At 57.3% G+C, this 46,537-nt stretch carries 46 protein-coding genes, 1 tRNA gene and 1 pseudogene; 23 read left to right on the top strand and 25 right to left on the bottom strand.

What is annotated here, in order from left to right; all coding sequences use genetic code 11:
* The coding region (locus ABLV54_RS07315; protein ID WP_199791809.1) for a transposase at window positions 1-299 on the bottom strand (299 nt) is incomplete at its 3' end.
* A 34-nt stretch (window positions 300-333) separates the two neighbouring features.
* Between ABLV54_RS07315 and ABLV54_RS07310 the strand changes: the two are divergent.
* The 6 genes and pseudogenes from ABLV54_RS07310 to ABLV54_RS07285 form a co-directional block, all read left to right on the top strand.
* Window positions 334-444, top strand: a pseudogene (locus ABLV54_RS07310) (glycerol-3-phosphate responsive antiterminator); the annotation flags it as partial.
* Between the two features lie 20 nt (window positions 445-464).
* Window positions 465-2,003 (top strand): FGGY-family carbohydrate kinase, encoded by a 1,539-nt coding sequence (locus ABLV54_RS07305; protein ID WP_048296783.1) that lies wholly within the window; start codon window positions 465-467, stop codon window positions 2,001-2,003.
* An 11-nt stretch (window positions 2,004-2,014) separates the two neighbouring features.
* Window positions 2,015-2,776 carry an SDR family oxidoreductase gene (locus tag ABLV54_RS07300; protein WP_023288524.1) on the top strand — a complete coding sequence of 254 codons (762 nt, stop codon included), beginning with the start codon at window positions 2,015-2,017 and terminating at the stop codon, window positions 2,774-2,776.
* Window positions 2,777-2,792: 16 nt separating this feature from the next.
* Window positions 2,793-3,788 carry a 2-hydroxyacid dehydrogenase gene (locus tag ABLV54_RS07295; RefSeq protein ID WP_044521147.1) on the top strand — a complete coding sequence of 332 codons (996 nt, stop codon included), beginning with the start codon at window positions 2,793-2,795 and terminating at the stop codon, window positions 3,786-3,788.
* A gap of 88 nt (window positions 3,789-3,876) precedes the next feature.
* Entirely contained in the window at window positions 3,877-5,139 is a 1,263-nt protein-coding gene (locus ABLV54_RS07290; RefSeq protein ID WP_023288522.1) for a PTS transporter subunit IIC, read from the top strand.
* 217 nt (window positions 5,140-5,356) lie between these two features.
* The gene (locus ABLV54_RS07285; protein WP_050533124.1) at window positions 5,357-5,995 is read left to right on the top strand and encodes a glutathione S-transferase family protein; all 639 of its coding nucleotides are present in this window, start codon (window positions 5,357-5,359) and stop codon (window positions 5,993-5,995) included.
* A gap of 40 nt (window positions 5,996-6,035) precedes the next feature.
* On the opposite strand, the gene ABLV54_RS07280 is transcribed toward ABLV54_RS07285, so the two are convergent.
* Both ABLV54_RS07280 and ABLV54_RS07275 read right to left on the bottom strand, forming a co-directional pair.
* Window positions 6,036-6,785: a class I SAM-dependent methyltransferase gene (locus ABLV54_RS07280; protein ID WP_050533125.1), complete on the bottom strand. Its 750-nt coding sequence runs from the start codon at window positions 6,783-6,785 to the stop codon at window positions 6,036-6,038.
* Between the two features lie 57 nt (window positions 6,786-6,842).
* Entirely contained in the window at window positions 6,843-7,100 is a 258-nt protein-coding gene (locus ABLV54_RS07275; RefSeq protein ID WP_032453046.1) for a YjhX family toxin, read from the bottom strand.
* Window positions 7,101-7,566: 466 nt separating this feature from the next.
* On the opposite strand from ABLV54_RS07275, the gene glaH reads away from it, so the two are divergent.
* The 6 genes from glaH (at window position 7,567) to csiR (ending at window position 14,882) form a co-directional block, all read left to right on the top strand.
* A complete protein-coding gene (gene glaH, locus ABLV54_RS07270) occupies window positions 7,567-8,544 on the top strand; it encodes a glutarate dioxygenase GlaH (protein WP_044521136.1) in 978 nt (325 codons plus the stop codon).
* A gap of 27 nt (window positions 8,545-8,571) precedes the next feature.
* Entirely contained in the window at window positions 8,572-9,840 is a 1,269-nt protein-coding gene (lhgO, locus tag ABLV54_RS07265) for an L-2-hydroxyglutarate oxidase (protein ID WP_032453044.1), read from the top strand.
* 23 nt (window positions 9,841-9,863) lie between these two features.
* A complete protein-coding gene (gabD, locus tag ABLV54_RS07260; RefSeq protein WP_023288516.1) occupies window positions 9,864-11,312 on the top strand; it encodes an NADP-dependent succinate-semialdehyde dehydrogenase in 1,449 nt (482 codons plus the stop codon).
* A gap of 12 nt (window positions 11,313-11,324) precedes the next feature.
* Complete coding sequence (gabT, locus tag ABLV54_RS07255; protein WP_023288515.1) at window positions 11,325-12,608, top strand: 4-aminobutyrate--2-oxoglutarate transaminase; 1,284 nt, start codon at window positions 11,325-11,327, stop codon at window positions 12,606-12,608.
* Window positions 12,609-12,743: 135 nt separating this feature from the next.
* Window positions 12,744-14,144 carry a GABA permease gene (gene gabP, locus ABLV54_RS07250; protein ID WP_050533149.1) on the top strand — a complete coding sequence of 467 codons (1,401 nt, stop codon included), beginning with the start codon at window positions 12,744-12,746 and terminating at the stop codon, window positions 14,142-14,144.
* Window positions 14,145-14,189: 45 nt separating this feature from the next.
* Complete coding sequence (gene csiR, locus ABLV54_RS07245; RefSeq protein ID WP_023288513.1) at window positions 14,190-14,882, top strand: DNA-binding transcriptional regulator CsiR; 693 nt, start codon at window positions 14,190-14,192, stop codon at window positions 14,880-14,882.
* A gap of 97 nt (window positions 14,883-14,979) precedes the next feature.
* Here the strand turns inward: csiR and crl are convergent, their stop codons facing one another.
* The 3 genes from crl to gpt form a co-directional block, all read right to left on the bottom strand.
* On the bottom strand, window positions 14,980-15,378 hold the full coding sequence (gene crl / locus ABLV54_RS07240) for a sigma factor-binding protein Crl (RefSeq protein ID WP_002889793.1): 399 nt from the start codon (window positions 15,376-15,378) through the stop codon (window positions 14,980-14,982).
* Window positions 15,379-15,435: 57 nt separating this feature from the next.
* Window positions 15,436-16,680, bottom strand: a complete 1,245-nt coding sequence (gene frsA, locus ABLV54_RS07235) for an esterase FrsA (RefSeq protein WP_023288512.1) — start codon at window positions 16,678-16,680, stop codon at window positions 15,436-15,438.
* 105 nt (window positions 16,681-16,785) lie between these two features.
* Window positions 16,786-17,244, bottom strand: a complete 459-nt coding sequence (gene gpt, locus ABLV54_RS07230) for a xanthine phosphoribosyltransferase (RefSeq protein ID WP_002889733.1) — start codon at window positions 17,242-17,244, stop codon at window positions 16,786-16,788.
* Between the two features lie 257 nt (window positions 17,245-17,501).
* On the opposite strand from gpt, the gene pepD reads away from it, so the two are divergent.
* Window positions 17,502-18,959, top strand: coding sequence for a cytosol nonspecific dipeptidase (gene pepD / locus ABLV54_RS07225; RefSeq protein ID WP_044521131.1), 1,458 nt, complete (start codon window positions 17,502-17,504; stop codon window positions 18,957-18,959).
* A 48-nt stretch (window positions 18,960-19,007) separates the two neighbouring features.
* Here the strand turns inward: pepD and ABLV54_RS07220 are convergent, their stop codons facing one another.
* Window positions 19,008-19,454 carry a GNAT family N-acetyltransferase gene (locus tag ABLV54_RS07220; RefSeq protein WP_044521129.1) on the bottom strand — a complete coding sequence of 149 codons (447 nt, stop codon included), beginning with the start codon at window positions 19,452-19,454 and terminating at the stop codon, window positions 19,008-19,010.
* A 2-nt stretch (window positions 19,455-19,456) separates the two neighbouring features.
* On the bottom strand, window positions 19,457-20,512 hold the full coding sequence (gene dinB / locus ABLV54_RS07215) for a DNA polymerase IV (protein ID WP_044521126.1): 1,056 nt from the start codon (window positions 20,510-20,512) through the stop codon (window positions 19,457-19,459).
* A gap of 159 nt (window positions 20,513-20,671) precedes the next feature.
* On the opposite strand from dinB, the gene ABLV54_RS07210 reads away from it, so the two are divergent.
* Window positions 20,672-21,532: a glycerophosphodiester phosphodiesterase family protein gene (locus ABLV54_RS07210; RefSeq protein WP_032453039.1), complete on the top strand. Its 861-nt coding sequence runs from the start codon at window positions 20,672-20,674 to the stop codon at window positions 21,530-21,532.
* A 262-nt stretch (window positions 21,533-21,794) separates the two neighbouring features.
* Here the strand turns inward: ABLV54_RS07210 and nqrM are convergent, their stop codons facing one another.
* Genes nqrM through ABLV54_RS07175 form a run of 7 tightly spaced genes read right to left on the bottom strand, consistent with a single transcriptional unit; the run spans window position 21,795 to window position 27,855 of the window.
* On the bottom strand, window positions 21,795-22,010 hold the full coding sequence (gene nqrM / locus ABLV54_RS07205) for a (Na+)-NQR maturation NqrM (protein WP_004204638.1): 216 nt from the start codon (window positions 22,008-22,010) through the stop codon (window positions 21,795-21,797).
* 2 nt (window positions 22,011-22,012) lie between these two features.
* Window positions 22,013-23,236 carry an NADH:ubiquinone reductase (Na(+)-transporting) subunit F gene (nqrF, locus tag ABLV54_RS07200; protein ID WP_004204637.1) on the bottom strand — a complete coding sequence of 408 codons (1,224 nt, stop codon included), beginning with the start codon at window positions 23,234-23,236 and terminating at the stop codon, window positions 22,013-22,015.
* 12 nt (window positions 23,237-23,248) lie between these two features.
* Window positions 23,249-23,845, bottom strand: coding sequence for an NADH:ubiquinone reductase (Na(+)-transporting) subunit E (gene nqrE, locus ABLV54_RS07195; RefSeq protein ID WP_004177335.1), 597 nt, complete (start codon window positions 23,843-23,845; stop codon window positions 23,249-23,251).
* 6 nt (window positions 23,846-23,851) lie between these two features.
* Entirely contained in the window at window positions 23,852-24,490 is a 639-nt protein-coding gene (locus ABLV54_RS07190; RefSeq protein ID WP_023288507.1) for an NADH:ubiquinone reductase (Na(+)-transporting) subunit D, read from the bottom strand.
* Window positions 24,483-25,277: a Na(+)-translocating NADH-quinone reductase subunit C gene (locus ABLV54_RS07185; protein ID WP_032453038.1), complete on the bottom strand. Its 795-nt coding sequence runs from the start codon at window positions 25,275-25,277 to the stop codon at window positions 24,483-24,485. The genes ABLV54_RS07190 and ABLV54_RS07185 overlap by 8 nt, the downstream gene beginning before the upstream one ends.
* Window positions 25,270-26,508, bottom strand: a complete 1,239-nt coding sequence (locus tag ABLV54_RS07180) for an NADH:ubiquinone reductase (Na(+)-transporting) subunit B (protein WP_050533127.1) — start codon at window positions 26,506-26,508, stop codon at window positions 25,270-25,272. The genes ABLV54_RS07185 and ABLV54_RS07180 overlap by 8 nt, the downstream gene beginning before the upstream one ends.
* 3 nt (window positions 26,509-26,511) lie before the next feature.
* Window positions 26,512-27,855: a Na(+)-translocating NADH-quinone reductase subunit A gene (locus ABLV54_RS07175; RefSeq protein WP_050533128.1), complete on the bottom strand. Its 1,344-nt coding sequence runs from the start codon at window positions 27,853-27,855 to the stop codon at window positions 26,512-26,514.
* A gap of 411 nt (window positions 27,856-28,266) precedes the next feature.
* Here ABLV54_RS07175 and dpaA point away from each other — a divergent pair, with 411 nt between their 5' ends.
* Entirely contained in the window at window positions 28,267-29,007 is a 741-nt protein-coding gene (gene dpaA / locus ABLV54_RS07170; protein ID WP_023288503.1) for a peptidoglycan meso-diaminopimelic acid protein amidase, read from the top strand.
* Here the strand turns inward: dpaA and ABLV54_RS07165 are convergent.
* Both ABLV54_RS07165 and lpcA read right to left on the bottom strand, forming a co-directional pair.
* Window positions 28,978-29,745: a class II glutamine amidotransferase gene (locus ABLV54_RS07165; RefSeq protein WP_004204630.1), complete on the bottom strand. Its 768-nt coding sequence runs from the start codon at window positions 29,743-29,745 to the stop codon at window positions 28,978-28,980. The genes dpaA and ABLV54_RS07165 overlap by 30 nt on opposite strands.
* A 74-nt stretch (window positions 29,746-29,819) precedes the next feature.
* Window positions 29,820-30,401, bottom strand: coding sequence for a D-sedoheptulose 7-phosphate isomerase (gene lpcA, locus ABLV54_RS07160; protein ID WP_004145825.1), 582 nt, complete (start codon window positions 30,399-30,401; stop codon window positions 29,820-29,822).
* 239 nt (window positions 30,402-30,640) lie between these two features.
* Here lpcA and fadE point away from each other — a divergent pair, with 239 nt between their 5' ends.
* The 3 genes from fadE to ABLV54_RS07145 all read left to right on the top strand — a co-directional run bounded on the left by fadE (window position 30,641) and on the right by ABLV54_RS07145 (window position 35,383).
* Window positions 30,641-33,085, top strand: coding sequence for an acyl-CoA dehydrogenase FadE (gene fadE / locus ABLV54_RS07155; RefSeq protein ID WP_032453035.1), 2,445 nt, complete (start codon window positions 30,641-30,643; stop codon window positions 33,083-33,085).
* Between the two features lie 178 nt (window positions 33,086-33,263).
* Complete coding sequence (locus ABLV54_RS07150) at window positions 33,264-34,034, top strand: amidohydrolase (RefSeq protein WP_050533150.1); 771 nt, start codon at window positions 33,264-33,266, stop codon at window positions 34,032-34,034.
* A gap of 248 nt (window positions 34,035-34,282) precedes the next feature.
* The gene (locus ABLV54_RS07145; protein ID WP_050533130.1) at window positions 34,283-35,383 is read left to right on the top strand and encodes an AI-2E family transporter; all 1,101 of its coding nucleotides are present in this window, start codon (window positions 34,283-34,285) and stop codon (window positions 35,381-35,383) included.
* 28 nt (window positions 35,384-35,411) lie between these two features.
* Here the strand turns inward: ABLV54_RS07145 and eamB are convergent, their stop codons facing one another.
* On the bottom strand, window positions 35,412-36,002 hold the full coding sequence (eamB, locus tag ABLV54_RS07140) for a cysteine/O-acetylserine transporter (protein ID WP_012968889.1): 591 nt from the start codon (window positions 36,000-36,002) through the stop codon (window positions 35,412-35,414).
* A 103-nt stretch (window positions 36,003-36,105) separates the two neighbouring features.
* Here eamB and ABLV54_RS07135 point away from each other — a divergent pair, with 103 nt between their 5' ends.
* On the top strand, window positions 36,106-36,987 hold the full coding sequence (locus ABLV54_RS07135) for a LysR family transcriptional regulator (protein ID WP_012968890.1): 882 nt from the start codon (window positions 36,106-36,108) through the stop codon (window positions 36,985-36,987).
* Between the two features lie 59 nt (window positions 36,988-37,046).
* On the opposite strand, the gene ABLV54_RS07130 is transcribed toward ABLV54_RS07135, so the two are convergent.
* Window positions 37,047-37,123, bottom strand: a tRNA-Asp gene (locus ABLV54_RS07130).
* Window positions 37,124-37,256: 133 nt separating this feature from the next.
* Complete coding sequence (gene dnaQ, locus ABLV54_RS07125; protein ID WP_004204621.1) at window positions 37,257-37,988, bottom strand: DNA polymerase III subunit epsilon; 732 nt, start codon at window positions 37,986-37,988, stop codon at window positions 37,257-37,259.
* 64 nt (window positions 37,989-38,052) lie between these two features.
* Between dnaQ and rnhA the strand changes: the two genes are divergently transcribed.
* Window positions 38,053-38,520, top strand: a complete 468-nt coding sequence (gene rnhA / locus ABLV54_RS07120; protein ID WP_004204620.1) for a ribonuclease HI — start codon at window positions 38,053-38,055, stop codon at window positions 38,518-38,520.
* Here the strand turns inward: rnhA and ABLV54_RS07115 are convergent.
* Window positions 38,517-39,239: a class I SAM-dependent methyltransferase gene (locus ABLV54_RS07115; RefSeq protein WP_004204619.1), complete on the bottom strand. Its 723-nt coding sequence runs from the start codon at window positions 39,237-39,239 to the stop codon at window positions 38,517-38,519. The two genes, rnhA and ABLV54_RS07115, sit on opposite strands and share 4 nt — an antisense overlap.
* Before the next feature lie 32 nt (window positions 39,240-39,271).
* On the opposite strand from ABLV54_RS07115, the gene gloB reads away from it, so the two are divergent.
* Together gloB and mltD are read left to right on the top strand one after the other, a co-directional pair.
* Window positions 39,272-40,027, top strand: a complete 756-nt coding sequence (gloB, locus tag ABLV54_RS07110; RefSeq protein WP_050533132.1) for a hydroxyacylglutathione hydrolase — start codon at window positions 39,272-39,274, stop codon at window positions 40,025-40,027.
* Window positions 40,028-40,098: 71 nt separating this feature from the next.
* Window positions 40,099-41,466, top strand: a complete 1,368-nt coding sequence (mltD, locus tag ABLV54_RS07105; protein ID WP_032453033.1) for a murein transglycosylase D — start codon at window positions 40,099-40,101, stop codon at window positions 41,464-41,466.
* A gap of 59 nt (window positions 41,467-41,525) precedes the next feature.
* Here mltD and ABLV54_RS07100 read toward each other — a convergent pair whose 3' ends face one another.
* The 3 genes from ABLV54_RS07100 to ABLV54_RS07090 all read right to left on the bottom strand — a co-directional run bounded on the left by ABLV54_RS07100 (window position 41,526) and on the right by ABLV54_RS07090 (window position 44,476).
* Entirely contained in the window at window positions 41,526-42,296 is a 771-nt protein-coding gene (locus ABLV54_RS07100; RefSeq protein WP_050533133.1) for a class I SAM-dependent methyltransferase, read from the bottom strand.
* A gap of 89 nt (window positions 42,297-42,385) precedes the next feature.
* Entirely contained in the window at window positions 42,386-43,183 is a 798-nt protein-coding gene (locus ABLV54_RS07095) for an endonuclease/exonuclease/phosphatase family protein (RefSeq protein WP_072096514.1), read from the bottom strand.
* 102 nt (window positions 43,184-43,285) lie between these two features.
* Window positions 43,286-44,476 carry an MFS transporter gene (locus tag ABLV54_RS07090; RefSeq protein WP_023288495.1) on the bottom strand — a complete coding sequence of 397 codons (1,191 nt, stop codon included), beginning with the start codon at window positions 44,474-44,476 and terminating at the stop codon, window positions 43,286-43,288.
* Between the two features lie 104 nt (window positions 44,477-44,580).
* Here ABLV54_RS07090 and yafC point away from each other — a divergent pair, with 104 nt between their 5' ends.
* On the top strand, window positions 44,581-45,486 hold the full coding sequence (gene yafC, locus ABLV54_RS07085; RefSeq protein WP_023288494.1) for a DNA-binding transcriptional regulator YafC: 906 nt from the start codon (window positions 44,581-44,583) through the stop codon (window positions 45,484-45,486).
* 32 nt (window positions 45,487-45,518) lie between these two features.
* On the opposite strand, the gene dkgB is transcribed toward yafC, so the two are convergent.
* Complete coding sequence (dkgB, locus tag ABLV54_RS07080) at window positions 45,519-46,322, bottom strand: 2,5-didehydrogluconate reductase DkgB (RefSeq protein ID WP_050533134.1); 804 nt, start codon at window positions 46,320-46,322, stop codon at window positions 45,519-45,521.
* Window positions 46,323-46,537 lie beyond the last annotated feature (215 nt).

The raw sequence follows: 46,537 nt of genomic DNA, 5'->3' as shown, positions 1-46,537 counted from the left end.
TTCATCAGGGCAAAAATGGAATCAATAAAACCCTGCGCAGCCCGCAGGGTCAGCCGGAATACGCGTTTAATCACCAGAACGGTGGTGATGGCGAGATCAGAATAGCGCTGGGGCCTTCCTCGTGAAGAAGGTGTTGCTGACTCATACCAGGCCTGAATCGCCCCATCATCCAGCCAGAAAGTGAGGGAGCCACGGTTGATGAGAGCTTTGTTGTAGGTGGACCAGTTGGTGATTCTGAACTTTTGCTTTGCCACGGAATGGTCTGTGTTGTCGGGAGGATGCGTGATCTGATCCTTCAACTCAGCAAAAGTTCGATTTATTCAACAAAGCCGCTTTGATGTGGTATTCATCGCCGGAGGCTTTGTTAAGCGCAAATACCTTGTAGATAAAATATTCCATGCCGGATTTAAAGGGATAACCACCAGCGAGCCCGGCTTATGGTAACCAATAAGGAGTCCACGCGAATGAAAGATGAATACGTCATGGGCATCGACAATGGTGGAACCGTCACCAAGGCAGCCATCTATGACCGTAAAGGACAGGTGCTCGCCATCGCCTCAAAATCCACGCAGATGCTGACACCCCGGGAATTCCACACAGAGCGCAGTATCGATGAGCTGTGGGCCGCTAATGTCGAAGTGATTAAAAAAGCGATTGAGCAATCAGGTATCGATGCCAGCCAGATAAAAGGAGTGGCCGTCACCGGTCATGGTAACGGTCTGTATCTGGTTGACGAAGAAGGTCACCCGGTGCGTAACGGCATTATATCCACCGACAGCCGGGCAAAAGAGTACGTTGAGAGATGGCAACGCTCGCCAGAATTCCTTACCGACATTTTGCCAAAAACAATGCAGTCCATCTGGGCCGGACAACCTGTCGCCTTGCTGGCATGGCTGAAGGACTTCGAGCCCGAGACGCTGCAAAAAGCGCGTTATATTTTTATGGTCAAGGACCTGATCCGTTTTTACCTGACCGGAGAGGCTTTTCTTGAGCTGACCGATATCTCAGGCACCAACCTGATCAACGTACGTGACTGCAAGTATGACGATGAACTACTGGCATGGTGGGGACTTGATGAACTGCGGGACAAATTGCCCCCCATCAAACGCTCAACGGAATGCTGCGGAAAAATCACTGACGATGTCGCCCGTCTGACCGGTTTATGCGCAGGTACGCCGGTTTCTGGCGGGGTGTTTGATATCTCGGCCTCTTCCATTGCCTCGGGGATCAACAGTCTCGATAAGATGGCGATCGTCACCGGCACCTGGAGCATAAACGAATACGTTACCGACCACCCGGTTATTGATAAAGATCTGTTTATGACCTCCATTTATCCCATTGAGGGTAAATGGCTCATCACCGAGGCCAGCCCCACCTCCGCGAGCAACCTGGAGTGGTTTATTAACAACTTTATGGAGAGCGATCGGAAAACCTCCGCCGAGCAAGGATCGTCGGTCTATGACCTGTGCAATAAGCTGGTTTCGTCAACGACGCCGGATGAAAGCCACCTGCTGTTCTTTCCGTTCGTGTTTGGCTCTAACACCATTCCCGACGCCTCGGCCGGCTTTATCGGTGTAAACAGCTTTCATAAAAAAGCCCATTTTCTGCGGGCGATTTATGAGGGAGTGGCCTTTAGCCATCTCTACCACACCGAGCGCTTGCGCAATATTAACCCGAAGTTAAGCCGCACAATTCGTATTGCTGGCGGTGTCACGAACTCCCCGGTCTGGCTGCAGATATTCGCCGATATCTTCCAGGCCACGCTGGAAATCGTTGACGTCAAAGAGCACGGGACCCTGGGTACCGCGATGACCGCAGCCGTCATGGTGGGCTGGTTTGCAGAGGTATTTGCTGCCTCAAACGAAATGGTCCATGTCTCACGCACCGTCTCCCCTAATCCGGAAAATCACCGGGTCTACCAGACCAAATATCAGCTTTATAAAAACCTGTTATCAGAAATGCAGTCGCCGTGGAAAAGCTGCAGCAACTACATCGCGCACTAAGTGAGGAAAAAATGGATCTGAATTTAACGAATCGTACGGCCATCGTGACAGGCGGCGCAACCGGCCTGGGGAAAGAGTTTGTTCTTTCGCTCGCCAAAGAAGGCGTCAATATCTGCTTTACCTATATGCGGGAAGAAGAGCATCCCGAACGGCTGATCGAAACGGTGAAGGCCAGCGCGAACGTAGAGATCATCGCGGTTAAAACCGATCTCTCTGACGAACAGAGCCGGGAAAATCTGTTTGCCACCTGTATCGACAGACTGGGCAAAGCCGACATTCTGGTGAATAACGCCGGGATCTGGCTGAGCGGCTACGTCACCGAGATCAGCCCGCAGGACTGGGATCTGGTGATGAATGTCAATCTGAAAGCCATCTTCCATCTCAGCCAGCTATTTGTAAATCACTGCCTGCAGCATGACCGGATGGGCAGCATTCTGAATATTACCTCGCAGGCCGCGTTCCACGGCTCCACGACGGGACATGCGCACTACGCGGCAAGTAAGGCCGGTCTGGTCGCCTTTGCTATTTCTCTGGCGCGTGAAGTCGCCAAACAAAAAATCAATGTGAACAATATCGCCGTCGGGATCATGGATACTGCGATGATCCGTAAGAACATTGAGCAAAACCCTGACTATTACGTCAGTCGTATTCCGGTGGGCCGCGTGGCTCAGCCTCAGGAAATTGCCGACATCGGTGTCTTCATGGTTTCTCCTAAGACCAGCTATATGACGGGAGCAACTCTGGACGTTACCGGCGGTATGTTGATGCGTTAATCGAGGGAGAATCATTATGAAATGTCTGGCAATTGCCGATCTGTTTATCAATGCAGCAATGATGGAATCAGGACTGAAAGCGCTCAGGGATAACGGGATTGAAGTCGAAGTACGCGAGTGGTCACATGACTCCATTGAGAAACTTCAGGAAGATAATCTGCGGGTTGAACAGGAGGGCGCGGAAGCCGTGGCCTTACCGGAAGATCTGCTTCAGGGAGCGGGTGATATTGACATCCTGATCACTCAGTTTGCCCCCGTCAATACTGCGGTGTTCGATAAACTACCCACGCTGAAATATGTAGGCGTACTCCGCGGTGGCGTGGAAAACGTGAATCTTGAGGTGGCGAACGCCCGGGGCGTTGAGGTGATGAACACCCCGGGGCGTAACGCTCGCAGCGTCGCTGAATTCACGGTCGGCATGATCCTGGCGGAAATGCGCAATATCGCCCGGTCACACGATGCCCTGCGTGATAAATACTGGCGTAAAGACAGCCCGAACCATCAGGCGATCCCGGAGCTTGGCGGAAAAGTCGTGGGGCTGGTTGGCCTCGGCCATATTGCCCAACTGGTCGCGGGATTTCTCAGCGGCTTTGGCACGGAGATTATCTTTTACGATAAGTACGTTGCAGGCCATGAACGTTATGAGAAAGTCGATTCACTGGACGAACTGGTACAACGCGCCGACGTTATCTCGTTACATGCTCGCCTGACGCCGGAAACCGAAAATCTGATTAACGCACACCATTTCGCGCTGATGAAGCGCAGTGCCATCATTGTTAACACGGCACGCTCCGGGTTAATCAATGAAAAAGAGATGATTGATGCGCTCAGATCCGGGCAAATTATGGGCGCCGCGCTTGATACCTTTGATGACGAACCGCTTCCTGACGACAGTGCATTCTATACCCTGAATAACGTGACCATTACGCCCCATATTGCCGGGAGTACCATTGACGCATTCAGTAATTCGCCCAAACGCTTCGCTGAGATCCTTTTAAAGAAACTCAGTTAAATACTAAAAGAACCATTAAAGGTATTAACAGGGCCCAATGGGCACGGGTTAACTCGTGCCCAATTCGCCCGCCTTTTAAGGAATCATTATGGATATTATCAACAGCATTATTAGTCTGGGGGCATCAGTAATGATGCCAGTAATATTCTTTATTATCGCGCTTTGCTTTGGCGTTAAAATCGGTACGGCATTTAAAGCAGGGATGCTGGTCGGCATTGGTTTTGAAGGGGTGGGGCTGGTGATTGGCCTGCTGCTGACAAACCTGGGCCCGGCATCGCAGGCGATGGTTGAGCGTATCGGCCTGCAGTTAACGGTCGTTGATACCGGTTGGCCTACCGCATCGACTATTGGCTGGGGTTCGCCGCTGATGCTGCCCGTCGTGGTGGGCTTTATCGTCATCAACCTGGCCATGCTTCTGTTGAAATTAACCAAAACGGTGAATATCGATATTTTTAATTACTGGATTTTCCTGATCATGGGGTCTGTGGTCTATGCCGGAACGGGAAATTACTGGCTTTCTGTCGGTATTACTTTCGCTATTTTTGTGTTGACGCTATTGGCCGCAGATTTAACGGCGCCGTATTTACAAAAAAACTATAATCTTAAAGGGATATCATTCCCACATCTTACCTGTATAGCTTACGTGCCGTTTGGCATTGCCTGTAATTACATCATTGATAAGATCCCGCTCATCAATAAAATCAATTTCGATCCGGAAAGTATTAATAAAAAATTCGGCGTTTTTGGCGAGCCTCTTACCCTGGGGTTTGTGCTGGGACTGCTGTTGGCCTTCCTGGCTGGATATGACATTTCCGCTGCCGTTTCACTGGCCATTAAGGTTTCAGCCGCCATGCTGCTGCTGCCGAAAATGATTGAAATTCTGGTGCAGGGATTGTTGATTGTTCGTGATGCCGCTGAAGCAAAACTGAAGGCTAAATTTCCGGGGCGCGATTTTTACATCGGGATGGATACGGCGTTATTGATCGGTGAACCTTCGGTACTGGCGACCGGTCTGCTGTTAATCCCTATGGCTGTGGTGCTGTCTATCATTCTGCCCGGCAACCGCGTACTGCCCTTTGTCGATCTGGCTTCGTTAATGTTCCTGCTGGCAATGGTTACGCCGTTCTGTAAACGAAATATGTTCCGCATGTTCATAACCGGAACCCTGATCGTGACCTGCATCCTGTATGTCGGGACGGACATTTCGCAAGAATATACTCAGGCGGCGGTGAACTCACATATTCCGGTACCGGAAGGGATGGCCGAGATCACCAATATCGTCGGCGGCGCCACGACGCCTGTCGGCTGGCTGGCCGTCAAATTTGGCGAGTTTTTTAGCGCCACACCTTAGTACAAGACCACTTAAGTAAACAGAGGGCAAACTGTTGCCCTCAGTTTCTTCCACTCATTCTGTGCGCTGAATAGCTGGCTGAGCTACGCCTCTGGTTTGAACATCTGACCAGCGCGGCCGCCCCCTGCGCGGCGAGGTGACTCATTTCTTTTGTGACCCCTCCCGTTTTCAACCCTACCTGCTATGCTCCTTCTTTCCCTATTCTCAGGAGATCCCGATGCTGACTATCTGGGGCCGAAAAACTTCCTCTAACGTGCAGGCGCTGATGTGGTGTGTTGGCGAGCTTGGTCTGGACTATCTCCGCTTCGACGTGGGCCATCGCTATGGCGGTACCGACAGCGAGGCGTTTTATCAGCTCAATCCCAATCGTACGGTGCCAGTGCTGCAGGATGGCGATAATCCGCCGCTGTGGGAAACCGGCGCGATCCTTCGCTATTTAGCCAGTCGCTACGCCGACGACGCCTTCTGGCCGGGCGACCTGCTGGCTCGTACTGAGGTCGATCGCTGGGCCGAGTGGTCAAAGCAGAATATTGCCCTCGGCTTTACGGCGCCGGTGTTCTGGCGCGTGGTGCGCACGCCCGCCGCCGAGCGGGATCCGCAGGCCATCGCCGCGGCGGTGACGTCCCTGGAGCAAAAGCTGGCGATTGCCGAGGCACGTCTCGCTGGCAGTCGCTATCTGGTGGGCGATACGCTCACCCTGGCCGACATCCAGTTTGGTCATGTGCTGTACCGCTACTTTGCAATCGATATCCCCCGTCGTCCCCTCCCCCATCTTGCGGCCTATTATGCACGGCTAACCGCACGGCCCGCCTTTCGCCAACACGTCATGGTCAGCTACGACGAGCTGAAGGTCTGAAGATGGTCGGTAGCGCCTCCCGACGCTACCGACACGCTGGTTAACGCGCCATCAGGACAAACACGCCCCAGCCGAGATATTCCCGGGTCCAGGTGACGTGGTGCAGCGGCGCGGTGGTCAACTGCTGGCGAACCTCCGGCGCGAAGTCATCGTGCGGATTGGCCTCCAGCCAGCGGCGCATCGTCAGCCATTTCGCCGCTTCATAACGATCCCAGCCCTCCTGGTCCGCCAGCACCATCTCCACTACGTCATAGCCCAGTTCTCCGAAGTGGGCGACCAGCGCCGGCAGCGTCAGGAAGTCGTCGGGAGAGTGCGCGCCGCAGGCAACCGCCTCTTCCGCCGTGGCGGGGCGTTTGCGCCACCATGGCTCGCCGATCAGCAGCATGCCGCCTGGGTTAAGGCTCTGCTTCAGCAGCGCAATCGTGCCTGCCACGCCGCCGCCGATCCACGTTGCCCCCACGCAGGCGGCAATATCGCACGGCTGACTGGCGACATACCCGCTGGCATCCTGGTGCACAAAGGTCACCCGGTCGCTCACCCCGAGCGCCTCTGCCCGGGCGGCCGCCTGCTGGCTGAACAGCAGGCTCATGTCCACCCCGGTGCCGACGATCTGATGATCGCGCGCCCAGCTACAGAGCATCTCTCCGGAGCCGCTGCCGAGGTCAAGAATGGAGGCGCCCGGCGCCATTCGCAGCGCCCGCCCCAGCGTGGCGTACTTTTCCGGGGTAAAAGGGTTATGAATACGGTGTTCGCTTTCACTGATAGTAAAAATGCGAGGGATATCGATCATGGGTTTTTCTCCTTGAGAGCCATACGCCCGGGCAGCGACCCTGCCCGGGTCGCTGTATCAGCGGTTGTCCGCCTGTGCGCGAACGTTGGTCAAACCGGTGGTGTTGATCCGGTACGGCTGGCCATTCACCGACTTAATCAGCTTTTTGGTTTTGAGCTTTTTGAAGACCGCGAGGGTGCAGTCGCTCAGCAACAGCCCTTCCCGGGTGTAGCATTCGACGGCGGTAATGCGGCCGGAGGTATCGCGGACGTGCGCAATACGGCCACCTTTGGCGAGTACGTGTAAGGTCCGTTGTTCCTGACGGGATAAATTCATACTGAAACCTGTTCATTATCATGTGCGAAAACATGCCTACACCCGCAGGTGTGTGCGTAAGGTTTAAGCGCAGCGATAATCAGTCCGGCCTGGGCAGGTCGGGAAGCTGATTATCTGATAATGACATTCTCCAGCATCGAAGCCTCGGTGAGCATTGAAAGGTATTTACCGGCTGAATGTTAACACCTTCATCTGGTAAGGGTATTGCACAGATTAAAAACTGTGATCGGCGTTATGATTTACCTTCACCCTCCCCGGCATTTTGCCTTTTCCGCCCCCCGCTTTGTTCCTCAACGTTAACCACCGCCTTATCTCTCTCGCATTGTTAAATAATTGTTGTCAGATCACAAAATAGAAACAAAAAGGCCATTTCGTACGCATTTTATAAAAATGTAGATATTTTTAATTTATGGCTACGAAATGAACATCACCCTGACCTTCCATTCCATTGCGAGGAACGATCCTGATGAACGCCCTGACCGCAGTAAAACCGACATCCGCGCCGTTAGCTCAACACTTCCCTGGCTTTACCGTCGCCCCTTCCGCCCAGTCGCCGCGCCTGCTGGAGCTCACCTTTTCCGCCGACACCACCGCCCAGTTTCTGCAGCAGGTCGCGCAGTGGCCGGTGCAGGCGCTGGAGTACAAATCTTTCTTACGCTTCCAGGTGGGCAAGATCCTCGACGATCTGTGCGGCAACCAGCTGCAGCCGCTGCTGATCAAAACGCTGCTCGACCGCGCGGAAGGCGCGCTGCTGATCAACGGCGAAGGGATCGATAACGTCAGCCAGGCCGAGGAGATGGTCAAGCTGGCCACCGCCGTGGCGCACCTGATTGGCCGTTCCAATTTCGACGCCATGAGCGGCCAGTATTACGCCCGTTTCGTGGTGAAAAACGTCGATAACTCCGACAGCTATCTGCGCCAGCCGCACCGGGTGATGGAGCTGCACAACGACGGCACCTACGTCGAAGAGCAAACCGACTATGTGCTGATGATGAAGATCGACGAGCAGAACATGCAGGGCGGCAATTCCCTGCTGCTGCATCTCGACGACTGGGAGCACCTCGACGAATTCTTCCGCGACCCGCTCGCCCGCCGCCCGATGCGCTGGGCCGCGCCGCCGAGCAAAAACGTCAGCAAAGATGTCTTCCACCCGGTATTCGACGTCGACCAGTTGGGTCGCCCGGTGATGCGCTATATCGACCAGTTCGTCCAGCCGAAAGATTTCGAAGAAGGCACCTGGCTGAGCCGCCTCTCCGACGCGCTGGAGACCAGCAAAAACATTCTTTCTGTACCGGTTCCGGTAGGCAAATTTCTGTTGATAAACAACCTGTTCTGGCTGCACGGCCGCGACCGCTTTACGCCGCACCCGGACCTGCGCCGCGAGCTGATGCGCCAGCGCGGCTACTTTGCGTATTCCACGAATCATTACCAGACTCATCAATAAGGGTTTTCAGGCGAAGGAATTGAGCGGATGTATGATTTCGTGATTATCGGCGGCGGCATCATCGGCATGTCGACCGCCATGCAGTTAATTGAGATTTACCCGGACGCCCGCATTGCGCTGCTGGAAAAAGAGGCCGGCCCGGCCTGCCATCAGACCGGCCATAACAGCGGCGTGATCCACGCCGGGGTGTACTACACGCCCGGCAGCCTCAAGGCGCAGTTTTGCCTCGCCGGCAACCGCGCCACCAAAGCCTTTTGCGAGCAGAACGGCATCCGCTACGACGTCTGCGGCAAGATGCTGGTCGCCACCTCGCCGCTGGAGATGGAGCGGATGCGCGCCCTGTGGGATCGCACCGCCGCCAACGGCCTGCAGCGGGAATGGCTGAGCGCCGGGGAGCTGCGCGAGCGCGAACCGAACATCAGCGGACTCGGCGGGATCTTCGTCCCTTCCAGCGGCATCGTCAGCTATCGCGACGTGGCGGCGGCGATGGCGAAGAACTTCGAATCGAAAGGCGGCGCCATCGTCTACAACGCCGAAGTCAGCGCCCTGAAAGAACACGCCAGCGGCGTGGTCGTCCACACCCGCCAGGGCGGCGAGTATGAAGCCTCGACGCTGATTACCTGTTCCGGGCTGATGGCCGATCGACTGGTGAAAATGCTCGGCGTCGATCCCGGGTTTATCATCTGCCCGTTCCGCGGGGAGTATTTCCAGCTCGCTCCGCAGCACAATCAGATCGTCAACCATCTGATCTATCCGATCCCCGATCCGGCGATGCCGTTCCTCGGCGTCCACCTGACCCGCATGATCGACGGCAGCGTCACCGTCGGCCCCAACGCCGTGCTGGCCCTGAAGCGCGAAGGCTATCGCAAGCGCGATATTTCGCTGGCCGATACCCTGGAGATCCTCACCTCGCCCGGCATTCGCCGGGTACTGCAAAACAACCTGCGCTCCGGGCTGGGCGAAATGAAAAATTCGCTGTGCCGAAGCGGCTATCTGCGGCTGGTGCAGAAATACTGCCCGAGCCTGACATTGCGCGATTTGCGCCCGTGGCCGGCCGGCGTGCGGGCGCAGGCGGTATCGCCGCAGGGCAAACTGATCGACGATTTTCTCTTCGTCACCACCGCGCGTTCCATTCACACCTGTAACGCGCCGTCACCCGCGGCGACGTCGGCTATCCCGATCGGCGCGCATATCGTCAGCAAGGTGCAGACCCTGCTGGCCAGCCAGAGCAATCCCGGACGCACGCTGCGTGCGGCACGTAGCGTGGAGACACTACACGCCGCTTTTACCCGTTAACCCCCTGAAGACAGGAAGCGATTATGCAACTCAACGATATGACTCTGTTTCGCCAGCAGGCGCTGATTGATGGTCAGTGGCGCGATGCGCCCAACGGCGACGTGATTGCGGTGACCAACCCGGCCAACGGCGAGCAGCTCGGCAGCGTGCCGAAAATGGGCGCTGACGAAACCCGACAAGCGATCGAAGCCGCTAACCGCGCCCTTCCCGCCTGGCGCGCCCTCACCGCCAAAGAGCGGGCGAATATTCTGCGCCGCTGGTTCGATCTCATGCTGGAGAACCAGGACGATCTCGCCCGTCTGATGACCCTCGAGCAGGGGAAACCGCTGGCGGAAGCCAAAGGCGAAATCAGTTACGCCGCCTCCTTTATTGAATGGTTCGCCGAAGAAGGTAAACGCATTTACGGCGACACCATTCCGGGCCACCAGGCCGACAAGCGCCTGCTGGTGATTAAGCAGCCCATCGGCGTCACCGCCGCCATCACCCCGTGGAACTTCCCGGCGGCGATGATCACCCGCAAAGCGGGCCCGGCGCTGGCCGCGGGCTGCACCATGGTCCTGAAACCGGCCAGCCAGACGCCGTTTTCCGCGCTGGCGCTGGCCGAACTGGCGAATCGCGCCGGGATCCCCGCCGGGGTGTTCAACGTCGTCACCGGCTCAGCCGGCGCGGTCGGCGGCGAACTGACCAGCAACCCGCTGGTACGCAAGCTCTCCTTTACCGGCTCGACCGAGATTGGCCGCCAGCTGATGGAGCAGTGCGCGAAAGACATCAAAAAAGTCTCCCTGGAGCTGGGCGGCAACGCGCCGTTTATCGTCTTCGACGATGCCGATCTCGATAAAGCCGTCGAGGGGGCGCTGGCGTCGAAGTTCCGCAACGCCGGGCAAACCTGCGTCTGCGCCAACCGCCTGTACGTCCAGGACGGGGTGTATGACCGTTTCGCCGAGAAGCTGCAGCAGGCGGTGGAAAAACTGCGCATCGGCGACGGCCTGCAGGAGGGCGTCACGACCGGCCCGCTGATCGACGAGAAAGCCGTCGCCAAAGTTGAAGAACACATTGCCGACGCCATCGCCAAAGGCGCAAAGGTGGTCACCGGCGGCAAACCGCACGCCCTGGGCGGCAACTTCTTCCAGCCCACCATCCTGGTCAACGTGCCCGACAGCGCCAAAGTGGCGAAAGAGGAGACCTTCGGCCCGCTGGCCCCGCTGTTCCGCTTTAAAGATGAAGCCGACGTCATTGCCCAGGCCAACGATACCGAGTTCGGTCTCGCCGCCTATTTCTACGCCCGCGATCTGAGCCGTGTGTTCCGCGTCGGCGAAGCGCTGGAGTACGGCATCATCGGCATCAATACCGGAATTATCTCCACCGAAGTCGCCCCGTTCGGCGGCGTTAAGGCCTCCGGCCTCGGCCGCGAAGGGTCGAAGTACGGCATCGAAGACTACTTAGAAATCAAATACATGTGTATTGGCCTTTAACAGGAGTGACGGATGAACAGCAATAAAGCAATGATGGCGCGTCGCAACGACGCGGTCCCGCGCGGCGTCGGCCAGATCCATCCTGTCTTCGCCGAGCGCGCGGAGAACTGCCGGGTGTGGGACGTCGAAGGGCGGGAATATCTCGATTTTGCCGGCGGTATCGCGGTGCTCAATACCGGCCACCTGCATCCGCAGATTGTCGCCGCCGTGGAGGACCAGCTGAAAAAACTGTCCCATACCTGCTTCCAGGTGCTGGCCTACGAGCCCTACCTGGCGCTGTGCGAAAAGATGAACCAGAAGGTGCCTGGTGATTTCGCCAAGAAAACCCTGCTGGTGACCACCGGGTCGGAAGCGGTGGAGAACGCAGTGAAGATCGCCCGCGCGGCAACCGGGCGCAGCGGCGCGATCGCCTTCACCGGCGCCTATCACGGCCGCACTCACTACACCCTGTCGCTGACCGGTAAAGTGAATCCATACTCCGCCGGTATGGGCTTAATGCCGGGTCACGTCTATCGCGCCCTCTATCCGTGCGCGCTGCACGGCGTCAGCGATGAAGAGGCGATCGCCAGCATCCATCGTATCTTCAAAAACGATGCCGCGCCGGAAGATATCGCCGCCATCATTATCGAGCCGGTGCAGGGTGAAGGCGGATTCTATGCCGCCTCCCCGGCCTTTATGCAGCGTCTGCGCGCCCTGTGCGACGAGCACGGCATTATGCTCATCGCCGATGAAGTACAGAGCGGCGCGGGCCGCACCGGTACCCTGTTCGCCATGGAGCAGATGGGCGTCGCGGCGGATATCACCACCTTCGCCAAATCCATCGCCGGCGGTTTCCCGCTGGCGGGCGTCACCGGCCGCGCGGAGGTGATGGACGCCATCGCCCCGGGCGGACTGGGCGGCACCTACGCCGGCAACCCCATCGCCTGCGCCGCCGCCCTGGCGGTATTGCAGATTTTCGAGCAGGAGAATCTGCTGGAAAAAGCCAACCAGCTCGGCGATACCCTGCGCCAGGGCCTGCTGGCGATCGCAGAAGATCATCCGGAGATCGGCGACGTGCGCGGTCTGGGAGCGATGATCGCCATTGAGCTGTTTGAAGAGGGCGACCACAGCAGGCCGAACGCCAGGCTGACGGCGGATATTGTCGCCCGGGCGCGCGACAAAGGTCTGATCCTGCTCTCCTGCGGGCCGTACTACAACGTGCTGCGCATCCTGGTGCCGCTGACCATCGAAGAGGCGCAGATCGAGCAGGGGCTGAAGATCATCGCCGACTGCTTTACCGAGGCGAAACAGGCATAGCACACCAGACATGCGGACACGAAGTACGTTAGTAAGGGAATAAAGACGAGACCTGCAAAACAACAATAATACGCGTGCCCCGGCGCGGGAATGTCGGGGCGCTCTCCCAGGTGACACACTTCGAGAGGGTAAATGATGGGGCAACTGTCGCAATCACAGGATTTAGGGGCGGGGCTGAAGTCGCGCCACGTCACGATGTTATCTATCGCCGGGGTGATCGGCGCGAGTTTATTTGTCGGATCCAGCGTCGCCATTGCCGAGGCGGGCCCGGCGGTGCTGCTGGCCTATCTGTTTGCCGGGCTACTGGTGGTGATGATTATGCGTATGCTGGCCGAAATGGCGGTCGCCACGCCGGATACCGGCTCCTTTTCCACCTATGCCGATAAAGCCATCGGCCGCTGGGCGGGGTATACCATCGGCTGGCTGTACTGGTGGTTTTGGGTATTGGTTATTCCGCTGGAAGCCAATATCGCGGCGATTATTTTGCATTCATGGGTGCCGGGCGTCCCGGTGTGGCTGTTCTCTCTGGTCATCACCCTCGCCCTCACCGGCAGTAATCTGCTGAGCGTCAAAAACTACGGCGAATTCGAGTTCTGGCTGGCGCTGTGCAAAGTGGTCGCTATTCTGGCGTTTATCGTACTGGGCGCGGTCGCTATTACCGGCTTTTATCCGTATGCCGAGGTGAGCGGCATTTCGCGTCTGTGGGATCACGGCGGCTTTATGCCCAACGGCTTCGGCGCGGTGCTGAGCGCGATGCTGATCACCATGTTCTCGTTTATGGGCGCGGAGATTGTCACTATTGCCGCCGCCGAATCGGATACCCCGGATAAACATATCGTGCGCGCCACCAACTCGGTGATCTGGCGTATCTCTATTTTTTATCTGTGCTCGATCTTTATCGTCGTCGCCCTCATCCCATGGAATATGCCGGGGCTGAAGAGCATCGGCTCCTACCGCTCGGTGCTCGAGCTGCTGCATATTCCCTATGCCAAGCTGATTATGGACGGCGTGATCCTCCTGTCGGTCACCAGCTGTCTGAACTCGGCGCTGTATACCGCCTCGCGGATGCTCTACTCCCTGAGCCGCCGCGGCGATGCGCCGGCCTTCATGGGGCGGACCAACCGCAGCAAAACGCCGTACGTGGCGGTGCTCCTCTCCACCGGCGCGGCGTTCCTCACCGTGGTGGTGAACTACTACGCGCCTGCCAAGGTGTTTAAATTCCTCATCGACAGCTCCGGCGCCATCGCCCTGCTGGTCTATCTGGTGATCGCCGTTTCGCAACTGCGGATGCGTAAAATCCTTCAGGCGCAAGGCGGCGAGATCCGTCTCAGAATGTGGCTCTATCCGTACCTGACATGGCTGGTGATCGCCTTTATCACCTTCGTGCTGGTGGTGATGCTGTTCCGTCCGGCGCAGCAGCTGGAGGTGATCTCTACCGGCCTGTTAGCATTGGGAATTATTTGTACGGTACCGATTATGTCGCGCTGGAAAAAGCTGGTATTGTGGCAAAAACTGCCGCTGCAAAATACGCGTTAACCCTGTTCCCGGCCCCCGCCGGGAAGAGTATTCAGGAGTAAGATCATGACCGCCATTTCCCAGGCGACGGCCATTGACGGGTACCGTTGGTTAAAAAACGACATCATCCGCGGGGTCTACCAACCCGATGAGAAGCTGCGGATGAGCCTGTTGACCTCGCGCTATGCCCTGGGGGTCGGTCCGCTGCGCGAGGCGCTTTCGCAGCTGGTGGCCGAGCGGCTGGTGACGGTGGTCAATCAGAAAGGCTATCGGGTGGCGCCCATGTCGGAACAGGAGCTTCTCGATATCTTCGACGCGCGCGCCAACATGGAAGCCATGCTGGTGCGCCTCGCCATCGAGCGCGGCGGCGATGAGTGGGAGGCGGAGCTGCTGGCCCGCGCCCATCTGCTCAACAAGCTGGAGTCGTGCGAGGCAAGTGAGCGCTTACTCGATGAGTGGGACCAGCGCCACCAGGCGTTTCACACCGCCATCGTCGCCGGCTGCGGTTCGCAGTATCTGCTGCAAATGCGCGAGCGGCTCTTCGATCTGGCAGCCCGCTACCGTTTTATCTGGCTGCGCACCACCGTCCTGTCGGTGGAGATGCTGGAAGATAAGCATGTCCAGCATCAGACCCTGGTGGACGCTATTCTGGCGCGCGACGCCGAGCAGGCCAGCGCGCTGATGCGCGAGCACTTACTGACGCCGATCCCGATTATTCAGCAGGCGATGGCCGGCAAGCTGCAGCCGCAGGCAGTGTGAGTCAGGTGGCGGGGTGGAGAGTGCGGGTGGGGCGGCAAAGTCTTCGTCACGCTCCTCCACGCCGCACGGGCGTGGAGGAATCGTATCTGTAGATCAATCAGGCGCGCAGGCGAACCGGCTCGCTGAAATCGTCGGCCGGTTCCAGCTTCAGATTAAAGGTGGTCAGCAGCGCTGCGGCGCGCTCGTGAAACTCGCGCAGCGTTTTTTCCAGTCTGTCGCTCACTTCCGGGTCGTCAATGTCGACCGCCTGCCATGACCCTTCTTTATTGAACAGGCCAAACTGGTAGCTATAGGTGAAACGTGACTCTTGTGCTTCCATTTCCATCCACCAGCCCCAGAATTCACGCTTCTCCGGTGCGGGCTTAACGTTGACGCAAACTGCCAGGCAATCGAAAAAGAAACGGTTGTCATGGCACTGCTCTTCGCGAATGTAAGGCCCTAGCGCCGTGAATTTCTTGATCAACTTACTTTTCAGGTGTCCACTCGGTAACGTCATTGCGATCTCCTTTAGTGATGCAACTGTTTTACCAAACCAATAGAATTTAGCAATAAATTAACCAAATCTATGGTTGATCCAGCGGGCGATCTGTCGCAATGCGTGATCAAAATTGCGATACACCGGGTTAAACGGGATCTCCAGCAGTTTGCCATCGGCAGATGACGAGGTGATTAACCGCGACTCCTCTTCGGGGCTGAACGGATCGTCCTTCCAGAAGCCGGAGAGCATCGGCGTCGGGCAACGGCGTCCCAGCAGTCCCTGGGTTTTTAACGAGTAGCGGTTGAGCTCCACGCGCAGCGCTTCATCGGACGCGTCATGCATGCCCAGCCGCGAGGCCAGCACGTCGAGGTACATTTCCGGCACGCGCCCCTGATGCAGAGGATCCACCAGCAGACCGTGGACCACCGGCCCCAGACAGGCTACGGCCTTCAGCCGCTGCGGCTCCAGGTAACCGAGACGCACCGCGATATTGGCGCCAAAACGGAAGCCGAAGGCGGCGACCCGGGTATGGTCGATCCATGGCACATTTTCCAGATGGCGCAGCGCGTGCTGATGCAGCAGGCTGGTGTCCTGATTCAGCGTCCATTTTGACGAGAAGCCAATGGAGGGCATATCAATGGTCAGCATGGCAATGCCGAGCGGTGAGAAGTAGTTCTCATACAGGTTGTAATAATCCGTCTGCAGCGAGTCCAGCCCCCCACACATCAGCACCGTCGGAAACGGCCCCTCGCCTTTCGGCATATGCAAAAAGCCGGTGATCGGCGAACCGCCAGGGATGGTGAACTCCAGCTCGCGCAGGGCGCCAGGCAGCCGCTGGGCGGCCTCTTCATACGCCCGGTTGGCTAAAGCCTGCGCCTGTTCCGCCAGCTCATCGCCTTTAATATGCGGATAAGCGGCAATGCTGTACAGGTTCGAAGCATGCAGCCAGTGGCGGCCGCTCAGCAAAGGATCGGCTTCCTGCCCGGCCTTTTGCTGCCACTGCATCGCCTCTTTCGCCCACTCAAAGATCCAGTTGCCGCCGCGATAGCCGATGACGGTATCGAACAGCTCGGGATCCGTTCGTTCGGCCTCGCTCATCACAATGCGCGCTTGCACATCAAGGATCTCCTGCGGGGTTACGCCGCGCCAGATCCACATTAAGCGATTGATCAGACGGTACCAGTGTTCGACGTGATTGCCGCTCAGCGCTGACTGCATCGCCTGGGGTTTTCCAGCAGAAAACCGGCGCACCAGCGTAGAGGTTTCGGGATGTTTGAAGCGAGGTTTAAACAGCGTTTCGCTGAGGTTAGCCTGTGACATGTGCAGTCTCCGTCGTAGTGCCACTCCGGATATTGTAACCTGCTATAGGATAAAAAAAACCACGCCCGGCAAGCCGGGCGTGGTAAATAGCACTGTCCTGAAGAATTAACGACCTGCGATAGGCGGTACAAACACCACGCCCATATCCCACGGCTGTTCAATCCAGGTATCCTGCGGAATATCAACCACGTAATCATCCACCAGCGGACGGCCTGCCGGCTTGGCGAAAATGGTGACGAAGTGCGCTTTGGGATACATTTCGCGGATCGCCACGGCGGTCCCGCCGGTATCCACCAGATCGTCGATAACGATAAAGCCTTCGCCATCGCCTTCCGCACGTTTCAGTACTTTCAGCTCGCGCTGGTTATCATGGTCGTAGCTGGAGATGCATACGGTATCAACATGACGAATGCCCAGTTCACGCGCCAGTAAGGCCCCCGGTACCAGTCCACCGCGGCTAACGGCAATAATGCCTTTCCATTGCTCAACCGGCAGCAGACGGCTGGCCAGTTTGCGGGCGTGAATCTGCAACATGTCCCAGGTGACGACGTATTTTTCGCTCATGTGAAGTGTCCCAGCCTGTGTAATACGGCTTAAATAATGTTCGAGGGGGAAAATGGTTGCGCGAGATTATAGAGATCTGACGCACTAAAAACCAGTGTTAAGCGGTTTGCGCAACGCTTTTTGCGTTGTTTACACTACCTGCGGCGGTGGAAAGTGGTATTCTCACCCCCATCGCGCAAGCCCGGGCTTGTTGTGTATTTTAACGCTAACCCTCGTCCTGCAACCGCTGTATGCAGGAGTCTGTAAGGAGACTTACCGTGTCTGAACTGTCTCAACTATCCCCGCAGCCGCTTTGGGATATTTTCGCCAAGATTTGCTCCATCCCGCACCCGTCCTATCACGAAGAACAGCTCGCCGAGCACATTATGGGTTGGGCAAAAGAAAAAGGCTTACACGCGGAACGCGACCAGGTTGGCAACATTCTGATTCGTAAAGGCGCGACTGCCGGTATGGAAAACCGTAAGCCGGTAGCGCTGCAGGCGCACCTCGATATGGTGCCGCAGAAAAATAACGACACCGTCCACGACTTCGCCAAAGATCCGATCCAGCCGTACATTGACGGCGAATGGGTGAAAGCGCGCGGCACCACGCTGGGCGCGGACAACGGTATCGGGATGGCGTCCGCACTGGCGGTACTGGCCGACGACAGCGTCGCTCACGGCCCGCTGGAAGTGCTGCTGACCATGACCGAAGAAGCCGGTATGGACGGCGCCTTCGGTCTGCAGGCCAACTGGCTGCAGGCCGATATCCTGATCAACACCGACTCCGAAGAAGAAGGCGAAATCTATATGGGTTGCGCCGGCGGGATCGATTTCACCTCTAACCTGGCGCTGACCCGCGAAGCGATTCCGGCCGGTTTCCAGAGCTTTAAAGTGACTTTAAAAGGGCTGAAGGGCGGCCACTCCGGCGGTGACATCCATCTCGGTCTGGGTAACGCCAACAAGCTGCTGTCGCGCTTCCTTGCCGGTCATGCCGATGAGCTGGATCTGCGTCTGGTCGATTTCAACGGCGGTACGTTGCGCAACGCCATCCCGCGTGAAGCGTACGCTACTGTCGCCGTCGCCGCGGATAAAGCCGATGCGCTGAAAGCGCTGGTGAATACTTACCAGGCGCTGCTGCAAAACGAGCTGGCGGCCAAAGAGAAGAACCTGGTGGTGCTCCTGGAAGCGGTAGAGAACGACAAAGCGGCGCTGACTCAGGCCTCCCGCGACGGTTTCATCCGCCTGCTGAACGCCACGCCGAACGGGGTTATCCGCAACTCTGACGTGGCGAAAGGCGTAGTAGAAACCTCGCTGAACGTCGGCGTCGTCACCATGACCGATGACAATGTGCAGATCCACTGCCTGATCCGCTCGCTGATCGACAGCGGCAAAGACTATGTGGTCAGCATGCTGGAATCTCTGGGTAAACTGGCGGGGGCGAAAACCGAAGCCAAAGGCGCTTACCCTGGCTGGCAGCCGGACGCCAACTCGCCGGTGATGCACCTGGTGCGCGAGACTTACCAGCGTCTGTTCAACAAGACGCCGAACATCCAGATCATCCACGCCGGTCTGGAATGCGGTCTGTTCAAAAAACCGTATCCGGAAATGGACATGGTCTCCATCGGGCCAACCATTACCGGTCCGCACTCCCCGGATGAGCAGGTCCATATCGAGAGCGTCGGCCAGTACTGGACGCTGCTGACCGAGCTGCTGAAAGCCATTCCGGCTAAATAAGCCCCACCACCGGCGGCAGCCCGCCGCCGGTTTCTCCCTCGCCTCACCTTAGCGTCCCGCGCTTTCCATCCGGTAGTTAATAAACCACTCCCCGCGCGCCGCCACCCGCTGCTCAGCCACCACCTTAAAGCCATGGGCCGTAAAACAGGGTCTCGCGGTAATGCTGGCGTCCACCGTCAGGATTTGCGCAGGATACTGAGCGCAGAGCGCCTCGATAAGCGCGCCGCCGATACCCTGCCGGCCGTGATCCGGCGAGACAAAGAGCAAATCGATATGCGTCCCGATGGCGGTGATAAAGCCAACCGGTTGACTCTCTATCTCCGCCACCAGCCCGTTTGCATCAGCCAGCTTTTGCCGCCAGCGTGTCTCATCCACCTGCGCCCAGGCCGCAATCTGCGCCGGAGTATAGTCCCGGCAGGCCGTTTCCCGCACCGCGCGCAGGAATATCCGACAGAGCAGTGGTAAATCGTTGTCGCGGTAAGGACGAATGTGCATGGTTAAATCCCTAATAAAAGCTGCCTTTCCAGCTGCGGATCGAGGAGCGTCACGTGGAGCCCAACCAGGCGCACGCCACGTCCGCCGCGGCGCTCATCCCAGGCCTTGCGCGCGGTGGCAATCAGATCCGCTTTGTTCAGCTGCGGCCAGACGTGCTCCTGGGTGGTCAGCTGGAAGTCATTGAATTTCAGTTTAATACCCTGACGGGCGATCAGCAGGTCCGGTTTGACCTTCGCCAGCCGGCGCTCCAGTTCGGGATAGAGATTTTCGATAATCGCTTCGCACTCTGACCATTCATGGATATCTTCCGCTAACGTCCGCTCCACTCCCACCGACTTGCGCTGCCGGTCGTTATGGATTTCCCGCTCATCAATCCCGTGGCTGCGCTCCCACAAAATACGGCCGAATTTACCGAAGCGCTTAAGCAGCATGGCCAGATCGCTGTTCTGCACATCGCCGCAGGTACGCAGGCCCATATTTTCCAGCTTCGCCGCCGATACCTTCCCGACGCCGGGTATTTTCGCCAGCGGCAGCGCCCGTACAAACTCAGCCACCTGATGGGGAGCGATAACGAACTGGCCGTTGGGTTTATTCATGTCGGAGGCGATTTTGGCAAGAAACTTTACCGGCGCTACCCCCGCCGAGGCGGTGAGGCGCAGCTCCCGTTCGATGGTTTCGCGGATCTCCTGGGCGATCAGGGTGGCCGACCCGTGACAATGCACGCTGTCGCTGACATCAAGATAGGCTTCATCCAGCGACAGCGGCTCAATGCGCGAGGTATAGCGGGAGAAAATTTCGCGGATATGGTTCGAGGCTTCTTTGTAGGCATCAAAGCGGCCGGGAAGCAGCGTGAGATGCGGGCACAGCTTGAGCGCCGTCGCCGTCGGCATGGCGCTACGCACGCCAAACTTACGCGCAGGATAGTTCGCGGTACTAATCACGCCACGCTGTACCCGACTGCCGCCTATCGCGAGAGGTATATCGCGCAACGCCGGGTTGTCGCGCATCTCCACCGCCGCAAAGAAACAGTCCATATCGACATGGATAATTTTACGCATCGTCAGACTCAACACTGTATACCCATACAGCATAGCAAAACTCGCTGCGAATTTTATGCTTTTTTTATTTCATCGCCCAGAAAAGCGGTTAAAACATAAAACCGCAATAAATTATGTTTATTTTCATAATGTTAACCGATAAATCTGGAAGATATAATCATGAAGAAAATACTTACCGCACTTTGCCTGCTGGCCTCCGCCGGCGCCTGGGCCGCCCCGCAGCTGATTGCCCATCGCGGCGGCACCGGCGATGCGCCAGAAAATACCCTGCCGGCCATTAAGCTGGCGCTGGAGAATAACGCCGAGGCCATCTGGGTCACGGTGCAGTTAAGCCACGACGGCGTGCCGGTGCTCTACCGGTCAAGCGATCTTTCCGCATTGACCAATAGCGAGGGCAACGTTTCCAGTTTGACCGCCGCCGAGCTGGCGAAAGTCGATGCCGGCTGGAAATGGGGTGATGACAGCCACCCCTGGCGCGGCAGGCAGGCCACCATTCCCACGCTGCAAGCCGTTTTGCAGCAATGGCCGCACACGTTCTTCTACATCGACATTAAATCTCCGGATGCCGACCCGACCGTGATGGGCGAGCGCCTGCTTGCGGTGTTAAAAGCTACGCACAGCCTCGATCGCGTGCGGGTCTATTCCACCGAAGACCGCTATATCGCCGCGCTGCCGCCGGCTATTCCCCGCTTCGTCACCCGCAGCGAAACCCGCACCAGACTTGCCAGTATTTCGCTCAGCCATCAGTGCCAGCCTGCCAGCCAGCGCGAAGGCGAGCAATGGTATGGGCTGGAGCTGAAGCGCAAGGTAGAGGTGGTGGAGAAATTCACCCTTGGGGAAGGGGTCTCCCCGGCGACGCTCACCTGGGATAAAGAGGCGATGGATTGCTTCCGCTCGCAGGGTAAAGCGCACATTATCTTCTTCGGCATCAACAGTGCGGAAGATTACCGCACGGCGAAAGAGCTGGGCGCTGACGGCGTGATGGTCGATTCCCCGGCGCAAGCGAAAAGCTGGCAGTAAGGGAGTCAATGGCTAAAAAAGGCCGCGAAAGCGGCCTCACGTTGCTGGCATGTTGTTGCCGGGTGGCGGCTACGCCTTACCCGGCCTACCCTTCCAGGACTGGCTGTTAACTCACCGCCGGGCCTGGGGCAGTTGAAACTACCGGTGCTGGCCGGAGCCCGGAGGCGGCGGCGACTGGCCGCCCCCGGTGCGCTCCCTGCGCCATGAGTGGCATCACGCAAAAGAAATATCGGAAGCGCAATCTGCCCGGAAACCTCACAGATTACAAAATGCGCCGCTGCTGGCGCTGCGCCTCGCGGGCGAGACGTTTCTTTCGCGCGTCGCAAGGCTCAGGACAGTCGCAGACTTTCTCCAGTCCCAGCGAGGAGATCCCGCCGCAGCTGCCCTGAATGCTCTTGCGCTTCACCAGGTAGCCCAGCGACATCCCGAGGATCACCAGCGCAAAAATCACAAAGGTTGCGACAAACACCGTCAGCATCGTCAGCCTCCAAAGTCGTCGAGCAGAATATTCTCGTCCTCGACGCCCAGATCCTTCAGCATCTTAATCACCGCGGCATTCATTACCGGCGGCCCGCACATGTAGAACTCGCAGTCTTCCGGCGCCGGATGATCGCGCAGATAGTTCTCGTACAGAACGTTATGGATAAAGCCGGTATGCCCCGTCCAGTTATCTTCCGGCAGCGGATCGGAGAGCGCAACGTGGAAGGTAAAGTTCGGGTTATCCCGCGCCAGCTGTTCAAACTCATCATCGTAGAACATCTCGCGCAGCGAGCGCGCTCCGTACCAGAAGCTGATTTTGCGTGTGCTGTGCAGGCGCTTGAGCTGGTCGAAAATATGCGAACGCATCGGCGCCATCCCGGCGCCGCCGCCGATAAACACCATCTCGGCGTCGGTCTCTTTGGCAAAGAACTCGCCGAACGGCCCCGAAATCGTCACCTTATCGCCCGGCTTCAGCGACCAGATATAGGACGACATGATCCCCGGCGGGGCATCCGGCACCTTCGGCGGCGGCGTCGCAATGCGTACGTTGAGCATAATGATGCCCTTCTCTTCCGGATAGTTAGCCATCGAGTAGGCGCGCAGGGTCGGCTCTTTCACCTCAGAGACGTAGCGGAACAGGTTGAACTTGTCCCAGTCCGAGCGGTATTCATCCGGGACATCGAAGTCAGCATAGGCCACTTTATGCGGTGGGCATTCGATCTGAATATAGCCCCCGGCGCGGAACGGCACCACCTCCCCCTCGGGGATCCGCAGCTTGAGCTCTTTAATGAAAGTGGCTTTGTTATCATTGGAGATAACTTCGCATTCCCATTTTTTGACGCCGAAGATTTCTTCCGGTAGCTCAATCTTCATGTTTTGCTTCACCGCGACCTGGCAGGCCAGACGGCAGCCGGCTTTGGCTTCGCGTTTGGTAATATGCGAAAGCTCGGTCGGCAGGATATCGCCGCCACCCTCTTTGATAGTCACCCGACACTGGCCGCAGGAGCCGCCGCCGCCGCAGGCGGAGGAGACAAAAATCCCGTTGCTGGACAGCGTGTTCAGCAGCTTATCCCCCGCCGGGGTACGGATCTGCTTATCCGCTTCGTTATTGATCTCAATAACCACGTCGCCCGCGTTCACCAGCTTTGAGCGCGCTGCCAGGATAAGCCCCGACAGCACCAGCACAATCAGCGTGAACATCACGACGCCAAGAATAATTTCCATACTTATTCGCCCTTATAGCTGCACGCCGGAGAAGGACATAAAGCCCAGCGCCATCAACCCGGTAGTGATAAAGGTGATCCCTAACCCGCGCAAACCGGCAGGCACGTTGGCGTACTTCATCTTTTCGCGGATCCCCGCCATCGCCACGATCGCCAGCATCCAGCCGATGCCGGAGCCGAAGCCGTAAACGATGGATTCCGGGAAGTTGTAATCACGCTGCACCATGAACGACACACCGCCGAAAATCGCGCAGTTAACCGCAATCAGCGGCAGGAAGATCCCCAGCGCGTTGTATAGCGCCGGGAAGTACTTATCGAGGATCATCTCGAGGATCTGCACCAGCGCGGCGATCACCCCGATAAAGGTGATGAAGTTCAGGAAGCTGAGGTCTACCCCCTCCACCAGCGCGCCGTCGCGCAGCACCAGGTTATACACCAGGTTGTTGATCGGTACGGCAAGACCCAGCACCACCGTCACCGCAACGCCGAGGCCGAAGGCGGTGGAGACCTTTTTCGACACCGCGAGGAAGGTACACATCCCGAGGAAAAAGGCCAGCGCCATGTTCTCAACAAACACCGCGCGGACAAACAGGCTAATGTAATGAGCCATCATCGATTACTCCTTTTCCTGCTGTTCAGGCTTCCAGCTACGCAGGGCCCAAATCAGTAAACCGATAATGAAGAACGCGCTCGGCGCCAGCAGGAACAGGCCGTTCGGCTGATACCAGCCGCCGTTCTGCACCGTCTCCAGCACCGTGATACCGAACAGCTTGCCGCTGCCGATAAGCTCGCGCAGGAAGCCGACGATAATCAGGATCGCGCCGTAGCCGAGACCGTTGCCGATACCGTCCATAAAGCTGGCCAGCGGCGGCGACTTCATGGCGTAAGCTTCGGCGCGGCCCATCACGATGCAGTTGGTGATGATAAGCCCGACGAATACCGACAGCTGCTTGGAAGTCTCATAGGCGAAAGCCCGCAGTAGCTGATCCACCACGATAACCAGCGAGGCGATGATCGCCATCTGCACGATGATGCGCACGCTGTTGGGAATGTGGTGGCGGATCATCGAGATAAACATGCTGGAGAACGCCGTCACCAGGGTCACCGCAATGGTCATCACGAAGGCGGTTTCCAGTTTAGTGGTGACCGCCAGCGCGGAGCAGACGCCCAGCACCTGCAGGGCGATGGGGTTATTGGCGATGAGCGGCCCCACCAGCACGCGCTTCACCTCTTTCATCTCGCTCTGTTCAGCCATTGTTCAGCCCTCCTTCACGCACCTTTTTCAGGAACGGACCAAAGCCCAGTTCACCCATCCAGAAATCAAAGCTGTGCTGTACGCCATTTGACGTCAGCGTGGCGCCCGATAAGCCATCAACCGCATGCAGGTCACCAGCGCGCGCGCCGCCTTTGACCACTCTCAGCGCCGGCATGCCGTTGTCATCCAGCACCTGCTTGCCGACAAACTGCTGGCGCCAGTTCGGGTTCTCCACTTCGCCGCCCAGCCCCGGGGTCTCCCCCTGGTCATAGTAGGTAATGCCTTTCACCGTGCGGCCATCGACGTCCAGCGCCACGAAGGCGTACATCATCGACCACAGGCCATTGCCATAAATGGGCAACACCACCTGCTCAATCTTCTGCTGCGCGTCGCGCACCAGGTAGATTTCCGCCAGATTGCTGCGGCGTTTAATCCCCGCCGGATCCTGGCTGGCATCCAGCGCCATACTCTGCTGCGGATCCTTCAGCGCCTGGGCCTGATTGAATTTTGCCGGGTCTTTCTCCAGCAGCTCGCCGGTCGCCAGATTCACCAGTCGCGGCGAAATGCGCGCCGCGAAGGTGTCGGCGACCGCATCAGCATCCATGCCGGGCTGCATCAGGCCGGACACCGCCAGGATATTACGCTGCTTATCCAGCGCCCGCTGCGCCTGCTGGCGGGATTTCAGCCCCACGGCCGAGCCCGCTACCACGATGGAGCAGACCAGACAAAGCACCAGCACCACCAGCAGCGTTTTGCCGATGCTATCGTTACTTTTCTTCTCAGCCACGCGACTTCCTCCGCTTAATATTGGCCTGCACCACCAGATAATCGAACAGCGGTGCGAAGAGGTTGGCGAAGAGGATCGCCAGCATCATCCCTTCCGGATAAGCCGGGTTCACCACGCGGATCAGCACGCACATCACGCCGATCAGCACGCCGTAACTCCATTTCCCTTTATCGGTAAACGAGGCGGATACCGGGTCCGTCGCCATAAACATCATGCCGAAGGCGAAGCCGCCGAGTACCAGATGCCAGTACCATGGCATAGCGAACATCGGGTTGGTGTCGGAGCCGATAACGTTAAACAGGGTAGCGGTGGCGACCATGCCGATCATCACCCCGGCGACGATGCGCCAGGACGCGACGCGGCCAAAGAGGATGATCGCGCCGCCGATCAGGATCATTAGCGTGGAGACTTCGCCAATCGAGCCCGGAATATTGCCGAGGAAGGCGTCCATCCAGCTCACCGGGATGCCGGTAGCGACGTTAACCAGCGCTTCACCGCCGCCGCTGGCCCACTGGGAGAGCGGCGTAGCGCCGGAAAAACCGTCCGCCGCCGTCCACACCAGGTCGCCGGAGATTTGCGCCGGATAGGCGAAGAACAGGAACGCGCGCCCTGCCAGCGCCGGGTTGAGGAAGTTGCGCCCGGTACCGCCGAAAATCTCTTTAGCGATCACCACCCCGAAGGAGATCCCCAGCGCCGCCTGCCACAGCGGCAGCGTGGGCGGGACGATCAGCGCGAATAGAATCGAGGTGACAAAGAAGCCTTCGTTGATTTCATGCTTGCGCATGATAGCGAACAGCACTTCCCAGAAGCCGCCGACGATAAAGACGGTGATATAGATCGGCAGGAAAAAGACCGCCCCCAGGGTCATCATGCTCAGCCAGCCGGCGTCGGCGCTGAAGCTCACCCCTAACCACTGGGCGACGCTATAGTGCCAGTTGTTGGCGATCGCCTGCTGCAGTTGTTCGGCGCCGTAAAGCTTATGCAGCGCCGGTATGGTCTGCAGCCCGACGTTATACATCCCCCAGAACATCGCCGGAAAGACGGCAAACCACACGAGGATCATCAACCGCTTGAGGTCGATGGCGTCGCGCACATGCGCCGCGCCGCGGGTGACCTGGCCTGGGGTGTAGAAGATGGTCGCCGCCGCTTCATATAGCGGATAATATTTTTCCAGCTTGCCGCCGTGCGTGAAATGCGGCTCAATTTTTTCAATCAGATGCTTTAAGCCCATCTCTTATCCTTCCTGCTCAATCCGGGTTAATACGCTGCGCAGCGCAGGGCCATATTCATACTTACCGGGGCAGACGTAGGTGCACAGCGCCAGATCTTCTTCATCCAGCTCCAGACAGCCCAGCGCCTGAGCGCTGTCGGTATCCCCGGCCAGCAGATCGCGCAGCAGTATGGTCGGCAGGATATCCAGCGGCATCACCCGCTCGTAGTTGCCGATCGGCACCATCGCCCGCTCGCCGCCGTGGGTATCGGTAGAGAAATGAAAGCGCTTGCGCCTGAAGAAATGGCCCAGCGTGGTGCGGGTAATCGAGAATTTCTCTTTGCCCGGCATCACCCAGCCGAAGAGCTCTTTTTCCCGCCCTTCTTTAACCACGCTCACCTGCAGATGGAAGCGCCCGAGGAAGGCGTGAGGACCATGGGCGCGGGTGCCGCTGAGCACCGAGCCGGAAATGACCCGGTTTTCCCCCTCCTGCAACTCGCCTGCCAGCAGATCGTCCAGGCTGGCGCCCAGCGTCGTCTTGACCAGTCGCGGCGATATCACCTGCGGGCCGCCGAGCGCGATCACCCGTTCGCAGTAGAGCTCCCCGTCGAGGAAAAGCTTACCAATGGCGATCGCGTCCTGATAATTGAGGTGCCAGACCTGCTTATTCAGGCTCACCGGCTCGAGGAAATGAATATGCGTTCCCGGCAGCCCCGCCGGGTGCGGCCCGCTGAACTGGTTAAAACTGACCTGGCCGACAGGATGACCGCCGAGCTTGCCGCCGCTGGGCTGGCAGACGTGGACTTTCCCGTCGGTCAGACGCGTAAGCACGGTAAGGCCAGCGTCGAAAGCGGCCCGTTCGGCCAGAATAATCGGCTGCGGCTCCGCCGCCAGCGGATTGGTATCCATAGCGTTGACAAAGATGGCGGCCGGCACGCTGCCAGGGAGCGGCGTTTTACTGAATGGCCGTGTGCGCAGCGCGGTCCACTGGCCCGACGCCAGCAGCTGCTGCTGCACGGTGTCGCGCGGCAGTTCAGCCAGCGCGTCCGCGGCGTAACGCGTAAACGCCACCGCGTCATTGCCCTCGATATCAATCACCACCGACTGCAACACGCGCCGTTCACCGCGGTGGATCGCGCTGACGACCCCGTTCGCCGGGGCGGTAAAGCAGACGCCGGGGTTCTTTTTATCTTCGAACAGGATCTGACCTTTTTTGACCCGATCGCCTTCTTTGACCGCCATGGCGGGACGCATGCCGACGTACTCTTCGCCGAGTAGCGCGACGCGCTTCACCGCTGGCGCGGGAGAAATCTGCTGTAATGGCATGCCAGCTATGGGCAAATCCAGCCCTTTTGTGATTTTAATCATATCGTTAGCAGGTATCCGTAACCTCAACCCCGACGCAGGCCGGGGCCAGCTTATTGACAGAATGGCAGAGAAGAAAGGGCAAAACGGCGCCAGATGCGCTCAGGACGGAAGAGAAGCATCCTTTCTTACTCTGGTGATGAACCGGCGCAAGTGTAACATTTCGTGAGCGTCGGCTGTAGCGCGAGAGGCAATAAGTGCTTCTAAAATGCGAGCTATTGCGCAAAGTTCTCACTGTGTTTTCGTCGCTGGCGGGGTATAAAGTGAGGCGGAATTGTAAACGCCGCCACGTCGCCCTTGCGAAAAAATGCCGTGATGCTAATGTGAGCGCTCTAAATCCAGAAAACTCTGATTTCGGGTCTCTCTTGCCGTCCTGGCAATGTGGCTATTTTGTTTTATCAAGGAACAAGCAGTATGCGCAAAATCGCATTATTTATTGCGATGCTTCTGCTGCCGTGCATGTCATTTGCCGGGCTGCTCAGCAGCAACAGCCCGACGACGCCGGTTAGCAAAGAATATAAGCAGCAATTAATGGGTTCACCGGTTTACATTGAGATCTTTAAAGAAGAGCGCATGCTCGACCTTTACGTCAAAATGGGTGAGACCTACCAGCTCCTCGACAGCTATCGGATCTGCAACTACTCCGGAGGCCTGGGCCCGAAACAGCGCCAGGGCGATTTCAAGAGTCCGGAAGGGTTCTATAACGTCACCCGCAGCCAGCTCAAACCCGACAGCCGCTTCTATAAAGCGATCAATATCGGCTTCCCGAACGCCTACGATCGCGCCCATGGTTATGAAGGGAAATACCTGATGATCCACGGCGACTGCGTCTCTGTCGGCTGCTACGCCATGACCGACAGCGGGATCGATGAAATCTTCCAGTTCGTGACCGGCGCCTTAGTCTTCGGTCAGCCAAGCGTGCAGGTGAGTATCTATCCGTTCCGCATGACCAACGCCAATATGGAACGCCACAAATACTCCTACTATGCGGATTTCTGGAAACAGCTGAAGCCTGGCTATGATTATTTCCAGCAAACCCACAAACCGCCGGTCGTATCAGTGACCGACGGCCGCTATGTGGTGAGCAAGCCGCTCAGCCACGAGGTTGTCCAGCCGCAGCTGGCCTCAAACTATACGCTCCCCGAGACAAAATAACGCCCACTCGCCTGGCATGATCTTATGCCAGGTCTCATTGGCCGTCAGCGGCTGCGTGGCGATAACCGTGACCACATCGTTGGGTGTGGTCTCGCGTTGAAAGTCGATCTCCACATCCTGGTCCAGCAGTTTTGCCACGCCGAACGGCGCCCGCCGGGTGATCCAGTGCAGGTTGGTCGAGCAGAACGCCATCACATAGCGTCCGTCCGACAGCAGCATGTTGAACACCCCTTTCTCACGCAGTTCCCCCGCAAGGGTGGCGATATACTTAAATACTCCCAGCATATTGCCCGGCGTACGCGGGTAGCGCTCGGTTAAGCGGTGCAGCAGCCAGCAGAAGGCCTTTTCACTGTCGGTTTCACCTACCGGGTGGAAATTGCCGGTTTTCAGCGATTTATAGCCTTTGAGCTGCCCGTTGTGCGCGTAGGTCCAGTTACGCCCCCACAGCTCGCGGGTGAACGGATGCGTATTCTCCAGGGCCACCATCCCGCGATTGGCCTGGCGGATATGCGCGACGACGGAACAGGACTTAATGGGGTAATCCTGGACCAGTTTCGCGATCGGCGACTGAAAGCTCGGCTGCGGATCTTTGAATGTGCGACAACCTTTGCCTTCATAGAAGGTGATGCCCCAGCCGTCTTTATGCGGCCCCGTCCCGCCTCCGCGCTGTACCAGCCCGGTAAAGCTAAAACAGATATCTGTTGGCACATTGGCGCTCATCCCGAGCAGTTCGCACATAGATCACCTCACCATCACAAATCACGACGGCGCCGAAGCGAGGCCGCCGTCAACAGTACACACTCACCTGCCTGTTAGCCTTTCGCCATCTCTTTTTCGATCAGCATAATCAGGATATGGATCACTTTGATGTGGATCTCCTGAATGCGGTCGGCGTAGCCAAAGTGCGGCACGCGAATTTCCACATCGGCGCTACCGGCCATTTTACCGCCGTCCTTACCGGTCAGGGTGATCACTTTCATCCCCTGCGCCCGCGCGGCCTCAATGGCCTTGATTACGTTGCCGGAGTTGCCGGAGGTGGAGATGCCGAGCAGCACATCGCCCGCGCGGCCGACGGATTCAACGTAGCGGGAGAAGACATACTCATAGCCAAAATCATTGCTCACGCAGGAGAGATGGCTGACGTCGGAGATCGCAATGGCCGGATATCCCGGGCGGTTTTCGCGATAACGTCCGGTCAGTTCTTCCGCAAAATGCATCGCATCGCAATGGGAACCGCCGTTGCCGCAGGACAGCACTTTACCACCCGCCTTAAAGCTATCCGCCAGCAGGACAGCGGCACGCTGGATAGCATGGATATTGGCTTCGTCCTGCAGAAAGTTAGCCAGCGTTTCCGCGGCTTCGTTCAGTTCGTTACGAATAAGATCCTGGTACATGAGGATAATCCTTCAGTATGAGTGGAATAACCCTGGCAGTGTACCGGATAGCCGCCGAAGCGAGAAGCAGCAGGCTGCGTTATCCCCCGCCCTTTTGATTTTATGTGCCGCTTTTGCATACAACAATGTGAGCAAGGTTGTAATTATTTTGTAAACACATTGCTAAATAAAAAGGCATGCACTACAACCAATACATCACAAGTGGTCAGACCTCCTACAAGCACAGGGAGCATTTCTCTATGATGATTTTGAGTATTGTTGCAACCGTTGTTTTACTCGGTGCGCTCTTCTATCACCGGGTCAGCCTGCTACTCAGCAGCGTGATCTTGCTCGCCTGGACCGCAGCGCTCGGCGCGGCCGGTCTGTGGAATATCTGGCTGCTGCTGCCGCTGGCGATCATTCTGTTGCCGTTTAACTTTGCGCCTATGCGTAAATCCATGATTTCCGCACCGGCGTTTCGCGCCTTCCGCAAGGTCATGCCGCCGATGTCGCGTACCGAAAAAGAGGCCATCGACGCCGGGACCACCTGGTGGGAGGGGGATCTGTTTCGCGGTAATCCTGACTGGCATAAGCTGCATAACTATCCGCAGCCGCGCCTGACCGCCGAAGAGCAAGCCTTCCTCGACGGCCCGGTGGAAGAAGCCTGCCGGATGGCTAACGACTTCGCCATCACCCACGAAATGGCCGATCTGCCGCCGGAGCTGTGGGCGTATCTGAAAGAACACCGCTTCTTCGCGATGATCATCAAGAAAGAGTATGGCGGGCTTGAATTCTCCGCTTATGCCCAGTCGCGGGTGCTGCAGAAGCTCTCTGGCGTCTCCGGCATTCTGGCGATCACCGTCGGCGTTCCGAACTCACTGGGGCCGGGCGAGCTGCTGCAGCATTACGGTACTGAAGAGCAGAAAAACCATTACCTGCCGCGTCTGGCGCGCGGGCTGGAGATCCCCTGCTTCGCACTCACCAGCCCGGAAGCGGGCTCCGACGCCGGCGCCATCCCGGATACCGGCGTGGTCTGCATGGGCGACTGGCAGGGCCAGCAGGTGCTGGGTATGCGCCTGACATGGAACAAACGCTACATTACGCTGGCGCCTATCGCCACCGTGCTGGGACTGGCCTTTAAACTTTCTGACCCGGATCGTCTGCTGGGCGGGGAAGAAGAGCTGGGCATCACCTGCGCGCTGATCCCGACCTCCACCCCGGGCGTGGAAATTGGCCGTCGCCACTTCCCGCTTAACGTCCCGTTCCAGAACGGCCCAACCCGCGGCAAAGATATCTTCGTGCCGATCGATTACATCATCGGTGGGCCGGGGATGGCCGGTCAGGGCTGGCGCATGCTGGTTGAATGTCTGTCGGTGGGCCGCGGTATTACGCTGCCGTCCAACTCCACCGGCGGCCTGAAATCGGTGGCTATGGCGACCGGGGCTTACGCCCATATTCGCCGCCAGTTCAAAATCTCGATCGGTAAAATGGAAGGCATTGAAGAGGCGCTGGCGCGCATTGCCGGTAATGCTTATGTGATGGATGCTGCGGCCTCGCTGATTACCTACGGCATTATGCTCGGCGAGAAACCGGCGGTGCTCTCCGCGATCGTGAAATATCACTGCACCCACCGCGGCCAGCGCTCCATTATCGACGCAATGGATATTACCGGCGGGAAAGGCATTATGCTGGGCGAAGGCAACTTCCTCGCCCGGGCATATCAGGGCGCGCCTATCGCCATCACCGTGGAAGGTGCGAACATTCTGACCCGTAGCATGATGATCTTCGGTCAGGGTGCGATTCGCTGTCATCCGTACGTGCTGGAGGAGATGGCTGCCGCGCAGAACAACGACCTGAACGCCTATGACAAGCTGCTGTTCAAACATATCGGCCATGTCGGCAGTAACAAAGTACGGAGTTTCTGGTTGGGCCTGACCGGCGGACGCACCAGCAGCGCGCCGACCCGCGACGTCACCCGCCGCTACTATCAGCAAATGAACCGTCTGAGCGCTAACCTGGCGCTGCTGTCAGACGTCTCGATGGCGGTGCTGGGGGGCAGTCTCAAGCGTCGCGAACGTATCTCCGCGCGTCTGGGGGATGTGTTAAGCCAGCTGTACCTGGCCTCGGCGGTGCTGAAACGCTATGACGATGAAGGACGCAATGAAGCCGATCTGCCGCTGGTTCACTGGGGGGTGCAGGATGCGCTGCATCAGGCCGAGCAGGCCATCGACGATCTGCTGAAAAACTTCCCCAACCGTCTGGTGGCTGGCGCAATGCGCCTGGTCATCTTCCCGACCGGTCGTCATCATCATGCGCCGTCGGATAAGCTGGACCATAAAGTCGCTAAAATTCTGCAGGTGCCCAGCGCCACCCGCTCCCGCATCGGTCGCGGTCAGTACCTGACGCCGAGCGAGCATAACCCGGTCGGCCTGCTGGAAGAGGCGCTGCTGGAAGTGATGGCGGCCGATCCTATCCACCAGCGTATCTGCAAAGAGTTGGGTAAAAATCTGCCGTTCACCCGTCTCGACGAACTGGCCGCCCATGCCCTGGCGAAAGGCTTAATCAGTCAGGATGAAGCCGCCATTTTGACCCGAGCAGAGCACAGTCGCTTGCGCAGCATTAACGTTGACGACTTTGCGCCAGAGGAGCTGGCAACCCAGCCGGTAAAGCTGCCGGAAAAAGTTCGCAACGTTGAAGCCGCATAATAAAACAACAACCACATCACACGCCGGGCGGGGAATTTTCCCCGCCTTTTTTTCGTCTCTCCTTCCCCCGCCGTTCCTGTTAGTAGCATTTTTTTAACAAAATATTCCGCGGACCGCCGCGAGGCTGATAAGGTGTTACAGTTAACCTAACCCCCTCATGAGAATGGAGTTGACCATTGTGCCTGGCCTGAAAATTACGCTGTTGCAACAACCGCTGGTCTGGATGGACGGCCCTGCTAACCTGCGCCATTTTGATCGCCAACTGGAAGGGATTGTCGGGCGCGATATCATTGTTTTACCTGAGATGTTTACCACCGGCTTTGCGATGGAAGCGGCAAAACAGTCTTTACCCGAGGCCGAGGTGGTAGCGTGGATGCATGCCAGGGCGGCGCAAACCCAGGCGCTGATCGCCGGCAGCGCGGCGCTGCAAACTGAGCGCGGGGCCGTTAACCGCTTCCTGCTGGTCGAGCCTGACGGCACGGTCCATCATTATGATAAACGTCACCTGTTTCGTATGGCGGATGAACACCATCACTATAAGGCCGGAGACAAGCGCGTGGTCTTTGAATGGCGCGGATGGCGGATCCTGCCGCTGGTCTGTTACGACCTGCGCTTTCCGGTATGGTCGCGTAACCTTAACGACTATGATTTGGCGCTGTATGTGGCGAACTGGCCGGCGCCGCGCTCGCTGCACTGGCAGTCGCTGCTGGTCGCCCGCGCGATTGAGAACCAGGCCTACGTCGCCGGCTGTAACCGGGTCGGCACCGACGGCAACGGCCATCATTACCGCGGCGATAGCCGGATTATCAGTCCCCAGGGGGAGATTGTCGCCACCGCCGATCCGCATCAGGCCACTCGTCTTGACGCCGAACTGTCGCTGAGCGCCCTCCAGGAATATCGTGAAAAATTCCCCGCCTGGCGCGATGCCGATCCTTTTACTCTGGATTAATCCCCCTCCGCTTTCTTCCCCCTTCTGCAGGAAAAGAAAGCGGAATTTCCTCTTGCCGCGCCCAACAGAATATTTACAGGGCGCCCTTCATTTCTGTTCTACACTCATTAAAAGGCCCACAACCAAACGGGCGGAGATCATTTTCAATTAACTTCTGCGTTGTAAACGCATGACTTTTCTGTTGCCAGCTTGTTTTGGTGAACCCGGCTGAGCGTTGGCGTATGCATATTTTATGAGCGTAATAGAAAATGGATAATAATAATCTTCAGTTAATAGAAAAACGGCTGGTCACCCGCTTTCTCGATATGTTTATTCGGTTCAGTCTTATTCTGGCGCTGGCCTCATTCTGTTTTACCGTCTTTTCTCCCTTTATCAATATGATGCTCTGGGCGCTGATCCTCGCCGTGGCGCTCTATCCCTTACATCAATATTTTGCCGGATTGTTAGCGGGCAAACAGGGACTGGCATCAGTGGTGCTGGTGTTGTTAGGTATTTTACTGATCGTCACCCCCACGGTGCTGATGATCACCTCGCTGGCGGAAAGCGCCAGCGCCATGATAGACAAGATGGGCAGCCAGAGCTTTACCATTCCCCCACCCTCTTCACGAATTGCCTCTTTACCGATCGTTGGCGAACGGCTTAGCGCCCTGTGGATGAGAGCTTCCGTCGATCTGCCAGGATTGCTCAGTAATTACCGCTCGCAAATCGGCGACATTGCCAAACAGTTGCTCAGCATATTAGCCAGCATGGGCGGCGGGCTGATTGGCTTTATTATTTCGTTTATCGTCTCGGGCATTATGATGGCCTGGGGCGCGGCGGGCGCCATCAGCGCGCAGCGTATTGCCATCCGTATTACCGATGAGAATAAAGGCGTGACCCTCACCCGCCTGTGCACCAGCACCATCCGCGCGGTCGCCCAGGGCGTCATCGGGGTGGCACTGATCCAGGCGCTGCTGGTCGGGGTGATCATGCTGATGGCCAGCATCCCCGCCGTCGGGATCTTCTTTATACTTGCCCTGATCCTCGGCATTGCACAGGTGCCGGTGATCCTGGTGACGGCCCCGGCCATCGCGCTGATGTGGAGTCTCGGCACCCACAGTACCGGAATGGATATCTTCTATACTGTCCTGCTGATCGTCGCCGGTATGGCCGATAACGTCCTCAAACCACTGCTGCTGGGGCGCGGAGTCGATGCGCCAATGCCCGTGGTGCTGCTGGGCGCCCTTGGCGGAATGGCCTCTAACGGCATTCTCGGTATGTTCCTCGGCGCCACCCTGCTAGCCATCGGTTACCGGATCTTTATGACCTGGGTAAATGAAGGGCAACCCGCCCTGGCGCAGGATAAATAACCTCAAGGGAGCGTTACGCTCCCTTAATTCATTCCATAAACATTCGTACCGCGCACCAGACCAACAGCAGCGCCAGCAGCAGATTTAACCCTCTTCCATGGCGTTCGAACACCGGCTGAAACAGCTGACCGGCCAGCGCCCAGCAAAGATTGCCGGCAACGCCTATTACTGATAGCAACAGGCTTATCATCACCAGCCAGAATGGCTCGCGAGTCACCGGCAGAACAAAGGTCGACAGGGCCGTGATGCCGTACAGGATAATTTTTACATTCACAAACTGCAGCCCCAGGCTGGCCCAGAAGCTGACAGGCCGCTCCTCCTGCCCACCGCTGGCCGGGTCGCTGCGGGCAATATGCCAGGCCAGCCACAGGATATACCCCGCGCCGACCCAGCGTAGCAGGGAGGTTATCCCCTCATCCAGGGTAACGAGAGTGAACGTCAGCCCGGCACAAATCAGCATGATGATCACAAACCCCAGGCTCATGCCGGCCAGAACCCGCATGCTCCGTCGAAAGCCGTGCGCGGTGACGCTGCTCAGCGCCAGAATATTATTCGGCCCGGGCGTCAGAGCGGTGATCAGGGTGTAAGTTAAAAAGGCGCTAATCAGGGTAGGTGTCACGTGTTTTCTCCTCTTGACTGGCAGACAGTACCCGAAGCTGATAATTTAAAAAAATGAATGTTTTTTCATTCTGAATTCGAGAATGTCGATATAAAGAGGAAATATGGATCTGCGACGCTTTATCACCTTCAAAACGGTTGTCGAAGAAGGATCCTTTCTGCGCGCCTCGCAGAAACTGTGCTGCACCCAGTCCACCGTAACCTTTCATATCCAGCAGCTTGAGCAGGAGCTTGCCATCCCGCTGTTTGAGAAAATTGGCCGACGAATGTGTCTCACCGCCGCGGGTAAAAATGTCCTGCCGCACGTCTACGATCTGACCAAAGTGATGGCGTCGATTCGCCAGGCGGCGCGCCAGGACGATGAACCCGGCGGCGAACTTCGCGTCGCCACTGGTGAAACCCTGCTGGCGTACAAAATGCCGCCGGTGCTGCAGCGTTTTAAGCAACGCGCCCCGAAGGTCCGCCTGTCACTGCAGTCGCTCAATTGCTACAGCATCCGTGATGCGCTGCTCGCTGACGAAGTCGACCTGGGGGTGTTTTACCGGGTTGGCAACGATGATGCGCTCACCATGATGGAACTTGGCCCGCAGCCGCTGGCGCTGGTCGCGTCAGTCGATCAGGCGCCGGTCGACTTCCTGCGCCCGCGGCAGCATATCCCATTGAGCTTTATCATCAACGAACCCCAGTGCGTGTTCCGGCAGATTTTTGAAAGTACCCTGCGCCAGCGCGGCATTACCATGGAGAACACCATCGAACTGTGGAGTATTGAAAGCATCAAGCAGTGCGTGGCGGGCAATCTGGGGGTGAGTTTTCTGCCGCGCTTTGCGGTAGAGGAGGAACTCAAACGCGGGACGCTGGTCGAGCTGCCGTTCAGCGAGACGCCGCTGACGATCCATGCGCTCTGCGCCCATCACGCCGGGAAAGCAATCAGTCCGGCGATGCGGGTATTCATGCAGTGTATGCAGGAGGAACAAGAGGCGCGCTGAAATTCGGCGACGAAAACGACGAAAGCCTGAATCATTGCTGATTCAGGCTTTCTGAATAGTGGCGGAACGGACGGGACTCGAACCCGCGACCCCCTGCGTGACAGGCAGGTATTCTAACCGACTGAACTACCGCTCCGCGTTGTTGTTCCGTTGGGAACGAGGCGAATATTACGGATTCCCCTCTACCCCGTCAACGCTTTTTCTACCGTTTTGAATCGTTTGCTGCAAAAATCGCCCAACCGCCTACTTTTAATCCATTTTAGTGGTTATCAGGCACGCCACAGGCAGCTTCCGCCTTTCTTTTGTACCAGATCGAGGCGGGATTCATGGTTCACCAGTTCTTCATCAGAGGCATAAACCACCCGTAACTGGCTGGCGGCGCGGACGACGCGCTGAATCCCCATCTCGCCTGCCTGCTGCTGGCTTTCGCCTTCCATAGAGAACGCCATCGACGTCTGGCCGCCGGTCATCATCAAATAGACATCGGCAAGGATCTGGGCATCGAGCAGTGCCCCGTGCAGCGTACGCTTGCTGTTGTCTATTTCGTAGCGCGAACATAGCGCATCCAGACTGTTGCGCTTGCCGGGAAACATTTTCCGCGCCAGCGCCAGACTGTCGGTGATTTTACAGAAGGTCTCGGTTTTCCCGATCCCGCGGTTCAGCTTACCGAACTCATAATCCATAAAACCGATATCGAACGAGGCGTTATGGATCACCAGCTCCGCGCCGCGGATGTAATCCATAAATTCATCGGCCACGTCGGCAAAGGTGGGTTTATCCAGCAGGAATTCGTCGGCGATCCCGTGCACGCCGAACGCCTCCGGATCCACCAGCCGATCGGGCTTGAGATAGACGTGGAAATTGTTACCGGTCAGGCGGCGGTTGATCACCTCCACGGCGCCGATCTCAATGATCTTGTGTCCTTCGTAGTGCGCCCCGATCTGGTTCATACCGGTGGTTTCGGTATCGAGAACAATCTGGCGCGTAATTGCAGTGCTCATCGCGGTCATTTATGTCAGACTTATCGTTTACAAATCGATTTCAATTACAGGAAGTCTACCAGAGATGCTCAAACAGGTAGAAATTTTCACCGACGGCTCTTGCCTGGGAAATCCAGGACCCGGCGGTTACGGCGCCATCATGCGCTACCGCCAGCACGAAAAAACCTTTAGCGCCGGCTACCGTCTGACCACCAATAACCGCATGGAACTGATGGCGGCGATCGTCGCCCTCGAAGCGTTAAAAGAGCATTGCGAGGTGGTGCTCAGCACCGACAGCCAGTATGTCCGCCAGGGGATCACCCAGTGGATCCACAACTGGAAAAAGCGCGGCTGGAAAACGGCAGAGAAAAAACCGGTAAAGAATGTCGACCTCTGGCAGAGGCTGGACGCCGCGCTTGGCCAGCATAAGATCAAATGGGAGTGGGTGAAGGGCCACGCCGGCCATCCAGAAAACGAACGCTGCGACGAGCTGGCCCGCGCGGCGGCCTCCCATCCCACTCAGGACGACATCGGCTACCAGCCTGAGAGCTAATTCTGCCCCTTGCGCCACTGCCGGGTGGCGCCGACTGCCGGCCGTAGCTGGGTTTTCGCTTTCCCTGACTTCATCGGATTAAGGGTGAGCGGAATAGTCCGTTTGCGGGCGACAATTAATTGCAAACAGCCCAGCGCTGGCAGATGGGTGCTCAGCAGTTTGCCGCCATGCCGCGACCAGGGTAAAACCTGATAACGCCCATAATGCAGCACTTCAAAGTTGAGCAGCGACAGCCAGTCCAGCTGGCGCATCAACGTAAACATACGGCTGTTGTACGGCGTGCCTTTGCGCAGCACCGGCACCAGTTTACGCAATCCCATCAGGCTCACCGGATTAAACCCGGTCAGGATCATCCAGCCATCATCGATCAGGACGCGATCGGCCTCCCGCAGCAGGCGATGCGGATCGCTGCACCACGGCAGGGTATGCGCCAGCAGGCAGGCGTCGACGGACTTTTCGGCAAAGGGCAAATGCAGCGGGTCGGCCCGGACCTGCATTGGGTTTCCCGCCAGCGAGACATTCACCTGGTGCGAGATGGCGCAAGCTTCGGTATTGATTTCCGCGCTCAGATTGCCAATCTTAAGCAGATGAAAGCCATATAATTTAGCCAGCCATGGCTTCATCTGCTGCTCCAGCGTTTCGCGATAGTATTCGCCCCACGGCATACTGGACCAATGCTCAGGCGCTGTCACTGTATGAGGTATCCTTGCCGGCTTCATTGCCACCTTCCGCTACGCTTTAGAGGTAATTTATGAATCTTATCAGTATTCCCGCGTTTCAGGACAACTACATCTGGGTTCTCACTGAGAATCACGGCCGCTGCATCATCGTTGACCCGGGCGAGGCCGCGCCGGTTCTGGCGGCAATCGAAGAAAACCAGTGGCAGCCCGAGGCCATTTTACTGACCCATCACCATCAGGATCACGTCGGCGGCGTAAAACAATTACGTGAAAAATTCCCCTCTCTGGTGGTTTACGGGCCGGCAGAAACCCAGGATAAGGGGGTTACTCAGGTAGTAGACGATGGCGATCGGCTGTCAATTCTCGGGGTCGATTTTTCCATTTTCTCCACGCCAGGTCACACATTAGGACATATCTGTTACTACAGCGAACCTTATCTGTTTTGCGGCGACACGATGTTCTCCGGCGGCTGCGGAAGGCTGTTCGAAGGCACTGCAGAGCAAATGTATCAATCATTTATGAAGATTAACGCCCTTCCTGAAGAAACCCTTATATGTTGCGCACATGAATATACGTTAGCGAATATGAAGTTTGCGTTGAGTATCCTGCCTGATGATAGGGACATAAACGATTACTATCATAAAGTTAATGAGTTACGTGCAAAAAAACAAAAGACACTACCCGTAATTCTGAAAAACGAGCGGCGTATAAATTTATTTTTACGGGTAAATGATGTTGATTTAATTGAAAAAATCAACAAAGAAACAAAATTGCAACACTCTGTGGCGCGATTTGCGTGGTTAAGGTCAAAGAAAGACGAATTCTGATATTTAATTCTTGTCATCGGCTAACTTCGCCGTTATCCTTGGTCGTCTTTTAAGCAACTATTGACACACACATGAAGGCACGAGCGATATTATTCGCCTCTGTCCTGCTGGTGGGGTGCCAGGCGTCTAAGCACGATGGCACCGTCGAACAGCGAGCACAGAGCCTTTCTGCGGCTGGTCAAGGGGAAGCAGGCAAGTTCACAAGTCAAGCGCGCTGGTTAGATGATGGAACCTTCTACGCGCAAGACCAGGATCTGTGGACTTCCATAGGCGACGAGCTAAAGATGGGAATACCGGATAACCCCCGGATTCGCGAGCAAAAACAGAAGTACTTAAGAAATAAGAGCTATCTCCACGATGTAACTTTACGGGCAGAGCCGTATATGTACTGGATAGCCGGGCAGGTTAAGAAACGTAACATGCCAATGGAACTGGTATTACTACCCATAGTGGAGAGCGCTTTTGACCCACACGCGACGTCTGGCGCCAATGCCGCAGGCATCTGGCAGATCATTCCGAGCACAGGGCGCAATTATGGTTTAAAACAGACCCGCAGTTACGATGCGCGTCGTGACGTTGTCGCATCGACTACCGCGGCGCTGGACATGATGCAACGTCTGAACAAAATGTTCGACGGCGACTGGTTGTTAACGGTTGCGGCATATAACAGCGGCGAAGGTCGGGTCATGAAGGCAGTGAAAGCGAACCGTTCGCGTGGCAAACCCACCGATTTCTGGTCGCTGTCTCTGCCGCATGAAACGAAAGTCTACGTACCGAAAATGCTGGCATTGAGCGACATCCTCAAAAACAGCAAACGTTACGGCGTGAAGTTGCCTACGGCTGATGAAAGCCGTGCGCTGGCGCGCGTTCGCCTCGACAGTCCGGTTGATATTTCTCAGCTCGCGGATATGGCCGGTATGCCGGTCAGCAAGCTGAAGACCTTCAACGCCGGCGTAAAGGGGTCAACGCTGGGCGCTAGCGGGCCAAAGTACGTCATGGTGCCGCAGAAACACGCAGCCCAGCTGCGTGAATCGCTGGCCTCCGGCGACATTGCCGCCGTACAGCCGACGCAGCTCGCGGATAATACGCCGCTGACCAGCCGAAGCTATAAGGTGCGTTCCGGCGATACCATTTCCGGGATTGCTTCCCGTCTCGGCGTCACGACCCGCGATCTGCAGCAGTGGAATAACCTGCGCGGCTCTGGATTGAAGGTTGGACAGAACCTGGTTATCGGCGCCGGCAGCAGCGCGCAGCGTCTGGCGAATAACAGCGATAGCATCACCTATCGCGTTCGCAAAGGTGATTCGCTGTCGAGCATCGCCAAACGTCATGGCGTTAATATTCGCGACGTCATGCGCTGGAACAGCGATACCGACAATCTGCGGCCTGGCGATCAGCTAACGCTGTTTGTGAAAAACAGCGATCGACCAGAGTCCTGATACGTCAGGGTTCGATAAAAAGGCACCGACTTCCCCCGGTGCCTTTTTTGTTGTCCGTATTAAACCGCTTTATGCGCTTCAAACATGATGGTATCGCTGGTAAAGGAACCATCCTGCTGTAACTCAAAGTAGGCTTTCACCTCCGCCGAGGCGCTCTGCTGGTATAAACGAATCGCCTCCACCAGCGGCTCAGGGGTACGCATCCGCGCCACCCACGAACTGAACTCCAGCGGCAGGCGATCGGTCAACAGCTGATTAATCACCAGCCCCGCCTCCGTCGCCAGCGTCAGCCACTCGCCGCAGGAATAATTACGCACGTGCGAGGTATCGCGCAAGGCTTCCACCGTCTGCAGCCAGACATCACGCACCACATGGCCCGGCGACATCACGTCCATCACGATCATCACCCCACCCGGCTTGAGGACACGTTTCACCTCGCGCAGCGCCTGGCCAACGTCATGCCAGTGATGAGCAGAATAGCGGCTGATAACGATATCAAAGCTGGCATCAGCGAACGGCAGCGTTTCGGCATACCCCTGCTGGGTCACGATATTGCTAAAACCTTTCTCCTTTGCCGCGGCGGCAACGACCTCCAGCATCTGGCTCGATAAATCATAGGCGGTCACCTCGGCAACTTGTCCCGCCGCGGTAAAGCTGGCGTGCCCTGCCCCGCAGCCCATATCCAGCACTTTCGCCTGAGGAAAATCAGCCAGTCGTTCCGCCAGCCGCTGCAGATCGCGACCAGAGGCGTGCACGGCGCTGGTCAGATAGGCGCTGGCCTGGGAGCCGAACTGCTTTTCGACGTTGTCATGGTGAGAGCGTGTTGTCATGTTGTCTTGTCCTTACGGTTTTTTGAGTAATAAAAGGCAGCACCATGCATGCGCAGGCCTGCCCCATGGCAGGCCTGACCAACCTTAAATTAATCAGGCTTGCCGGGACTGAATTCGACTAGTAGCGGGTTGTGGTCGGAGGCGCGGGTTACCAGCACGGAAGCATCGTGCACGCTTAACCCACGGTAGAACACAAAATCGAGCGGGCGACCAAACGCGCGGCGGCGCTGATCGTCCGGGAAACGAACTTCACGCAGCGACATCTCGCGTGCAAAGCGGTACAGGGCGTTCATCCGCGGGCGGCTCCAGGCATTGAAGTCGCCAGCCATGATCACCGGCCCGCTGTGATGGGCGATCTGATCGCCAATCGGCAGCAGCTGTTTGCTGTAGACGTCGACGCCAAGGCTGAAGTTAACGGCATGGATATTGACCACCATTAACAACCGCGCATCGGGCAGCGGATAGACAGTCACTAATGCTGATTTAGGCAGACGCAAGATAGGTTCACGTTCGCGCAATGGGCAGCAATAGATAGGATGGGCGGAAGCCAGCGTCATCACGCCGGAAGGATGCTGCGGCAGCACCAGCGCAGGCACCTGATCGGCGGCCAGATAGTTGGTGGTCGCGAACCTGACCAGCTCCGGCGTCGTCTGCGCCTCCTGCAACAGGACTAAGTGCGCGTCTTTGCCAAAATTCTTAAGGACCGACTGCCACTCTGCGCGCTGCTGCTTGAAGATATTCCACACCAGCACGCGGATTTTCTCATCGCTGCTTAACGGCGTGCCGGCGGGATAAACCGGACTCACGCCCGCAAACGCCCCCGGAGGCAATATTCTCTCCGCAGGTTGTCCGGCGACATAGCGCATGGCGTAGGTGTTCTTTCGCAATTTGGGCATTAATCCTCGATAACAGAAACCAGCCCGACGACGACTGGTTATTCTGTTATAGGGATTTTCCCATACACTTTCAATGCAAATTGCGAGAAACCCTTAGCCTTCGGGAGAAAGCGCTGCCGAACGGCGTGGCAATTTATCTAAACGTCCGCTCAGGGCCACCAACAGCAAAGCGACCAGCACAATCACCGCGCCAATCCACGGCGTCTGCGCCAGACCGTACCGCTCGACCGTCTGTCCACCGACGATCGAGCCCAGCGCGATACCGACGTTGAAGGCGGCAATATTCAGGCCGGATGCGATGTCGACAGCCCCGGGGGTGTACTGCTCTGCTTTTTGCACCACATACACCTGCAGGCCCGGCACGTTGCCGAAGGCGAAAACGCCCATCACCAGCACCGTTGCCAGCGCGGCATAGTGAATGCTGGCGGTCAGCTGGAACACCAGCAGCAGCACAACCAGCGCGGCGAAGATAAACTTCAGCGCGGAGACGGCGCCATGCCTATCGGCCAGTTTGCCGCCCCATACGTTGCCAATAGCCACCGAGACGCCATAGCCCAGCAGGATCCAGCTCACGGCTGACGGGCTGAAGCCGGCCAGCTCCTGCATCATCGGCGCAAGGAAGGTAAAGGCGGTAAACACGCCGCCATAGCCCAGCGCGGTTATGGCATAGATCATCAGCAGGCGCGGATGGGTTAAGACTTTCAGCTGATCGCGCAGGCTGGCGCTGGCGCGGCCCGGGATATTATTCGGCACCAGAATCAGACTGCTGATAAGCGCAATCACCCCCAGAATCGATACCGCGAGGAACGTTTCCCGCCAGCCAAAATGCTGACCGATGAAAGTCCCGAATGGCACCCCGGTCACCAGCGCGACCGTCAGGCCGCCGAACATAATGGCGATAGCCGAGGCTGCTTTCTCCTTTGCCACCAGGCTGGTGGCGATTGTCGAGCCAATAGAGAAGAACACGCCGTGTGCCAGACCGGTCAGCAGGCGCGCCAGGATCAGCGTTTCATAGCCCGGGGCCTGCCAGGCCAGCACATTACCCGCCGTAAACAGGACCATCAACGCCAGCAGCAGCTGTTTACGCGGCATACGCCCCGTTAACGCCGTCAGCACCGGGGCGCCGATCGCCACGCCCAGCGCGTAGATAGAAACCAGCAGGCCTGCCGACGGCAGCGAAATAGAGAGTTGTTGGGCAATCGTCGGGACCAGGCCGACAATCACGAATTCAGTGGTGCCAATTGCGAAGGCACCGATGGTTAAGGCAAATAGCGCCAGTGGCATAATTTACTCCGTAGCATCAGGATTAAGATGACACGTAGTATGAAGGGTTGTATAAATAACAAAAACTATCAAAGTATCAATAGAATTTTGCTACAGGTGCAATAATGAGAGCCACATCCGAGGAGATCGCCATCTTTGTGGCGGTAGTGGAAAGCGGGAGTTTCAGCAGGGCGGCCGAACAGCTGGGTCAGGCCAACTCTGCCGTCAGCCGGGCAGTCAAAAAGCTCGAGTCCAAGCTTGGTGTTAGCCTGCTCAATCGGACCACCCGTCAGCTCAGTCTGACAGAGGAAGGCGAGCGCTATTTTCGCCGGATGCAGGTGGTATTGCAGGAGATGGCGGCGGCAGAAAACGACCTGCTGGAAACGCGCACGACGCCGCGAGGCCTGCTGCGGGTGGATGCCGCGACGCCGGTGATGCTGCATTTTCTCATGCCGCTGGTGAAGCCATTTCGCGAGCGTTACCCGGAAATGACGCTGTCGCTCGTGTCGTCAGAAACATTTATTAATCTGATTGAACGAAAAGTGGATGTGGCTATTCGGGCCGGAACCTTAACCGATTCCAGCCTGCGCGCCCGACCGCTGTTCACCAGCTATCGGAAGATCGTCGCCTCGCCAGAGTATGTTTCGCGCTACGGCGTGCCGCAGCATCCGTCAGATCTGAAACAACATCAATGTCTGGGCTTTACTGAACCCGTCTCTCTGAACACCTGGCCAGTATCCTGTTGCGATGGTCAGTTGTTAGAGATTGAGGCGGCGGTATCATCGAACAGTGGGGAAACGCTCAAGCAACTGTGTCTGACCGGGAACGGTATTGCCTGCCTGTCGGATTATATGGTGGATAAAGAGATAGCCAGTGGGGAGTTTGTGGAACTACTGGCCGACAAACGTTTGCCGGTGGAGATGCCCTTCAGCGCGGTGTACTACAGCGATAGAGCCGTCAGCACACGTATCAGGGCGTTTATTGATTTTCTGAGCGAACACGTAAAACAGCTCCCGAAGGAGCTGTCGTAGTACCCTCTGATGGGCATACCGGAAGCAGGAGATTAATCCCACTGCGGCGCCAGACCTTCCGGGCTCACCAGCCGATCGTTGCAATCCAGCGCGGCGATCGCCTGGCGATCGTCATCATCCAGCTCCAGATCCAGCGCTTTCAGGTTGCTGGCCAGGTTCTCACGCTTCGTCGAGGACGGGATCACCGCGTACCCCTCGCCCATCGCCCATGCCAGGATAACCTGCGCCGGAGTCGCATTATGTTTCGCCGCGATACGGGCAATCACCTCATCTTTCAGCGCCTTACCGTAGGCCAGGGTCATGTAGGAGGTGATATGGATACCGTGCTCACGCGCCCAATCGACGACTTTACGGTTTTGCAGATACGGCGAAAGCTCAATCTGATTGGTAGCAATGTTTTCAGCGCCAACGGCGGCAATCGCGCGCTCCATCAGTGGAATAGTGAAGTTGGAGATACCGATCTGACGGGTCAGGCCGAGCGCCTTCGCTTCCATCAGAGCAGCCATAAACTCTTCAACAGCTACCGCATCATTCGGTGACGGCCAGTGGATCAGCGTCAGATCAACATAGTCAGTGCGTAGCTTCTGCAGGCTCTCTTGCAGGCTGGCGATCAGTCTGTCTTTGCTCAGGTTTTCGATCCAGATTTTGGTTGTGATGAACAGCTCATCACGCGGCACGCCGCTCTCAGCGAGAGCCTGACCCACCGCGGCTTCGTTGTCGTAGATTTGCGCGGTGTCGATAGTACGATAGCCCAGCTCCAGCGCGGTTTTTACGGATGCGATAACAACATCATCTTTCAGACGGAAGGTGCCAAGACCAAATGCAGGGATTGCCATGTTTTTCCTCGTTATTTGTTCATTTCGGTTAACGAATGAAATTATGGCTGATGGTGTGGTGAGGAAAAAGAGCGATTAATGCAGAGGATTTTTGCTGATTTAGCAATAATCGGAAACAGATCAAACAAAAAAGCCCTGAGCAGATGCTCAGGGCTCTTATTAAGTGGCGGAACGGACGGGACTCGAACCCGCGACCCCCTGCGTGACAGGCAGGT

Source organism: Klebsiella sp. JB_Kp042 (assembly GCF_040065275.1).
GTDB classification, from domain to species: domain Bacteria; phylum Pseudomonadota; class Gammaproteobacteria; order Enterobacterales; family Enterobacteriaceae; genus Klebsiella; species Klebsiella quasipneumoniae.
Note: the sequence above shows the minus strand (reverse complement) of the source record. Positions and strands in the feature narration are given on the sequence as shown.

Coding starts and splice junctions, on each gene's coding strand:
- ABLV54_RS07305 (WP_048296783.1), top strand. CDS start 465: ATGAAAGATGAATACGTCATGGGCATCGACAATGGTGGAACCGTCACC.
- ABLV54_RS07300 (WP_023288524.1), top strand. CDS start 2,015: ATGGATCTGAATTTAACGAATCGTACGGCCATCGTGACAGGCGGCGCA.
- ABLV54_RS07295 (WP_044521147.1), top strand. CDS start 2,793: ATGAAATGTCTGGCAATTGCCGATCTGTTTATCAATGCAGCAATGATG.
- ABLV54_RS07290 (WP_023288522.1), top strand. CDS start 3,877: ATGGATATTATCAACAGCATTATTAGTCTGGGGGCATCAGTAATGATG.
- ABLV54_RS07285 (WP_050533124.1), top strand. CDS start 5,357: ATGCTGACTATCTGGGGCCGAAAAACTTCCTCTAACGTGCAGGCGCTG.
- ABLV54_RS07280 (WP_050533125.1), bottom strand. CDS start 6,785: ATGATCGATATCCCTCGCATTTTTACTATCAGTGAAAGCGAACACCGT.
- ABLV54_RS07275 (WP_032453046.1), bottom strand. CDS start 7,100: ATGAATTTATCCCGTCAGGAACAACGGACCTTACACGTACTCGCCAAA.
- glaH (WP_044521136.1), top strand. CDS start 7,567: ATGAACGCCCTGACCGCAGTAAAACCGACATCCGCGCCGTTAGCTCAA.
- lhgO (WP_032453044.1), top strand. CDS start 8,572: ATGTATGATTTCGTGATTATCGGCGGCGGCATCATCGGCATGTCGACC.
- gabD (WP_023288516.1), top strand. CDS start 9,864: ATGCAACTCAACGATATGACTCTGTTTCGCCAGCAGGCGCTGATTGAT.
- gabT (WP_023288515.1), top strand. CDS start 11,325: ATGAACAGCAATAAAGCAATGATGGCGCGTCGCAACGACGCGGTCCCG.
- gabP (WP_050533149.1), top strand. CDS start 12,744: ATGGGGCAACTGTCGCAATCACAGGATTTAGGGGCGGGGCTGAAGTCG.
- csiR (WP_023288513.1), top strand. CDS start 14,190: ATGACCGCCATTTCCCAGGCGACGGCCATTGACGGGTACCGTTGGTTA.
- crl (WP_002889793.1), bottom strand. CDS start 15,378: ATGACGTTACCGAGTGGACACCTGAAAAGTAAGTTGATCAAGAAATTC.
- frsA (WP_023288512.1), bottom strand. CDS start 16,680: ATGTCACAGGCTAACCTCAGCGAAACGCTGTTTAAACCTCGCTTCAAA.
- gpt (WP_002889733.1), bottom strand. CDS start 17,244: ATGAGCGAAAAATACGTCGTCACCTGGGACATGTTGCAGATTCACGCC.
- ABLV54_RS07220 (WP_044521129.1), bottom strand. CDS start 19,454: ATGCACATTCGTCCTTACCGCGACAACGATTTACCACTGCTCTGTCGG.
- dinB (WP_044521126.1), bottom strand. CDS start 20,512: ATGCGTAAAATTATCCATGTCGATATGGACTGTTTCTTTGCGGCGGTG.
- ABLV54_RS07210 (WP_032453039.1), top strand. CDS start 20,672: ATGAAGAAAATACTTACCGCACTTTGCCTGCTGGCCTCCGCCGGCGCC.
- nqrM (WP_004204638.1), bottom strand. CDS start 22,010: ATGCTGACGGTGTTTGTCGCAACCTTTGTGATTTTTGCGCTGGTGATC.
- nqrF (WP_004204637.1), bottom strand. CDS start 23,236: ATGGAAATTATTCTTGGCGTCGTGATGTTCACGCTGATTGTGCTGGTG.
- nqrE (WP_004177335.1), bottom strand. CDS start 23,845: ATGGCTCATTACATTAGCCTGTTTGTCCGCGCGGTGTTTGTTGAGAAC.
- ABLV54_RS07190 (WP_023288507.1), bottom strand. CDS start 24,490: ATGGCTGAACAGAGCGAGATGAAAGAGGTGAAGCGCGTGCTGGTGGGG.
- ABLV54_RS07180 (WP_050533127.1), bottom strand. CDS start 26,508: ATGGGCTTAAAGCATCTGATTGAAAAAATTGAGCCGCATTTCACGCAC.
- ABLV54_RS07175 (WP_050533128.1), bottom strand. CDS start 27,855: ATGATTAAAATCACAAAAGGGCTGGATTTGCCCATAGCTGGCATGCCA.
- dpaA (WP_023288503.1), top strand. CDS start 28,267: ATGCGCAAAATCGCATTATTTATTGCGATGCTTCTGCTGCCGTGCATG.
- ABLV54_RS07165 (WP_004204630.1), bottom strand. CDS start 29,745: ATGTGCGAACTGCTCGGGATGAGCGCCAATGTGCCAACAGATATCTGT.
- lpcA (WP_004145825.1), bottom strand. CDS start 30,401: ATGTACCAGGATCTTATTCGTAACGAACTGAACGAAGCCGCGGAAACG.
- fadE (WP_032453035.1), top strand. CDS start 30,641: ATGATGATTTTGAGTATTGTTGCAACCGTTGTTTTACTCGGTGCGCTC.
- ABLV54_RS07145 (WP_050533130.1), top strand. CDS start 34,283: ATGGATAATAATAATCTTCAGTTAATAGAAAAACGGCTGGTCACCCGC.
- ABLV54_RS07135 (WP_012968890.1), top strand. CDS start 36,106: ATGGATCTGCGACGCTTTATCACCTTCAAAACGGTTGTCGAAGAAGGA.
- dnaQ (WP_004204621.1), bottom strand. CDS start 37,988: ATGAGCACTGCAATTACGCGCCAGATTGTTCTCGATACCGAAACCACC.
- rnhA (WP_004204620.1), top strand. CDS start 38,053: ATGCTCAAACAGGTAGAAATTTTCACCGACGGCTCTTGCCTGGGAAAT.
- ABLV54_RS07115 (WP_004204619.1), bottom strand. CDS start 39,239: ATGAAGCCGGCAAGGATACCTCATACAGTGACAGCGCCTGAGCATTGG.
- gloB (WP_050533132.1), top strand. CDS start 39,272: ATGAATCTTATCAGTATTCCCGCGTTTCAGGACAACTACATCTGGGTT.
- mltD (WP_032453033.1), top strand. CDS start 40,099: ATGAAGGCACGAGCGATATTATTCGCCTCTGTCCTGCTGGTGGGGTGC.
- ABLV54_RS07100 (WP_050533133.1), bottom strand. CDS start 42,296: ATGACAACACGCTCTCACCATGACAACGTCGAAAAGCAGTTCGGCTCC.
- ABLV54_RS07090 (WP_023288495.1), bottom strand. CDS start 44,476: ATGCCACTGGCGCTATTTGCCTTAACCATCGGTGCCTTCGCAATTGGC.
- yafC (WP_023288494.1), top strand. CDS start 44,581: ATGAGAGCCACATCCGAGGAGATCGCCATCTTTGTGGCGGTAGTGGAA.
- dkgB (WP_050533134.1), bottom strand. CDS start 46,322: ATGGCAATCCCTGCATTTGGTCTTGGCACCTTCCGTCTGAAAGATGAT.